Genomic DNA, 57,671 nt, shown 5'->3' with positions numbered 1-57,671 from the left:
GTCGCGATGAACTCGGCGTGTTGCAACAAGGCATCCAGCGCATGGGCAGCACCCTGCGCGAGTTGATCACCGGTATCCGCGACGGCGTGACCCAGATCGCCAGCGCGGCCGAAGAATTGTCGGCCGTCACCGAACAGACCAGTGCCGGGGTCAACAGCCAGAAGATCGAGACCGATCAAGTGGCCACCGCCATGCACGAGATGACCGCCACCGTGCAGGAAGTGGCACGCAATGCCGAAGAAGCTTCCCAGGCCGCCTCGGCCGCCGACGGCGAAGCCCGTGCGGGCGACAAGGTGGTGGCTGAAGCCATCGCCCAGATCGAACGCCTGGCCGAGGAAGTGGCGCGTTCCACTGACGCCATGGCCTTGCTGCAACAGGAAAGCAGCAAGATCGGCAGCGTGATGGACGTGATCAAGGCCGTGGCCGAACAGACCAACCTGCTGGCCCTCAACGCGGCGATTGAAGCGGCGCGTGCCGGTGAAGCCGGTCGCGGGTTTGCCGTGGTGGCCGACGAAGTGCGGGGCCTGGCCCAGCGTACGCAGAAATCCACCGAAGAAATCGAAGGCCTGGTGGCCGGTTTGCAGAACGGCACCCAGCAAGTGGCCAATGTAATGAACAACAGCCGCACCCTCACCGACAGCAGCGTCGAACTGACCCGCAAGGCCGGTGTGTCACTGGAAAACATCACCCGCACGGTGTCGAACATCCAGTCGATGAACCAACAGATCGCCGCAGCCGCCGAACAGCAAAGCGCCGTGGCCGAGGAAATCAGCCGCAGTATCGTCAACGTGCGTGACGTGTCGGAGCAGACCGCAGCGGCCAGTGACGAGACAGCCAAGTCCAGTGTGGAACTGGCGCGGTTGGGCGGGCAGTTGCAGCAGATGGTGAGCCACTTCCGGGTGTAAGCACCTTCAGCGGAACACAATGCTCCAGACAGCGAAGATCAAAGGTGGGAGCTGTCGAGCTTTAGCGAGGCTGCGATGGCGGCGGGTCAGCCAGCATCAATGTTTGCAGTACCGACGCCATCGCAGCCTCGCTAAAGCTCGACAACTCCCACACTGGATTCACTTCGCTTGTTGGATCTGCATTCCCTGGCTGACAAGCCCCCTTACCACAGGTTATGCGTCAGCCTTCAACAAACACCAACCGATTGCCCGACGGGTCGCTGATACTCATCTCTCGCGTCTCCCAAGGCGTCTCTTCGATTCCCGGCTTGGCGTAGCGGTAATCCTTGGCCAGCAACTGCTGCTGGTACGCCTCCAGTCCCTGCGCCTGAATCCGCACCGCCGCACCCGGCGAACAATCGCCATGATGTTCCGACAGATGCAGCACGCATTCCCCAAAAGATACTTGCAGGTACAGCGGGAAATTCGCTTCGAAGCGGTGCTGCCAATCGACCTTGAACCCCAGGAAATCGACGTAAAACTCCAGGGCCTTGGCCTCGTCGAATATCCGCAGGATGGGGACTACTTTGCCTAAGTGCATGGCGACAACTCCCTGTTTGAGAGGGGTCACTATAGAGCCACAAAGCCCCGGCGCAAATCCCCGCTGCGAGCGAGGAACCGTCCCGGACGTTGCCCGTTGGCCTGCCCGTCGCTGTAGCTCAACACCCCGTTGACCCACACGCCATCAATCCCTTCCGCCGCCCGTTGCGGCTGTTTGAAGTCCGCTACATCGCGCACCCGCAGCGGGTCGAACAGCACCAGGTCGGCCCAATGCCCTTCGCGAATTTCGCCACGTTCGGCCAGGCCAAACCGCGCCGCCGACAGGCCGGTCATCTTGTGTACCGCGGTGTGCAGCGGGAACAGTCCCACGTCGCGACTGAAGTGCCCCAGTACCCGTGGAAACGCGCCCCACAAACGTGGGTGCGGGAACGGATCTTCCGGTAAACCATCCGAACCGATCATCGACAACGGATGGCTAAGAATGCGCCGAACATCGGCCTCATCCATCCCGTAATACACCGCTCCCGCGGGTTGCAGTCGGCGGGCAGCTTCGATCAGCGGCAATGCCCACTCGGCAGCGATGTCCTGCAAGTCCCGACCGCCCATGTCCGGATGCGGCGTCGACCAGGTGATGGTGATACGAAAAGCATCCGTGACTTGCTTGAGGTCCAGGGTCGAGGAACTGGCGGCATAGGGATAACAATCACAGCCCACCGGATGAGTCTTCGCGGCCAGTTCCAGGGACGCCAACAACTGCGGGCTACGGCCCCAGTTGCCGGCACCGGCACATTTGAGATGGGAGATGATCACCGGCGCCTTGGCGTGACGGCCGATCAGAAAAGCCTCGTCCATCGCCTCCAGCACCGGTTCGAATTCACTGCGCAAATGGGTGGTGTACACCGCGCCAAACGCCGTCAGTTCTTCGCTCAGTTGCAACACTTCATCGGTTTCGGCATTGAATGCGCTGGCGTAGGCCAGGCCTGTGGATAACCCCAGGGCGCCGGCCTCCAGGCTTTCCTGCAATTGCACGCGCATGGCGGCGATTTCAGCGGTGGTGGCAGTGCGGTGCAGGTCGTCCATATGGTTGCTGCGCAGTGCCGTATGACCGATCAACGCCGCGACGTTGACCGCAGGATGCGCCGCTTCGACGGCGGCGCGGTAATCGCAGAACCGCGGATAGGCAAAGGCCTCGGCGTTGCCCAGCAGGTTCATCGGGTCCGGCGGATCACCGCGCAAATTGACCGGCGAAGCGCTGATGCCGCAGTTGCCGACAATCACCGTGGTCACGCCCTGGCTGAGTTTTGGCAGCATCTGCGGCTGGCGGATCACCACGGTGTCGTCGTGGGTGTGGACGTCGATAAACCCCGGCGCCAACACCCGCCCGGTAGCGTCGATTTCATGCTCGGCGTGGGCGGCCGACAAGTCGCCAATCTTTTCGATCCGGCCCGCGCGCAGCGCCACATCGGCGACATAACCCGGGGAGTTGCTGCCATCAATGATCGTGGCCTGGCGGATCAGCGTGTCGTACTTCATTTCAGTCTCCAAGCGGCAGGCAATCGGCGCCACCACGGTAATCGTCCAGGGCCAGCTTGATCCGTCGCAGGCGTTCCTGGTTGTCGTCCGGCATGGCCAGGGCCAGCTCGGTGGCGAGCACGTCGATGGCCAGCAGCATTCCGTAGCGCGCTGCCGTGGGCTTGTAGATAAAACTGGTTTCCGCCGGTTGCAGCGGCAGCAGCACATCTGCCAATTGCGCCAGTGGTGAGTCGGCCAGGGTGATGGCGACGATACGGGCCCCGTAGTTACGGGCCAGCTCCACCACACCCAACAACTCCGGTGTGAGGCCGGTCAGAGAGCAGACAATCAGCGCATGCTCCGGCCCCAACGTGGCGGCGGTCACCCGCATCATCACCGGGTCATGACAGGCGGCGATGGGATAACCCAGGCGCACCAGGCGCACTTGCAACTCATCACTGCCGACGCTCGACGGGCCGCCCATGCCAAATGCATGGATCATCCGCGCCTTGCCCAGCAGGCTCACGGCATCGACAAAACTGTGCTGATTGAACCCGGACAGGTGCTGACGCAAGGTGGACTCAATGTCACCGAGAATCTGCCGATGAAACGCCGACTGCTCCGGCAAGCCTGCCGGGTCGAGGAAACGGCTGCCAACGCCGCTGGCCTGGGCCAGTTGCAGGCGCAGGTCACGCAAGTCGCGGCAACCGACGCTGCGGGCGAACCGCGACAAGGTAGCGGTGCTGACCTCGGCCCGCTGGGACAACTCTTCCAGGCTGGCGGACGCTGCAAAGCCGACATCCTCCAGCATCAGCTTGGCGATACGCCCTTCACCGGCACTGAAGGAATCCTGGCGGGCGCGGATCTGGTAGAGGATGTCCATCACGTCAACTCCGGGTTACAAAATGCAGGACAAACCGTAAGTCAGACCGAAGGCGACCAGCGAAATCAGAGTCTCCAGCACGGTCCAGGTCTTGAAGGTCTGGATCACCGTCATATTGAAGTATTCCTTGATCAGCCAGAAGCCGCCGTCATTCACGTGGGAAAAAATTACCGAACCCGCGCCGGTGGCCAATACCAATAATTCCGGGTGGGGATAACCCAGGCCCAGGGCGACCGGCGCTACCACGCCCGACGCGGTGGTCATGGCTACAGTGGCCGAGCCAGTAGCAATCCGCATCAGCGCGGCGAACAACCAGCCCATCACCAGCGGTGACAAGTTGAAAGCGTGGGCAAGGCTGAGGATTTCGTTGGTCACGCCGGCGTCCACCAAAATCCGGTTAAGACCACCGCCTGCGCCTACCAGCAAGGTGATGCTCGCCGTTGGCGCCAGGCATTCGTTGGTGAACTTGAGGATCGACTCGCGGTTGAAACCCTGGGCCAGGCCCAGGGTCCAGAAACTCACCAACGTGGCCACCAGCAACGCGATCACCGAGTTGCCGATAAACAACAGGAATTGGTTGAAACCAGTGCCCGGGGTGGAAATCAGATTGGCCCAACCGCCGATCATCATCAGCACCACCGGCAACAGGATGGTGCCCATGGTCAGGGCGAAGCTCGGCAAACGGGTGCGGGGTTCACGGTCGATGAACTGACGTTCCAGCGGGTTTTCCGCCGGCAGGTGAATGCGCGGCACGATGAACTTGGCGTACACCGGGCCGGCAATGATCGCGGTCGGGATACCGATCAGGATCGCGTACAGCACGGTTTGCCCCACCGAGGCGTTGTAGGCCAGCACCGCCATCATCGCCGCCGGGTGCGGCGGTACGAGCGCATGCACCACCGACAGGCCAGCGACCATGGGCAAGCCGACCATCAGGATCGACACCCCGACACGCCGCGCCACGGTAAAGGCAATCGGCACCAGCAACACAAAACCGACCTCGAAAAACAGCGGCAGCCCTACCAGGAAGGCAATGCACACCATGGCCCAGTGGGCATTACGCTCGCCGAATCGCTCGATCAACGTGCGCGCCACCTGCTCGGCGCCACCCGACTCGGCCATCATCTTGCCGAGCATCGTGCCCAGCGCCACCACCAGCGCAATATGCCCCAGGGTTTTGCCGACGCCGGCCTCGTAGGAACCCATGATCGTATCCGCCGGCATCCCGGCCAGCAGCGCCAGGCCGATGGACACCAACGTGATCACGATAAAGGGGTTGAGCCGGTAACGTGCGATCAGCACGATCAATGCAATGATGGCGATAGCGGCGTAAGCCAGCAGCCAAAAGCCCGGTGATGCGGCCATGCGGTACTCCTCGGAAAGGGTCACGTCGAATTAGTTGTGAAACTCATAAATCATTAAAGATGGAAATTTTCAATTTTTATGAAAGTAATTTTCGCCCACAGGCAAGCGGCGTCGCTTTGGGATATGCCCGCGGACCGGGAATGAAAATAAGGGGGGCGTTCTTACATGAAGATCGCCGGGGTACTGGAAACTCAACGGCACGCGTCGAGTCTTAGAATGCGCACCGACTCATGATCAGGAAAACCAACCATGAACCGTAGATCACTGCTTGCTCCCTTCGCCGCCAGCGCCCTGCTCCTGGCGCTATGCGGCACCGCCTCGGCCGCCGACAGCCCGGCACTGAAAACGTGCATGGATGGCGCTAACACCACCGCCGCCATGGTCAACTGCAACGCCACCGAAACCAAGGTGCAGGACGAGCGCCTGAACAAGGCATACAAAACCGCCCTGGCAGCCCAGGAAGGCAAGCGCAAGCAGCAACTGCAGGATGTGCAGCGCTTGTGGATCAAATACCGGGATGCCAATTGCGTCTTCGCCGGCTCGGCGACTGGCGGCACCATTGATCAGGTCAACGGCTCCGGCTGCCTGCTGGACATGACCCGCACCCGTGCCCAGGAACTGGAAAACCTGGTCGGGCCTTAAACCTTAAAGTGCATGCGCCTGTAGCCGCTGGCGCAGCCTCGTGTCTCGGCAGCGGCTACACAGCACGTCAGTCGTGCTGAACTCGGGCGCGCTTGAGCAGCTTCTTGCAGCGCTCGGACAAATGCAGCACCCGCAAATGCTTGCCGGCCTTGGCGTAGCGCTCGCGCAGGGTCATCAGGGCAGCGATGGCCGAGTAGTCGACGAAGCTCAGGTGACGGCAGTCCAGCGTGACCTGGGCCGGGTCGTTGGCCGGGTCGAACTGGTTGAGAAACGGTGTGGTCGAGGCGAAGAACAGCGTGCCGTGCAGCCGATACAACTTGCTGCCGTCGGTTTCCAGGTGTTCATCGGCGTACAGCTCGCGCGCCTGCTGCCAGGCGAAGTTGAGCGCAGCGATGATGATGCCGCACAGCACCGCCGTTGCCAGGTCAGTGAATACGGTGATCACCGTCACCGCCATGATCACCAGCACGTCATTGAGCGGCACCTTGTTGATCACCCGCAACGACGCCCAGGCGAAGGTCTGCTGGGACACCACGAACATCACCCCCACCAGCGCCGCCAGCGGGATCCGCTCGATCAGCGGTGACAGAAACAGAATAAACGACAGAATCATGACCCCGGCGAACACTCCGGAGAACCGCCCGCGCCCGCCGGAACTGAGGTTGATCACGGTTTGCCCGATCATCGCGCAGCCGCCCATGCCACCGAACAGGCCGGAGACCATATTCGCGGCGCCCAGGGCTACGCTTTCGCGGTCCGGGTAGCCACGGGTCTCGGTGATTTCATCGGTGAGGTTGAGGGTCAGCAGGGTTTCCAGCAGGCCCACCATCGCCATGAGGATCGCGTAAGGCGCGATGATCTGCAGGGTGTCCAGGGTCCAGGGAATCTGCGGCAACGCGAACGTTGGCAGGCCACCGGCGATGTGGGCCATGTCGCCCAGGGTGCGGGTGGGCAGGCCCAACAGATACACAGCCAGGCCTACACCGAGAATCGCCACCAGCGCCGGCGGCACCGCACGGGTCAGGCGCGGCAGCAGGTAGACGATGGCCATGGTCGCGGCGACCAACCCGGTCATCACGTACAACGGCATGCCGCTGAGCCAGGTTTCACCGCTTTTGAAATGTTCCAGCTGGGCCAAGGCAATGATGATCGCCAGGCCGTTGACGAAGCCGAGCATCACCGGGTGCGGCACCATGCGCACCAGCTTGCCCAGGCGCAACAGGCCGAAGGCGATCATGATCAACCCGCCCAGCAGCACCGTGGCCAACAGGTACTGCACACCGTGTTGCACCACCAGCGCCACGATGACCACCGCCATCGACCCGGCCGCACCGGACACCATCCCCGGCCGGCCACCGAACAGCGCGGTCAGGGTGCAGATGATGAACGCGCCATAAAGCCCCATCAGCGGGTTGAGGTGAGCGACCAGGGCGAAGGCGATGCATTCGGGCAGCAAGGCAAAAGACGTGGTGAGTCCGGCCAGGGCGTCGGCGCGCAGACGGGTGAAGTTCATGGGGTTACCGGGGAGTTGCGGGGGATAAGGCGGGGATGGTACGGAATTGCGGCAAGCGGGACCAGCGTTGGGTGAGACAGGTGGACCGGGGTGAGCCAATCGCAGGCAAGCCAGCTCCCACATTTGACCGAGTACGCGGTCTAGTGTGGGAGCTGGCTTGCCTGCGATGGCGGCGCCTCGGTCTCAAGCGACCATCAAACCATCTCGTTGCGAATCCACTCCACAACCGATGTACGCTTGGGCACCCAACCCAACAACTCACGGGCATGCTTGCCCCGCACCCGGCTGTTGGAACCCAAGCCATAGTTGGCCATTTCATAGCCCCACTCGGCTTCGGCATCGGCCAGTGGCCAATCCTGCGGTTTACCCAGCTTCAGGGCTTCAGCGATGGCGGTGGTCATGTCGACGAAGGCCGCTTCGCTGCTTTCAACAAAGTAGAAGGTACCCGGGACGTTCTTTTCCAGCGCCAGCAGGTACAGGGCAACCACGTCTTCAATATGCACGTTGGACCAGATGTTCTGGCCAGTGCCTACATGGCGCACTACCCCGCTTTTACGCGCCTGCTTGAGCAAACGCGGCAACTGCACGCTGTCGCGCTTGACCCCCAGGCTGTGACCATAGATCAGGGTGTTGCAGATCACCGCCGAGTTCACGCCGTCCTTCGCCGCCGCCAGGATCAGGTTGTCGATGGCCACGCGAGCCGCTTTGTCGACGGTCGGCTCCGGCAGGTTGTCTTCGAAGTAGATGACATCGCTGGACTTGCCGCCCGAGGCGTCGCCGACGATGCTCGAACCGCTGGTGTGCAGGAAGGTCTTGTTGGAACCGCGCAGGGCGGCCAGCAAGGTTTCGACGGCGCCGCGATGGTCGCTGCTGGCAGCGTTGATTACAGCATCGGCCTTTTTAGCCTGCTCGGTCAGCACGGCGCTGTCGTCCAGGGTACCGATCACCGGGGTAATGCCCAGTGCGCTCATTTCCTGGGCCTGTTCGGCGCTGCGCACCAGGCCGGTCACGGTGTGACCCGCCTTGAGCAAGCCGGTAGCGATGGAACCGCCGATAAAGCCGGCTGCGCCGGTAACGAATACGTTCATGGAGAAAACGCCTGCGTGAGTAAGTGATGGACCCAGTATTACGGACTTACCCGTGCCGAATAAGTCCGTATAGCCCAATTCACTCTTGCGCAGGCGTCACGAATCAGTGGGCGTAGTTCGCCAACTTGCCCTGGATAAAGTCCAGGAAACACTGGATGCGCAAGGCCAGCTGCGAGTTGCGGTAGTACACCGCGTTGATCGGCTGGCGATAACCGCTGTTGAACTGCGCCAGGATCGGCGTCAGGCGCCCGGCGCTGATGTCGCCGACGGTCATGAAGTTAGACAGGCACGCAATGCCCTGCCCTTCCAGTGCCAGGTGACGCAGGGTTTCACCGCTGGAAGCGGCGATGCCCGGCCGGATCTGCCAGCGGTCGCCGTGCACATGGCGCAGCGGCCAGTGGTTGAGGGTTTCGGTCTGGGTGAAGCCGAGCAGCGTGTGCTCGGCCAGTTCGGCCACGGTCGTCGGCGTGCCGTACTGCTCCAGGTAAGCCGGGCTGGCGAGGATATGCAGCGGGCTGCAACCCAGGGAGCGTGCGTGCAACGTCGAGTCCGCCAGGGTACCGATGCGAATGGCGATGTCGGTACTCTGTTCCAGCAGGTCAATGATCAGGTCGTTGCTGTTGAGTTCCAGCTGAATGTCCGGGTACAGGCCGCGAAACTCGGCAATGTACGGCACGATCGCATGCAGCATGAACGGCGACGCGGCGTTGATCCGCAAGCGCCCGGACGGGGTTTGCTGACGCGATGACAGGCGCTCCTCCAGCTCATCCATTTGTTCCAGGATCACCTTCGCGCGTTCAAAGAAGTACTTGCCCTCTTCGGTCAGGTCCATGCGCCGCGTGGTGCGGTTGATCAAGGTGGTCTCAAGCTTGGCTTCCAGCCGCGACAAGGTCCGGCTGACCGCCGAGGGCGTTTGCCCGACCTGTTCGGCGGCGGCGGAAATCGACCCGCATTCAATCACGCAGACGAAGATCTGTAGCTCATCGGATCGGGCTTTCAACGTGAATCCTCTTTAATAGCGGCTGGCTGGATACTAGCCGTATTACAGCGCAATGATCGAGAGGCTCGTCCATTAGCCGCTGATCAGCAGGTGGCCGCCCAACAGCGCCATGCCGACAAAGAACACCCGTTTGAACAGCACGGCGCTGATCCGTTGACGCAGCGCTTGCCCCAGCCACATGCCCAATAGTGCCGGCACCAGCGCCAGCAACGAAGCGTTGATTTCGCCACCGCCGAGAGTGCCGCGCCAGAACAACCCCGCCGCCAGCGCCAGGGTCGAAACGGTGAACGACAAGCCCAGCGCCTGCACCAACTGATCGCGGTTCAAACCCAGGGCTTGCAGGTACGGCACGGCCGGAATCACGAAGACACCGGTGGCCGAGGTGATGACGCCCGTCACCAGCCCGCACACCGGTCCCAGCCAGCGCTCGGTGGCCGGGCTGACCTTGAATGCCGGCAGGAACAACCCGCTCAAGGCATACACCAGCAACGCCCCGCCCAATGCCCGCACCACCCAATGCCCACCGTCCATGCCCAACCAAAGCGTGCCAAGCCCGGTGCCGAGAAAAATCAGCAACAACATCGGCCACAGGCGTTTGAGCAGCCCACGCAAATGCCCGCCGAACGCCAGTTGCCAGAGGTTGGTGATGGTAGACGGGATGATCAACAAGGCCGCAGCCTGCGCCGGGAGCATAGCCAGGCCGAGCATGCCCATGGCCACCGTGGGCAAACCGAGGCCGATGACGCCCTTGACGGTACCGGCCAGCAGGAAAGTGCCGATGACCAACAGGGTTAGTGCCGGGCCGAGGTTTTGGTAGAACGCGAGGAAGGTATTCATGGGCTGATTTTGCGGGCTTGGCTCAGGGTTGAAAATTCGCCATATACTGAGGTTGCCTCTTGTTTTGCGTGAGGCTGATGACGCTTTCGCGAGCAAGCCCGCTCCCACATTTGAATGTGTTCACAAATCAAAATGTGGGAGCGGGCTCGCTCACAAAGGCGTCGGTGCAAACACCATCTGCTCAACGGACACCCTCAGCCCATGCACTTTGACCTGATCGACCTGCGCCTCTACCTGCATATCCTCGACACCGGCAACATCACCGCCGGCGCCAGCCGCAGTCATTTATCCCTGGCGGCGGCCAGTGCGCGGATCCGTGCGATGGAGGCGTCACTGGGCACCGAGTTTCTGCAACGCGGTCGCCGGGGCGTAACACCGACTGCGGCAGGCAACGCTCTGGCCCGGCATGCGCGGCTGATGCTGCAACAGGCCGAACGCATGCAACAGGACCTCGCGGAATATGCGAATGGTGTCAAAGGCCAAGTACGCCTGCTGTGCAACACCACCGCGCTCAGCGAATACCTGCCGGAACCGTTGGCGGATTTTCTCTGTGCACATCCCAACCTGGATATCGACCTGCAGGAACTGCCCAGCCTGCGCATCACTCATGCCTTGCGCCAGGGTGCGGCGGACCTGGGGATTATCTCCGATGCGGTGGATACCCATGGCTTGCAGACCCTGCCCTTTCGCGATGACCCCCTGGTGCTGATCATGCCGCTGGAGCACCCACTCACCGCCGGTATTAACGTCAGTTTTATCGACAGTTTGCAGCACGATTACGTGGGATTGGCTGCCAACAGCGCCCTGGCGGTGTACCTGGAAGAACAGGCATTGCACACAGGCTTTCGCTTGCAGACACGCATTCGAGCAGACGGCTTTGATGGTGTCATTCGTATGGTCGCCCGGGGCACCGGGCTGGGGATTGTGCCGCAAGCGGCACTGGATCGCGGGCCCCATGAGCGTCGCTTCAAGACCCAACCTCTGACTGAAGAATGGGCCTGTCGCAAACTGCTGTTATGCGCCCGCTCGTTTGAACAACTGCCCGCTTACGCCAGGGCCTTGCTCGATGCCTTGGCGGCGCCCTTGCGGAAGAACACGTAATACACCGCCGACAGAATTATCAGGAACGGCACCCCGAACACCAACGTCATCTTGAAGGCCTCGGTGAAGTACGTGGTGATCATCACCGCGCCCATCAGCACCAGCCCCAACAGTGTGCTGTAAGGGAACAGCCGCAGCTCAAAGGACAACTTCGCCCCACCGTTACGCTTGCGGTAGCGGCGGAAAAACAAGTGGGTCAGGAAGATCATGAACCAGGTGAATATCGCGCCAAACATGGAGATCGCCATCATCAAGGTGAACGAGCTTTCCGGGTACACCACGTTCAACAAGGTCGCCAGGGCAATGCCCGAGCTGGACAACAGCAAGGCGTTCAACGGGATCCCGCTCTTGCTCAAGGCACCCATGGATTTCGGCGCAAAGCCGGCGCGGGACAGACTGAACATCATGCGGGTGGTGATGTAGAGCTGGCTGTTCATCGCCGAGAGCGCCGCGATCAGGATCACGAAGTTCATCACCCCCGTAGCGCCGGGAATGCCGATGGTCTGCATCACCGTGACGAACGGGCTCTGGGCATGCCCGGCCTGATTCCACGGCACGATGGCAAGCATCAGCGCCAACGTCAGCAAGTAAAACACCACCAGCCGCACGATGGTGGCGCGAAAGGCTTTCTTCACCGCCTGCTCCGGGTCTGCCGCTTCACCAGCGGCCACGGCGATCATCTCGACACTCAGGTAACTGAAGATCGACACGATCACCGCAATCCACATACCGCTCAACCCATGAGGGAAAAAGCCGCCGTGGGCCGTGTAGTTCTGCACGCCGTAATCCGGGTTACCGGAGCCAAACACCACATACACCGCAAGAATGATGAAGCCGACGATGGCGCTGATCTTGATCGTGGAAAACCAGTATTCAAAGTTGCCGAAGGTCTTGACGCTGATGGCGTTGAGCACGATCAGCACACTGGAAAACGAGACAATCCACACCCACTCCGGCACGTTGGCGAACCAGTACTTCATGTACATCGCCACCGCCGTGACCTCGGCCCCCACCGCCAGCACAATCGCCGCCCAGTACGCATAACGCACCAGGAACCCGGCCAGGGGGCTGATATAGAACTCGGCATAGGCGCCGAAGGAACCCGAGGTGGAATGCGCGACGGTCATCTCCGCCAGGCAGCCCATCAGCAGCAAGGTGATCAGCGCACCAATGGCGTAGCTGACCAACACGCTGGGCCCGGCATAACCGATGGCATAGGCGCTGCCCATGAACAGGCCAGTGCCGATGGCGCCACCGATGGCGATCATGCTCATCTGGCCGGAAGTGAGCTGGCGCCTGAGGCCCAATTCACGGTTGGTTATTGCTGCAAAGCCGTTGTCTGGCGTGGTCACGTGGCGTGCCCCTTTATTATTGTGATTGCACTGTCTTACTGCATGCACTGAACTTTGTGGGAACACAATTCCCCTGTGGGAGCGGGCTTGCTCGCGAAGGCGGTGTGTCAGTCATATATGCATCAACTGACACACCGCCTTCGCGAGCAAGCCCGTTCCCACATTGGTTTTGTGTTACTCCTCAGGTGACGCTATTACGAACTTTGAACTGCGGTTGATCCCAAGTCTTGCGGTCGAGAATCTCACCGAGGATTTCCACCGCATCCCACACCTCAGTGAAGCTGGTGTACAGCGGGGTAAAGCCAAACCGCATGATGCGCGGCTCGCGGTAATCACCAATCACGCCACGGGCGATCAACGCTTGAATGACGGCATAGCCTTCGGGGTGTTCGAAGCTGACATGGCTGCCGCGCCTGGCATGCTCACGCGGCGTAATCAGCGTCAATTCATGCGCGGCGCAGCGCGCTTGCACCAACCCGATAAACAAGTCAGTCAGTGCCAGCGACTTGGCGCGCAGGCTGGCCATGTCGGTCTGGGCGAAAATATCCAGACCGCACTCCACCATGGCCAACGAGGTGATCGGCTGAGTGCCACACAGGTAACGGGCGATGCCTTGGCTCGGGGCATAATGCGACTCCATCGCGAACTGCCGGGTATGCCCGAACCAGCCGGACAACGGCTGCCTGACCACATCCACCAGCGCCGGATTGACCCACACAAACGCCTGGGAGCCGGGCCCGCCGTTGAGGTATTTATACGTGCAGCCAATCGCATAATCCGCGCCCGCCTGATGCAGATCGATCGGTACCGCGCCCGCCGAATGCGCCAGGTCCCAGATCGCCAGGGCGCCGCACTCATGGGTCAGGGAAGTCAGGCCCTGCATGTCGTACATATAGCCGGTCTTGTAGTTGACGTGGGTGAGCATCACCACCGCCACGTCCTGATCGATGGCCTGGGGCAGTTCGTCAGGGCTGTTCACCAGACGCAGGGAATAGCCTTGTTGCAGCAATTCAGCCAGGCCTTCGGCGATGTACAGATCGGTGGGGAAGTTGCTGGCTTCGCTGACGATCACCTTGCGGTTCGGCGCGCGATTACGCTGCACGGTCAATGCAGCACTCAGCACCTTGAACAGGTTGATGGAGGTGGTATCGGTGATCACGACTTCGCCGTCACGAGCACCGATCAGCGGTGCCAGGCGATTGCCCAGGCGCTGCGACAGCTCGGCCCAACCGGCGCTGTTCCAACTGCGGATCAAACCATTGCCCCATTCCTCGGCAATCACTGCTTGCGCCCGCGCCAGGGCGGCCACCGGGCGTGCGCCAAGGGAGTTGCCGTCGAGGTAGATCACCCCCTCGGGCAGCGCGAACTGAGTGCGCAAGGGCGCCAGCGGGTCTTGGGCATCGAGGGCCTGGCAATGGTTTCGGGTAGTCATGGTCGATCCTGTTCTTGTGGGTGTCGCTGTGGGTAACGATGGACCAAATAATGAACGAAGCTTTAGAGAATTTTCGTGCAAAGTGGTAGGTAACGCGCTAATTAAGACGTAGGAAATTCGAATTTAACCTCCAAACATGCGGATTTATTCTAATCATGATTCTCGATGCCACCGACCTGCGCCTTCTGCATTTCCTGCAACAGGATGGCCGTATCAGCAACCAGGAACTGGCGGAGAAAGTCGCGCTGTCACCCTCCGCCTGCCTGCGACGTTTACGGCTGCTGGAGAGTGAGGGCATCGTCAGTGGTTACCGTGCGGTGTTGAATGCCGAGCAACTGGGAATCGAGCTGGAAGCCATCGTCCATCTGTCGCTGCGCCAGGATGTGGAGGACTGGCATGAGACGTTCATCAAGAAGGTCCAGGGATGGCCGGAAGTGGCCAGTGCGTATGTGATCACCGGCGCCAGTAACTATGTGTTGCGGGTGCAGGCGCGCAACCTCAAGCACTTTTCGGACTTTATTGTGAACCACCTGAACCGCACGGCGGGGGTGATGGATATTCGCTCGGAGATTGTGTTGCAGAAGATCAAGGATCGGGATGATTTGTTGGATTTGGTGGTTCGCAAATAATCAGAACACCGCCGATCAACTGTGGGAGCTGGCTTGCCTGCGATAGCGGTGTGTCAGTCACCACCGCCATCGCAGGCAAGCCAGCTCCCACATAAACCAGACCGAGGCGTTCAGTCTTCCAGGGCGCGCACCCGCTGCATGCGTTTCTGCTCTACCGGGGCGCCCGCCGGCTGCAGCTCAAAGTCAAAATCAATCTGCGCAAACTGCCCGTCCACCCCAAACTCCCGCGCCAGGTTGGCGTCGTCACTGAAGCGAATCTCGGCAATCAACTCATCGCGCGTCGCATAGGCAAAGTCATCATGCAGGTACGGATCATCCGACAGGTTGATCTGGGTCGTCAGGTGCCGATAGCCGGGTGCTGAAATAAAGAAGTGAATATGCGCCGGCCGCTGCCCATGCCGCCCCAACTGGTCCAACAGCTGCTGGGTCGGCCCACTCGGTGGGCAGCCATAACCTGACGGCACGATGCTGCGAAAACGGTAGTTGCCCTGGGCGTCGGTCTCGATCCGCCGACGCAGGTTGAATGCCGACTGCGTACCGTCAAACCACGAATACGTACCACCGGTATTGGCCTGCCACACATCAACAATCGCCCTCGCCAATGGCTTGCCATCGGTGTCGCGCACCTGTCCCTGCATGAACAGTGGCACCCCCGGATCCAGGCCGTCATCCAGCCGCGCTTCGTACTTGGACAGCGGCGCACCCGCCACATACAGCGGGCCTTCGATGGTGCGCGGGGTGCCGCCGGATTTGCCGGCCTCCTCGTCCGCCGCATCCATCAGCATGTCCAGGTAATGCTCCAGGCCCAGGCCGGCCGCAAGCAGCCCAGCTTCCTGATTCTTGCCCAGTTCGTTGAGGTAGTTGACCGCCTTCCAGAACTCTTCCGGGGTCACTTCCAGGTCTTCGATGATGTTCACCGTGTCCCTCAGGATCCGGTAGATCAGTGCCTTGGCCCGTGGGTTGCCGGCGTCGTTGAGATTGCCGCTGGCTTCTTCGAGAAACTGTTGGGCATGGGCAGTCTGGGAAAGTCGGATGGACATGGTGCAATCCTCATCTTGTCGTTATTAGTGTGGAAAACAGGCTCAGCGGTCATCCTCATGGATCGACGACGGATGCCGGCACAGGGCATTCACCTCAATGGCCATGTAGGGATAAAGCGGCAGTTGCATCAGCAGGTCATGCAGCTCTTGCACGCTGTCGACATCAAACACGCTGTAGTTGGCATACAACCCGGCGATGCGCCACAGGTGGCGCCATTTGCCCGCTTGTTGCAGGCGCTGGGCCAGGGCTTTTTCTTCAGCCTTGAGCCCGGCCGCGCGCTCGGGGTTCATGTCGAGGGGCAGGTTCACGGTCATTTTTACGTGGAACAACATGTCAGGTGTCCTCGGGTTATTTATCGCGACGGAAAAACGCCAGGCGCTCTTCATCAATGGCCAGGCCCAGGCCCGGCGCGGTCGAGACATGCAGGTGGAAATCGCGGTACACCAGCGGCTCGGTGAGGATGTCCTCGGTAAGCAACAGCGGCCCGAACAGTTCGGTGTCCCATGTCAGTTTGTTCAGCGTGAGGAAGGCATGAGCCGAAGCCAGCGTGCCGATACCGCCTTCGAGCATGGTGCCGCCGTACAGGCCGATGCCGGCCGATTCGGCAATCGCCGCCGTACGCAAGACCGCACGAGGACCGCCGTTCTTGGCAATCTTCAGGGCGAACACCGAGGCCGCGCCTTCGCGGGCCAGGTTAAAGGCGTCTTCGACACACTCGATGGATTCGTCAGCCATGATCGGCGCCGGGCTCGACAGGTTGAGCCGAACCATGCCGCCACGGTTGTTGCGCGAAATGGGTTGTTCGATCAGGTCGATACCGTTGTCGCCGAGCACTTTGCAGGCGCGTAACGCCACCGCTTCGTCCCAGGCCTGGTTGACGTCGACCCGCACACTCGCGCGGTCGCCCAGGGCTTTTTTGATGGCGATGACGTGGGCCAGGTCGTGGTTGACTTCGCCGGCACCGATCTTCAATTTGAAGATCCGGTGGCGGCGCAGGTCGAGCATCTTCTCGGCTTCGGCGATGTCCTTTTCAGTGTTGCCGCTGGCCAGGGTCCAGGCCACCGGCAGCGCATCGCGCACCCGCCCGCCGAGCAGTTCGCTGACCGGCAAGTTCAGGCGTTTACCGAGGGCATCGAGCAACGCGCTTTCGACGCCGGACTTGGCAAAGGTGTTACCACGAATGCTGCGCTCGAGGCGCAACATGGCCGCGTTGATATTGCTCGCGTCCTGGCCGATCAGCAGTGGCGCGAAGTGCCGGTCAATGTTGACCTTGATGCTGTCGGGGCTTTCATTGCCGTAGCTCAGGCCGCCGATGGTGGTGGACTCACCCACACCTTCGATGCCATCGGCACAGCGCACCCGAATGATCACTAACGTCTGGTTCTGCATCGTGTGCATCGCCAGTTTGTGCGGGCGAATGGTGGGAAGGTCGACGATGATCGTCTCGATCGACTCGATGGCGCAGATCGGCATGGCAATACCCGCTGGGTTCTTTATAAATTTGGCTCGATTCTGTGCCGTATCTTTGCTGGCTTCCAATATAGAATGGGTCTCGAACAATACCCCTGAGGTATGAAAGGAGTCGTTATGGAACTGCGCCATCTGCGTTACTTTCAAGTGCTGGGCGAAACCCTCAACTTCACCCGTGCCGCCGAGCGCCTGCACATCGCCCAGCCGCCCTTGAGCCGGCAGATCCAGCAATTGGAAGACGAACTCGGGGTGATTTTGCTGGAGCGTGGCCGGCCGTTGCGACTGACCGAAGCCGGGCGCTTTTTTTATGAGCACGCCAATGTGCTGCTGGAGCAACTGGGCAAGGTCTGCGACAACACCCGGCGCATTGGCCTGGGGCAAAAGACCTGGCTCGGTATCGGTTTTGCGCCCTCGACGCTGTACGGCGTGTTGCCGGAGCTGATTCGTCGGCTGCGCACCCACGATGGCCTGGAGCTGGAACTGGGACTGTCGGAGATGACCACGTTGCAACAGGTCGAAGCCCTCAAGGCTGGGCGGATCGATGTGGGCTTCGGGCGGATTCGCATCGACGATCCGGCCATCGTGCAGCGGGTATTGGTGGAGGATCGGTTGGTGGCGGTATTGCCCGCCGGGCATCCGTTGCTGGCCGCCCCGGCGACCCTTGCGCAATTGGCCGCAGAACCCTTTGTGCTCTACCCCGGCAACCCGCGTCCCAGCTACGCCGACCATGTGATCGCGCTGTTCGACACCCATGGTTTGAGCCTCAAGGTGGCGCAGTGGACCAACGAATTGCAGACTGCCATCGGCCTGGTGGGTGCCGGCATGGGCGTGACGCTGGTGCCGGCCTCGGTGCAAGTGCTGCACCGGGCAGACATTGGCTATACGCCGATTGTGGAAACCACCGCGACCTCGCCGATCATTCTCAGCCGGCGGATCAATGATCAATCGCCGGGGCTCAGTCATTGCCTGCAACTGGTGGAGGAATTGATCTGAGGGCTTGCAGGCGCCATAAAACTCCTGTGGGAGCTGGCTTGCCTGCGATAGCGCAGTGTCAGTCGATATCCATGCCAACTGATACACCGCTATCGCAGGCAAGCCAGCTCCCACAGTTGATCTCCATGGTTTTCAGGCACCACGCATACGCCGCGCATCGTTGCGTTGCAAGGTCATGCTCGGCGATTCATCGAACAGCTTGCGGTACTCCGCCGAGAACCGCCCCAAATGGGTGAAGCCCCAACCCAGGGCGATCTCGGAGATGGTGCGGGTCGAGCCGTGTTCCAGGATTTCCTGGCGCACGGCCCCCAGCCGATATTTCTTCAGGTAGGCCATGGGCGACAACGCAAAGTACTTCCTGAAGGCATCGAACAACTTGAACCGCGACACGCCAGCCGCGGCCTCAAGGTCGTCCAGGTGTACCGCCTCGCGGGCATTGTCATGGATGTACTGGCGAGCGCGGATCAGATAGTGCGGCAGTTTCACCCCGAGGACGTCCCGCAGTTCTTCGGAGTAGTTATTCGGCTGGGCGAGGATCAAGCCCTTGATCAATGAGCTTTCCAGGTCACGAGTGAACGCCGCCTGGTCATACAGTTCGCTGCTGCGCTCCAGCTCGGCGATGAAGTACCGCGCCATCCGCCACCACGATGCCGAAGCGCCCTCCACTGCATCCATCACCGACTCAAAGCGCAGCGGCGCTTCAATCGGCCGTTGCAGCAGGCCTTCCAGGGATTCGCTCATGGCCGCGCGGGTGATCACCACCTGCAACTTGCGGCAGTCGCCGGAGATCGCCAGCACCTGATGCTCGTTAGGCGAGATGATCACGCCCTGATCACGATTGGAGCTCAGCCGCTCGCCGTTCTTGCTCAACTCCTGCTCGCCGACCAGCAGAAGGCTCAGGCTGTAGCTGCTGAAATGCTCGGCGTCTTCGATATCGATGGTCACGTCAGTACCGTATTCAATGATCCCCAACGTCGTGGCGCGGGACTTGAACACATTGGCGCTGTGATGAAAGCGGATGCGCTCAGGCGTGGCCGTCTCCAGCCGATGCGGACCGCAAATACCGGACATCCAGCTGCGGGCGCCTTCAAGGTCGAAACGATCAATACGGATATCGCGTGTATCGCTGCTCATCACGGTGCACCCACGGCGGTTGTGGCCAGCGCGCTCTGACGACGCGTCCGGTAGATCAAGGCAAGTTCTGCGCCAGTCACGTGGCGTTTCCACTCAGCGGCTAGCAACTGTCGACTATGTGGATAGGAAGCGGATTTTTCCGGCCTGCCCAGCCAGGTTGCCTCCCAAGACAGTAGCTCATTGCATCGATCCGGTGCACCGCCGTGGGTAGTTGTGACTCACCACATTCAATTATTCGGCCCACCTTCCCCCACTAAGCGGATAGCCCATCCCCCGTGCCGCTGCCTCTAATGGACCACCGATTAGCCACACAACAAGGTGCCTTCCATGAGTGGTGCAAGAAGCGTCGAACAGTGGAAAACCTTTATTGAAAGCTGCCTGGATTTTCGTCCGGCAGACCAAGTGTTCCGCATTGCCCGGGACATGTTCACCGAGCCGGAACTGTTTGATCTGGAGATGGAGCTGATCTTCGAAAAGAACTGGATCTACGCCTGCCATGAAAGCGAACTGGCCAACAACCACGACTTCGTGACGATGCGCGCCGGGCGCCAGCCGATGATCATCACCCGCGACGGCGACGGCCAGCTCAACGCGCTGATCAACGCCTGTCAGCATCGCGGTACCACCCTGACCCGGGTCGGCAAGGGCAACCAGTCCACCTTCACCTGCCCGTTCCACGCCTGGTGCTACAAAAGCGATGGCCGTCTGGTGAAGGTCAAGGCGCCGGGGGAATACCCGGAAGGTTTCGACAAGGCGACTCGCGGCCTGAAAAAGGCGCGGATCGAGAGCTACAAGGGCTTTGTGTTTATCAGCCTCGACGTCAACGGCACCAACAGCCTGGGCGACTTCCTCGGTGACGCCAAAGTGTTCTTCGACATGATGGTCGCCCAGTCCGCCACCGGCGAACTGGAAGTGCTGCCTGGCAAGTCGGCCTACACCTACGACGGCAACTGGAAGCTGCAGAACGAAAACGGCCTGGACGGCTATCACGTCAGCACCGTGCACTATAACTATGTGGCCACGGTGCAGCATCGCCAGCAGGTCAACACCGAGAACGGCGCGGGTACCGGGGCGACGCTGGACTACAGCAAACTCGGGGCCGGCGACGCCAATACCGACGACGGTTGGTTTGCCTTCAACAACGGCCACAGTGTGCTGTTCAGCGATATGCCCAACCCGTCGGTGCGCTCCGGCTACGCCACCATCATGCCGCGCCTGGTGGAAGAACACGGCCAGGACAAGGCCGAATGGATGATGCACCGCCTGCGTAACCTGAACATCTACCCGAGCCTGTTTTTCCTTGACCAGATCAGCTCGCAGCTACGGATCATCCGCCCGATAGCGTGGAACAAGACCGAGATCATCAGCCAGTGCCTGGGGGTGAAAAACGAGTCCGACGCCGACCGGGAAAACCGTATTCGCCAGTTCGAAGACTTCTTCAACGTTTCCGGCATGGGCACCCCTGACGACCTGGTGGAGTTTCGCGAAGCCCAACGTGGTTTCCAGGGCCGCCTGGAGCGCTGGAGCGACATTTCTCGCGGCAGCCATCGCTGGGAAACCGGCCCGACCCGCAACAGCGAAGCCATCGGCATTCAGCCGGCCATGACCGGCACCGAATTCACCCACGAAGGGCTGTACGTCAACCAGCACCGCAACTGGCAGACATTCCTGCTGGACGGTCTCGACGCCCAATCCCTGAAGCTGCGTGAGGTGGAATGATGAATGCGCAACTGCAATACCGGATCGAGCAGTTTTTCTACCGCAAATCCGAGCTCTGCGATGCCCAGGACTGGGACGCCTATGTGCAGCTGTTCGACCCGCAGAGTGAATTCCACCTGCCGCAATGGGACTCCGAGCACGTCTACACCCGTGACCCCAAGCGCGAGATGTCGCTGATCTACTACGCCAACCGTTCGGGCCTGGAAGACCGGGTGTTCCGCCTGCGCACTGGCAAGGCCGCCTCCGCCACCCCGATGCCACGCACTTTGCACCTGATCAATAACGTGCGTATCGCCGAGCAGGCGGACGGGCTGCTGGAGGTACGACTGAACTGGCACACGCTGTTCTATCGCCTGGCCACCTCGGAGCAGTTCTATGGCAACGCTACCTACACCTTGAAGCCCGATGGCGACAGCTGGCTGATCACCCGCAAGCATGCGTTGCTGCTCAACGACACGATCAACTCGGTGCTGGACTTTTATCACCTGTAACCACCTCTATCTGTAGCCGCTGCCGAGGCACAAGGCTGCGATGGGCTGCGTAGCAGCCCCAAGGCGGCGGCTACAGGTGTATTTGAGAGTTCAACGAATGAATCACAAAGTGGCCTTCAGTTTTGCCGACGGCAAAACCCTGTTTTTCCCCATCGGAGCCCATGAACTCCTGCTGGACGCCGCCTTGCGCAACGGCATCAAGATCCCCCTGGATTGCCGCGAAGGGGTCTGCGGTACCTGCCAGGGTCGTTGCGAATCCGGCGACTACAGCCAGGATTACGTCGACGAGGAAGCCCTCTCCAGCCTTGACCTGCAACAACGCAAAATGCTCAGTTGCCAGACCCGGGTCACATCCGACGCGGCGTTTTACTTCAATTTTGATTCCAGTCTGTGTAACGCGCCGGGGCCGGTGCAGATACGCAGCACGGTCAACCAGGTGCAGCAGGTCTCGAGCAGCACCGCGATCCTGTATCTGCAACTGGACCAGTCGCTGGATTTCCTGCCGGGCCAATACGCTCGCCTGTCGATTCCCGGCACCGACAGCCAACGCTCCTATTCTTTCGCCAACCGCCCGGGCAATCAGTTGCAGTTCCTGATTCGCCTGCTGCCCGACGGCGTGATGAGCAATTACATCCGCGAACGCTGCCAGGGAGGTGATGAGTTGTGGCTGGAGGCTCCACTGGGGGCGTTCTATCTGCGCCATGTCACCAAACCGCTGGTGCTGGTGGCCGGTGGTACGGGGTTGTCGGCACTGCTGGGCATGCTGGATGAGCTCGCCGAACGCGGTTGCGCGCAGCCGGTGCACTTGTATTACGGCGTACGTGGGGCGGCTGACTTATGCGAAGCGGCGCGCATTGGCGCCTATGCTGAAAAAATCCCGGGATTTCGTTACACCGAGGTGTTCAGTGACCCAACACCCGACTGGAGCGGCAAGCGCGGCTACCTGACTGAACATTTCGATGTGGCCGAACTGCGGGACAGTTCGGCGGATATGTACGTCTGCGGTCCGCCGCCGATGGTCGAATCCATCAAAAACTGGCTGTTGGATCAGGGACTTGATGGCGTTTCACTGTATTACGAAAAGTTTACCGAGAGTAATATCTGACCCCTCAGCAGTGAGGGGCTGGTTCGGCGTGCAATCAACCCTGAAAAAAACAAGTAGAAGGGAACGTGAATGGCGGATGACATGGTTAACCCGGTGGGCCTCAAGCGCGGCCTGAAGAACCGGCATATTCAGCTGATTGCCCTGGGAGGGGCGATTGGTACAGGCTTGTTCCTCGGTTCGGCCGGGGTGCTCAAGTCGGCGGGGCCGTCGATGATCCTCGGCTATGCGATTGCCGGGTTCATTGCTTTCCTGATCATGCGCCAGCTCGGCGAGATGATCGTGGAAGAGCCGGTGGCAGGTTCCTTCAGCCACTTCGCCCACAAGTACTGGGGCAGTTACGCGGGCTTCCTGGCGGGCTGGAACTACTGGGTGCTGTATGTGTTGGTGGGCATGGCCGAGCTGACGGCGGTCGGCAAGTACATCCAGTTCTGGTGGCCGGAAATACCAACCTGGGTCAGCGCCGTGGTGTTCTTTGTCGCGGTCAACCTGATCAACACCCTGAACGTGAAGTTCTTCGGCGAGACCGAGTTCTGGTTCGCGATCATCAAGGTGGTGGCGATCATCGGCATGATCCTGCTGGGCTGCTACCTGCTGTTCAGCGGTACTGCCGGCCCGCAGGCCTCCATCAGCAACCTGTGGGAACACGGAGGTTTCTTTCCCAATGGCAGCATGGGTCTGCTGATGTCGATGGCGTTCATCATGTTCTCGTTTGGTGGTCTGGAGCTGGTGGGCATTACTGCCGCTGAAGCCAGCGAACCGCGCAAGGTGATCCCCAAGGCGATCAACCAGGTGGTGTACCGGATCCTGATTTTCTACGTCGGCGCACTGACCGTGCTGCTGTCGTTGTACCCCTGGGACCAACTGCTGCAAACACTCGGCGCATCCGGTGACCCCTACAGCGGTAGCCCGTTTGTACAGATCTTTTCCCTGATCGGTAACGACACCGCTGCACAGATCCTCAACTTCGTGGTGCTGACCGCCGCGCTGTCGGTGTACAACAGCGGCGTGTACTGCAACAGCCGCATGCTGTTCGGCCTGGCCGAGCAAGGCGATGCGCCCAAGGCGCTGTTGAAGCTGAACAAGCAAGGCGTGCCGCTGCGGGCCCTGGGGATCTCAGCCCTGGTGACGCTGCTGTGCGTGGTGATCAACTACGTCGCGCCACATGATGCGCTGGAGCTGTTGTTCGCGCTGGTGGTTGCCTCGTTGATGATCAACTGGGCGCTGATCAGCCTGACCCACATCAAGTTCCGCAAAGCCATGGGCGAACAAGGGCTGGTGCCGTCGTTCAAGACCTTCTGGTTCCCGTTCAGCAACTACCTGTGCCTGGCGTTCATGCTGATGATCATCTGCGTGATGCTGGCGATCCCGGCCATGCGGCCCTCGGTGTATGCGATTCCGGTATGGGTAGGCCTTATCTATGTGGCATATCGGTTGCGTATGAACAACGCCAAGGCCGTGATCGTACGCTAAACCTTGTGGGAGCTGGCTTGCCTGCGATAGCGGTGGGTCAAGCGCTGATGGGCTGCCGGATAGTCCGCCATCGCAGGCAAGCCAGCTCCCACAGTTGATTGCATTCCAAATAGAAAGCCCCGGCACTCAGTGAGTGCCGGGGCTTTCTATTTGGGCGCGGATTACAACGAAGAACGCACCCGCCACAGCTCCGGAAACAGCACGGTATCGAGCATCTTGCGCAAGTAACCCACACCTTCGGTACCTCCGGTGCCCGGCTGGAAGCCGATGATCCGTTCCACCGTGGTCACATGCCGGAAGCGCCATTGGCGGAACGAATCTTCCAGGTCGATAAACTTCTCGGCCAGTTGATAAAGGTCCCAATAACGGCTCGGATCGCGATAAACCTCGCGCCACGCTGCCTCCACGGAATCATCATGAACCGTGGCCGCCGTCGGGTCGCGCTCGGCACGCTTGGGGTCGATAACCAGGCCCGCCTTGGCCATCAGGTTGATCGCTTCGTCATACAGCGACGGCGTGGCAATCGCCACTTGCAGCTCCTTCAACAACTCCGGGCGATGGGCGTGAGGCCGCAACAACGCCGCGCTTTTATTGCCGAGGATGAATTCGATTTCGCGGTACTGGAACGATTGGAACCCGGACGATTGCCCCAGGTACGGGCGGATCGACTTGTATTCCGACGGCGTCATGGTCGCCAGCACCGCCCAGGCATGCACCAGTTGATCAAAGATCCGCGACACCCGCGCCAACATCTTGAACGCCGGCGCCAACTCCCCCTGACGCACGTGTTCACGGGCAGCCTTGAGCTCGTGAAGCATCAGCTTCATCCACAGCTCCGAGGTCTGGTGCTGGATGATGAACAACATCTCGTTGTGGTCCGGCGACAGCGGGTGCTGGGCGCTGAGCACTTTGCCCAGGTCCAGGTAATCGCCGTAGCTCATGGACTCGGAAAAATTCAGCTCGGCGTTATGCCATTCTTCCGGGGGTTGATAGTCGGGAGAGAAAGGACATTGGCTCATCGCGTGGACTCCTTGAGCGGACGCAAAATAGCCCGCACCGGGCTGGCATCGAGATTGGCGAAACGCAGCGGCAGCGCGATCAACTCGTAATCGCCCTCGGGCACGTCGTCGAGGACGATGCCCTCGAGAATCGCCATGCCATGCCGGGCAACCGCGTTGTGGGCATCCATGGTCTTGGACTGTTGCGGATCCAGGGACGGCGTGTCGATACCGATCAAGCGCACGCCAAGACGGGCCAGCAGTTCGACGGTTTCTGTCGCAACGGCGGTGAAATTTTCATCCCAGGAGGTCAGCGGCGCCTGTTGATAAGTGCGCAGCAAAACACGCTCCGGCAGATTCTCCAGGCGCCCTTCCAACTGATGCGCCTGCACCAGCGCGCCACTGCCCAGGCAATGCAAGACCCGGCACGGGCCGAGGTACACATCCAGCGAAACCTCACCAATCGGCGCGCCGTCAGCGCTGTAGTGCAAGGGTGCATCGACGTGCGCTCCGGTGTGAGGCGACAACGTGATACGCCCGACATTCACCGGGCACTCCGGGCCAAACTGCCAGACCCGCTCTTCCTGAAACGGCGTATCGCCGGGCCAGGTCGGGGTCGCGGCACTCAAGGGCGGGCTGATGTCCCACCACGTTTTTATTGGATTCATCACAAGGCTCTCGGTCGTTCCCAGGAAGAATGATACGAGGGCCCGCTGTAAATATTCTTGCGAATTCGAGCGCAAACCAGGAATTTTTTCGCACTTACTGCGAAGAAATGGCCGATTGATGAATGGAAGCTTCACCCTGTGGCAGCCGGGCTTGCCCGCGATGGCGGCGTGTCAGTCCAGGGAGATGCAAGCTGTGCCGGCCTCATCGCGGGCAAGCCCGGCTCCCACAGGAATTAGCGGTGATTTAACGATGTGCAAACGCCTGCGTTTCTGGGCATCCCGATGTCGAGTTCAGACCACTGCTCCACCACTCGACGCTATAGGGTTCGGCTTTCCCTTCTTGCCTCGGAGTCATCATGTCCAAGCCGATCACCGTTCTGCGCGACACCCACCCCCTGCCGGTACTGGATGCCTGCAAATGGGAAAAGCTCGAAGGCGACCCGCATACCGTCAACCTCAACGCCTACACCAGCGAAGACGGCAGCAAGATCATGGGCACGTGGATCTGCACCCCGGGCAAATGGCGGGTGGAGTATGTGAAATGGGAGTACTGCCACTTTCAGGAAGGCTACTGCGTGATTACCCCGGACGGCCTGGAGCCCATTCACTTGAAAGCCGGTGATATTTTTGTGGTGGAGCCCGGCATGAAAGGCACCTGGGAGGTGGTCGAAACCGTGCGCAAGTACTTCGTTTTTGCCTAAAGTACACCCTCCATAAAAAGGGGCCGAGCGGCTAATGCCGATCAGTTAAGGAGTGGGGATCCAGCAACCGAAGCAGATTCAGTGTGGGAGCTGGCTTGCCTGCGATGCAGACACCTCGATACTTCAGGTATATCGAGTTGATCCAATCGCAGGCAAGCCAGCTCCCACATTCGTTCTTCTCTGCCTTGAGCACCGCGTTCGCTTAACTGACTGGCATTAGGCCGAGCGGCCCCTTTTTCGCGCGCTAAATATTATTTGTTCTCGACAAGCAATTACTATTATGTGACAAAATGTTTTACAAATAGTACCCATGAAAAAATCCACGACCAATAAAATAACGCCCTAACAAATTAATCATAAAGCGCCCACCACTACTTTAGTGCTAGATAGTATTGCCTTTTGACATCACTTTCCTTTTCGTATAATTTTCTTAAAACCTAGTTAATACCTGAGTTTCATTGGGTTATAACCACATGATAATAGAGGACTATGGGAAGGTGGCCAACTTCACATTATGACAACTTTCCCCACACATCCGTAGAAAACACCATGTGATTGAATTAGACTTTCAACAACCCGGATTACAATCCAATTGGTTTGATTTAAGTATTCATCACTTCATTGAGCAGTTGCTGCACGCGGCAGTCGAGACCGCGCTTTTGCAAAAGGACCAAGAAAATGTCTGAAAAAACTACGCGCCTGACCATACTCATCGACTCCCCAACCAAACAAAGGCTGGAAACCCTGTCGGAGGAGGTTGACCTTACTATTTCTCAGGTCATCCGCAAACTGATCAGAGACCACCTCCAGCAATACGAGAGTCAAATCAACCCCGTGATGATCGAGCAGGTTCGCGAAGACTCATCAACCTATTCCTGATATATAACTCGGACTAATATTTTCATCTCCGAGTATCAGGCATAAATTCGCCTGTATCTTTTATTGACGGCTCAATCAATTATAAAAATACAGACCACCCAAACTAATTTTATTAATGGCCCCCTATGTCTGTGAAACAGCAATTGCTCGCTTGTTATGCTCTGCTGAGTAAAGACACCGATGAGCAGGCTGTCTCATCGAACAGGGCATCCTCCTGCACTTTATTTTTCTCAATCAGTGACAGCACAAAACGTGCGCATGTTTTTCATGTCTCGGCCGAGAACTTCGAAAAGGCATGGCAAACAGGAGCCAATGAACTCCAGAGAACCCATGACCAGCGGTTAGCTCAACCGGACAACAAGGCCGAACGTACGTGGATTCGTGTCGAACGTGCGATTAACGTGAAGCCAACGACCTGGGAACAATTCAACGAGCGCCTCAAGCGTCACAAGCGCAACTACTTCAGAGGGGGCATCGCGTTCGACCGCCGCTTGCACATAGCGCTCACCGAACAGGAGCTGAACGCCAACGCGATTCTCTATGGCGGTAATAACATCGCCCATGCGAGCTTCAATGCCGGAAATTTTTCCGTCTACGCCAAACGCCGTTTTGCAGGATCAGCGGCACTGAACGCAGTCAGCACGTTGCAGCCCGACACCCCGGTCTATCTGTTCGACACGGCGGGTGTATTCTGCGCCGAAGACGGCATGGCCCACCGGCTCAACAGCAACGCAGCAGAAATCGGCTGGCGCACTCTGGCCGCCCTGACGCCCGACGACGTCAGGCTACCCATCTGCACCGCCGCCACTTATCTGGGGGCACAGGTGCAGGACAGCGGCCAGTTCGTCTACGGCTACTTTCCTTGCTTCGACCGGCCGATCAAGAACTACAACACCCTGCGCCACGCCAGCAGCACCTACGCGATGATCGAGGCCTGGGCGTTGAGCGGTGACGAGACGTTGAAGGCCGCGATTCAACGGTCACTGGACTACCTGACCCAAACGCTGATCAGGCCCAGCCTGCTGCCCGACGGCAGCGTGGCCGCCTTCCTTGTGGACACCGGCAACGAGATCAAATTGGGCGGCAACGCGGTGTGCCTGCTGGCCCTGGTCAAGTACAGCGAAGTAACCGGCACCCGTCAGTACCTGCCGCTGCTGGAAGCCCTCGCCAACGGCATGGCCTGGATGCAAGACCCCACTACCGGCGCTTTCGTACACGTATTGCATGCCCAGGACTTGAGCGTCAAAGAGCCGTTTCGCATCATCTATTACGACGGTGAAGCCGCGTTCGGGCTGATGCGCCTCTATGGGCTGACCCGCAATGAACGCTGGCTCAACGTCGTGGAAAAGGCCTTCGATTACTTCATCGACAAAGAGCACTGGCGCGAGCATGACCATTGGCTCAGCTACTGCGTGAACGAGTTGACGCGCTATCGCCCCGCCGAAAAATACTTCCGTTTCGGCCTGAACAACGTCGCGGGCTACCTGGGGTTCGTCCAGCAGCGCATTACCACCTTCCCCACCTTGCTCGAACTGATGATGGCCGCGCAGCAAATGCTGGAACGGATCGCCCAACAACCGCCTGTGCAGCACCTGCTCCAGGACATTGATCTGCACGCGTTCTATCGGGCTTTGCATCATCGCGCCCGCTACCTGCTCAACGGTTATTTCTGGCCGGAAATGGCAATGTATTTCGCCAACCCGGCACGCATCGCCGGCGCATTCTTCATTCGGCATCATGCGTTCAGGGTGCGTATCGACGACGTCGAACACTACCTTTCCGGGCTGATTGCCTATCACCGGTATCTGCTGGACGGTGCGCCGCAAGTGAGCCTGCCGCCACCGACGCAAGCCACCTGCGACTGGACCTGGGACGCTGCGACCCTGGCGCGTGTAACGCAGGGAACATGGGCCCAGCAGCCACCCTCGGACTGGCGAGCCGCAGGTTTGACACCCTCCATGCAATTCTTCAAGCCAGGGCGCATGCTCAGTCGCCACCCCACCAAGGTTGGCCCGAACGAGGTGCAATCGGCCTTGCGTTGGGCACAGGCCAAGCCTGAACGGCGGCCCTGCGCCTTTTTGTGTGTGGACCCGACGCCCTATCTGGACAGTGGCTTGCCGGCGCTGCAAGTCGCCGACACCAGCGAAGCGATGTTGCAACTGGGCAGGCACGCCCGGCTGCACTTCAGCGGGCAGGTGTTCGGCGTGACCGGCAGTTTTGGCAAAACCACAGTGGTGGCCATGCTCGCCCACGCGTTGAAACACTGGGCTGAGGTCGGGCAAACCGAAGCCAATGCCAACCTGCCCCACGGCATTGCCTGGAACCTGGCGAGCATGCCGCCAGAGGCGAAGTTCTGGGTCCTGGAAATGGCGGTGGGCCGGATGCCCATCAACTCGGAACTGGTTCGCCCACACATCGCCATCGTCACCGGTCTGGCTCCTGCGCATTTGGAATACCACGGTACGCTGGAGAACCTGGCCCGCAAAAAAAGCGCAATCTTCCGCTCCATGGCGCCGGGCGGCCACGCGGTACTCAGCCGGGACATGCCGTATTACGAGCTGTTCGCCCAGGCAGCAGAAACCGCTCGCCTAAAGGTGATCAGTTATGGCGAACACACCGATGCGGACCTGCGTCTTCTGGATTGGCGCAGCGAATCGGATCAGGTGTACGTCCGGGCGCAACGAGCCTCACAGGCACTCAATTTCACCTTGCAAGCCCGTGGCCGACACATGGTGCTCAATGCACTGGCGGTGCTGGCTTCGCTGTTCGCGGCGGGCCTTGAGGCCAATCAGGCGCTCAAGGTCCTGACCGGGTTTGAACCCGTTGAGGGACGTGGCAATGTCATGCAGATCCAGTGCGCGGGCGGCCATTTCCAATTGATCAACGATGCCTATAACGCCAACCCCGGCTCCATGGCCGCGGCGTTGCAGTCCATGGCGGACCTCCCCGTGACCTCGCGGCACCGAGTGCTGGTGTTGGGGGATATGCTGGAACTGGGTCCCGACACCCAGCGTTATCACCTGGAACTGGCCACACCGCTGCGCATGGCAGCGCCACGCCATGTGCTGTTGTGCGGCCCCCTGATGCACGCGTTGTACCTCGAGTTGCGCGGTGAGCTGTCGGTACAGTGGTTCGAGAATGCCAAGGCACTGAACCAGGCCTTGATGCAGAACCCGACGCAGTGGTTTCACCCAGGGGATTGGGTACTGGTGAAAAGCTCGGGCGGGACAGGACTGTCGCAGCTGTGCGAGTGGCTGAAGACGACTGAGCAAGCCGTGCTGGCCGGGTAACCCACCAAGGCCAACCTTACTTCGCGCAACTGGCCGCCGTCTTGAGCCCGATATCATTGCGCAGTTGATGAAACGCAGGCGCCACGGCATCCGCCTTGATCAACTGCGCCTGATGCCCCGCCTTGATCAGCGCCTGGAAAAAGCCTTCCTGCAACACGAACGGCGCAACCTGATCGTCGACGTTACCCACGACGAACAACTGCCGTTTGGGCGCCGCAAGAATGCCGTCGATGTGCTGGCCGGGATCGTAGGGATGGAGTAACCCATTGGTATCGCGCCCCGGCCTGGAAGGCAGGCCTTGGCTCTGGCGAATCATCTGCGCACGCTGCACCAGGGCGAACGCGCCAGAGGTCATCACTGCGCATTTCACATCGTCGCGCCCCAGGGTCAACAGCGCAGCCGCCACGGTGGCGCCACCGCTGTGACCCAACACAACAAACTGGCCGATGTCATAGCGTTCGCGCAGTTCATCCAGCGCGCCACCCAGTGCAATGAATTCCCGGGCCTGGCGCCGCTGCCCATGATTGCCGCTGGAACCATAAGTACCAGGCCGCGCGACGATCACCAACGGTACGCCGGCTCGTTTGCTCAACGCTTTTGCCTGACGCACCTTGGCGGCCAAGGTATTACCGCGAATATCCTCGGGCGCCTGATGCATCTCGATATTTCGATCACCATGGAACATCACAATCACCACCGGCGCATGCTCGAGACTGGCGCCGGCAAAGTAGCGAATGCATTCCTCACCCTGGGCAAACGCGACCCACAATGCCGAATCAGGATCATTGCAGGTGGCCTTGTCGGCAGGCGTGTTCCACAGTAACGGCGTCGAACTGTCGTCGAGCGCCAGCACGCAAGGCGCAGCGACAAGCCCCAACCCGAACACTAAAAACCTGAGGTTTTTTCCCACCAGCCGGCCCTCCGCTAGCGCTCGCGCAACGCTTCTCGCGCGCGGTTCATGGGTTTGATCAGGTAGTCGAGAACGGTTTTCTGGCCAGTCCTGATATCCACCGAGGCGATCATCCCCGGCACGATGGAAAAGGACTTGCCGGCTTTGTTTTTCAAGGTGTCGGCGTCGGTGCGGATAAACACCCGGTAGTAGAACACCTCAGGTTTGACTTCGTCCTGGATGGTGTCGGGCGAGATGGTCACCACCTTGCCGTCCATGCCGCCATAAATCGCGTAGTCGTAAGCCGTGATCTTGACCTTGGCCACTTGGTCGGGATGGATAAAGGCAATGTCCCGCGGCGAAATACGCGCTTCGATCAGCAGTTGTTCATCCAGCGGAACGATCTGCATCAAGCGGCCATTGGGCGGAATGATCCCGCCGATGGTGGTGACTTCGATGCCTTTGACGATACCGCGAACCGGCGAACGCAAGGTCAGGCGGGTGACCGAATCCGAACGCCCGCGCATGATCGATGACAGCGTCTCGACGTCGGCATTGGCCTTGGCCAGGTCCTCACCGGCGCGCACCATGTAATCGGAGCGGGCCTGGGTCAGCTTCAATTCCAGCTCAGCTTTCTGGCGTTTGAGACGCAAGACTTCAACGTTGCTGGCGGCGCCAACCTTGGCCAGGTTCTCGGTAATTTCCAACTCGCTGCGCACCAACCCCAGCGATGAACGCACACCCGCCTGGGCGTCTTCCAGCCCTCTGCGCCGGGTGTTGAACAAGTCGGTTTCGGCACGAATCAGTGCGCGATGGTGTTGCAGCGCGGCAGGAAACACCAGGGGTTTGCTGTCCACCTCCGCTTGCAAACGCGCGACGCTGGCCAGGGATGCCCGGTACTTGGAAGCACTTTCATCGAAGTTGGATTCGGTCTTGGTCGGGTCGAGCTTTGCCAGGGTTTGGCCATTCTTGACGATGTCGCCTTCCGCCACGTTCAACTCGGTGACGATGCCGCCTTCCAGGGACTGAATGATCTGCTCACGGGAGGTCGGAATCACCTTGCCGCTGCCGGTAGAGACTTCATCCACCTCAAAGAAGTAGGCCCAGGCGCCAAACGCGATCAGCAGGGCAAACACCCAGAAGACCACCCGCGTCGAGCGCACCACCGTGTTGTCATCAATGCCGTCGTTGTAGTGTTGGGCGCCCTCGTCTTCAAGGCCGAGCAGGGGGATTCTTTTACGCTCATGGGTATTCACTGATTCTTCCCCTTGGGTTTGGAAAGCCGGGCGATCGCATTGTCCTTGGTGTCATCGACCAGGATCTGCCCGTTGTCCACGACGATGATCCGGTTCACCAGACTCAACACACTCATGCGGTGGGTGGCGATGATCAGCGTGCGGTGGGCCGCCCACTTGTCCAGGTTGTGGATCAATTGGCGCTCGGTCGCTTCATCCAGGGACGCGGTGGGTTCGTCCAGCAGGACGATATGCGGTTGGCGGATGATCAAGCGCGACAGCAGCAAGGATTGACGCTGCCCGCCCGAAAGCCCGAGGCCGCCTTCCAGAATCATGTGGTCCATGCCATCGGCGAACTTGCCGATAAAATCTGCCGCGCCCGTCAGTATCAGCGCCTGAAGAATCTCCTGATCAGAGGCATGGGGCGCGCCCATGATCAGGTTGTCCCGCAGGGTGCCGTGGAACAGTCGCGAGTTTTGGGTCATCAGGCCGACATCCCGGCGCACGTCCGCCGGGTCGATATGGCCCAGGGCAACCCCGTCGAGGCTGACGCTGCCGCTCTTCAGGTCGAGCATGCCGGCCAACGCCTGCAGCAAGGTGGATTTACCCGCACCGTTACGGCCGAGAATGGCGATGCGCTCACCCGGTTGAATCTGCAAATCCGCCACCAGCAAGGCCGGCACCGGCGCATCGTCGGAATACTGGAAGGCCGCCTGGTTGAGGACGTAATGGCCGCGCACCACCGGCAGGTGTACGCGCTTGCTGCCTTCGGCATGGTCCACCGGTAATTCCATAATCCGGTTCAGGCTTTGCAGGGCCACCTTGGCCTGCTGCCAGCGGGTCAATACCTGGGTGATCTGCGACATCGGCGCCATCATGCGTGAGGCCAGAATCGAGGCTGCCACCAGGCTACCGGTGGTCATGTCACTGGCCATGACCATCGGTGCGCCGAACACCACCACCACGGCAAACACCGAACCCTGCACGTTGTTGGTCCAGGCCACCAGCTTGTTGGTCAACATGCGCAGGCGCAGGCTGGCGTCACCACAGGTGGCGTTGTAGTGATTCCATTGGTGCTGGAAGCGCTGCTCGGCTTGCAGCGCCTTGATATCGTCCAGGCCCTGGATGGTCTCCACCAACATGGCGCTGCGCAACGAGCTTTCGCGCATCGATTGGCTGGCCAGCGCCGCGAGTTTTTTCTGCGACAACAAACCCGGCACCACCAGGAACAACACCGCCACCAGCGGCACTGCAACCAGCGGGCCGGCGATCAACCAGTAAATCACCAGGAACAGCAGGAAAAACGGCAAGTCCGCCAAGGCCGTCGCCGTGCTGGAGGTGATCAGTTCGCGCAGTTGCTCCAGCTCCTTGAGCTGGGAAATGAACGAACCGGTGGACTTGGGCCGGGCGCTGTTGCGCAGGCGAATGGCATGCCCGAACACCAGGTCGGACACGCGCATGTCTGCCCGTTTGCCGAGCATGTCGGTGATCCGCACGCGGGTGATGCGCATGATGAAGTCGAACACCAGCGCCAGCATCACGCCGCCGAACAACACATACAGGGTGGGCATCGACTCGGCCGGAATCACCCGGTCGTAGACCTGCATGGAAAACAGCACCCCGGCCAGCCCGAGCACACTGGTTACCAGTGAGGCCAGCATCACATAGCCATAGGGCCGCATGTCCCGCAGCACGATGCCTTTGAACCAGTCCCTCTCATAGGGTTTGATGTAGTCATCGACGCGGGTATCGCGCACCGCACTCATGGGCCGCAGGATTACGGACTTGCGCGCCGAATCGAGCACCTCCTGGTAGCTGAGGCGGCTTTGCAAGCCACCGTCGCCGCTGTAGGCAATACCGACGTGTTCGCCATCGCCCAAGGTTTCCAGGACACCAACCTGGCCGTCACTGAACTGCAAAATCATCGGCAGTTGCCGCTGCATCAGGGTCGAGGCGCTGAAGTCGGCGATCGCGCAATTCAATCCGGCTTGGCGGGCCATCTGCCGCACCACGTCCTCCACCGAGGCGCCTTCGGTCCACTGCGCGGCGAGCCGCACACTTTGCGCCGAACACTCCAGGCGGTAATGCCGGGCCACACTCAGCACCGCCTCCAGCCACACTTCGTAATCGAACCCAGGCACCGGCTTGAGTGCCGCTTCCACTGCGCTCATGTCGCCCTCAAGCATCACGGCATCATTCATGGCCGAATCTCCACACCTTGCAAGGTGCTGTTATCTAGATGGAACGCAGTACGCAACCCACCAGTGTTGTAGAGGCAATCGATTTTCAGGCGACGCAGGTCCGCTGCGGTGTTTTCCCGGTCCATGCGGGCCTGGTGGATTTCCTGCTCGGCATTGAGCAAATCCAGCAGCGGCCGGGTGCCCAGTTCAAGGTATTGCTGGCGGTAAAGGTCGCGGGTCTCGGAGATGCTGCGCTCACGAAAATCCAGGGTGGACAGGCGTTGGGTCAGGCTGGAAATCTGATCCCGCGCCTCCAGCAGGCCTTGGCGCACGGCGAGGCGAGCGGCGTCGTTGGCCGCTTCGGCAGAACGCAGGGCTTGTTGTGCGGCGGACTTGCGCGCAGTGATAGCGCCACCCTGATAGAGCGGCATTTTTACATTGAGGAAGACACCGTAGCGGGTCCGGTCCCGGCCGCCGGGGATGTTGCTGTCGTCGTTGTTGTCCAGGTAGTGAGTCACCGACGGATCCAGCGACACGGTCGGCAGCGCTTCGGCCCGCGCTTGGGCAATCAACGCCAAGGCATCGACCCGTTGCGCCTGGGCGATCAACAGCGTTGGAGTGACCGCTTCATCGGGCACCACGCCCTGGCAGGACTGCTCCAGGCTTGCCGGAAAACCGGGAGAAACGCTCACCGGCGACTGTGCCCCGAGCAAACTGCTCAAGGTACTGCGCCAGCGATTGAACTGCGCCTGGAATTGCAGTTGCGTCGCCTGCGATGCCTCGACGCGCGAGCGTGCCTGGATCAGATCCGAGCGGGTACTGGCGCCCATGTCACTGCGTTTTTTTGCCAGTTCTGCAATCGCCGAAATGCCGTCGATCTGCTCATGCGCCAGTGTCACCAACAGTTGTGAGCGCTGTAACTCGATCATCGCGAACGAGGTGTCACGCGTTACTTGGTCGATCGACAGCAAGACCGCCGCCTGGCTGCCACTGACCCGGGCCAGGGCGCTGTCCACCGAGCTGGACACTTTGCCGAAGTCATAGAGCATCTGCGACGCCGACAGTGAAAAGGCCCGGCTTTGGCCATTGCCGCTCAGGCCGCTGTCATAGCCGGAATTGAAGCCGCCGCTCACTTGCGGGTAGTAACCGGAACGGGCGATGTTCACGTTCTCGTTTTGCTGATACAGCTGACCGATTGCCTCGGAAATGGCCGGGTGCCACTCCACGGCTAACTGAATAGCCCGTGTCAGGTCGATGTTTTTCGGTATGACGCGTTGCGGTGCCACCGGTGCGCTGACGCCCGTTGGCCCCCCCGGTAAATTCGTGCCCAAGTCACTGGGGCTGATGATGTTGACGCTTTCTTCGTCGTCGATAAACGACTTGGCCATGACCGGCTCAAACGCCAGCACCGTCATTGCCGCTGCAACGCAAACCGCAGACAGCTGTTTGGCCAGACTCTTATGCCTCACTTCAAGTCCCCTAGTTGTTATCAAACCTGATGGGTACAACCACGGACCGTGACTGACGCCAGTCACGGTCCATCGCTGTAATACCGTTGGTGAGGAAAACCGGGCCTTGCGGCCCGGCCGTCGGGTGCGTGGTTACACCACGCTGATGCCGCTTTGTACCCAGAGCTGATGGGTCTCATCTTCCTGGCTCGTGTAGATCACGTACTCCAGACCGTTCTCTACCTGAGTCACGCCGGCAGACCAGTCGCCTGTCAGGTGCACGCTGTCTTGATCATCGCCCTGGATCATCAAGCGATCCGACTCAGGCCCGGTGATGGACACCAGGTCTTCCAGGCTCAAGGTCAGGTCAACCGCGCTGACGTCGTTCAGGTCGATGCTCTGCACACCGCTGACTTTGCCGATCAGGTCGGTGAGGTTGATGGCTGCATCACCACCCTCCCACAGCAACCCATCCGTCCCTGCGACACCGCCGACGTGGGTGAAGTCCGTGTCGTCAACCACCACAGGGTCGTTGGCGTCACCGTCGGCACTGCCTTCGGAACCGACACTGTCATCGCCCGACACGGCCTGATCCGCCACGTCACTGCTGGCAGCGGCAAAACCGGCGCCCCCCGTGGCGGGCGATCCCGGATTCGCGTCGTCCCAGACCAGGTCGCGGTCTGGCGAGTCGATGCGGATGTACACATCGGCCGTATCTTCCTGACCGGTCGGCGTGGTGAGTTTGTAGGTGAATTTATCCACCTGGCCAATCTCATCCAACGCCAGCCCGGCATGCGGGGTGTAGACGTATTTGCCATCGGCAAACACGGTCAATGTCCCGTGTTCACCGTCGACCTTCGTCCCCGTCTGCCCAGGAATCACATACACCCCATTGACCAGCACACTGAGAACCGTCAGCGGCGAACCGAGTACATCCGGTCCGGACAGGCTGTCACCCAGCAGGTTGCCCGTTGCATTGGTCATCTCACCGGCCACGAACTGCGTCAGGAAGGTGGTGGTCAGTTTCTGGGCGATAGTGATCGCGCTCAGCGACAGCACTGAACCGGTCGATGCGGTGAGTCGATACGAACCGGCATCCAGCCCGGTAAACGTATGCGTTGCCAGGGTTGTGGTCTGCTGCGTGGTCCAGACGCCATCGATCAGCTTCTGCAGGTTCACCGTGGTGTCTGGCAGTAACGACAGGCCGGTGGCGCTGACGCTGATCCCCAGGTTGGCGGTGGTGTCTGCCGCGACCACAATCGTTGCCCCGGTCCCGGTGCCTGTACCGATCAGTGGCAGGTTGTAGGTCAAGCCCGCCAAGTCGGCTTCGCTTACTACGTTGACGATGTCGATCTGCGCCGTACCCAAGTCATCATTGGCGACCGTAGTGATCACCCCTGGCGCCGATGGATCGGTGGTGCTCCAGGTGACATCGACACTCGGGCTGTCGATCCGCACATACAAGGTTGCCGCCGCCGAGCCACCTGCGCCATTGACCAGGTGATACTCGAAGGCATCCACTTTGCCGATGTTGGCAACTTCGCCATTCGGTGTGTACTTGTAGGCGCCGTTGGCGAAGATGGTCAGTTGACCATATTGCCCCTGCAGCACGGTGCCGGTGGTGGCATCGGCATCGACGAACTCACCGCCAACTTCGACCTGAACCTTCACCGGTCCGCCGTTGCCCGGCGCGTCCGGTTTGCCTTCAAAGCCTGGATCGGTAATGACGTTGCCGGTGACATCCGGACCCGCTACACCGGTGAAGTCGGTCTGGCTTTCGTTGGTGACACTCAACTTGGCCGTAGCCCCGGCACCAATGCTGACCAATCCCGGATCCAGCTTGAGGGTAAAGCGATATTGACCAGCCTCCAGCCCTTCAATTTTAGCGGTGGAGCTTTGGCCGAACAGGCCCAGCAGGTCGAGCAAGCCCGAACCGTTGCTGCCTTGTTGAACCGGCAGCCAGCCGCCCGCACCATCGCTGACCTCAAGGATGGCACTGAAACCGCCGCCCAGCAGCGAGACCAGATCCGCCTGGGCGAACTCCAGGTTCAGGGTGCCTGAAGAACCCTCGGTGACCGAGAACTCCTGGGTCTTGGTGTGATCGCCCAGGACGATACCGCCGACACCCAGCAGGGTGAAGACACGCATATCGGCCAGGCCGGTGTTGGATGTGACGGGTTTGATGGTTACTTCGGCGGTGGCGAGATCGTCGAAGGCGTCGAGGTCGGCATCGGCATCGGCATCGGCATCGGCGTCGGCGTCGGCATCGGCATCAGCATCCGCGTCGGCGTCCGCATCCGCATCCGCGTCGGCATCAGCATCCGCATCCGCATCCGCATCCGCGTCCGCATCAGCATCGGCATCGGCATCAGCATCCGCATCCGCATCCGCATCCGCATCAGCATCAGCATCAGCATCAGCGTCGGCATCCGCATCCGCATCGGCGTCCGCATCGGCATCGGCATCAGCATCAGCATCAGCATCGGCATCGGCATCGGCGTCAGCATCAGCATCCGCGTCGGCGTCCGCATCGGCGTCAGCATCAGCATCAGCATCGGCGTCGGCGTCAGCGTCGGCGTCGGCGTCAGCGTCGGCGTCGGCGTCGGCGTCGGCGTCAGCATCGGCATCGGCATCCGCATCCGCATCCGCATCCGCGTCGGCGTCCGCATCGGCATCGGCGTCAGCATCCGCATCCGCATCGGCATCGGCATCGGCATCGGCATCGGCGTCAGCATCGGCATCAGCATCGGCATCAGCATCCGCATCCGCATCAGCATCCGCATCAGCATCGGCATCGGCATCGGCATCGGCATCGGCGTCAGCATCCGCATCCGCATCGGCATCCGCATCCGCATCCGCATCCGCATCCGCATCCGCGTCAGCATCAGCGTCGGCGTCGGCGTCGGCGTCAGCATCCGCGTCGGCATCGGCATCAGCATCAGCATCAGCATCAGCATCAGCATCAGCATCAGCATCAGCATCAGCATCAGCATCGCCATCATCAATGTCGCGCGCAATTACCTTAGTCGGAGCGGACTCGTTCCCCGCCGCATCCTTCAATGTCACTCCCAGCGTTTCACCGTTGACCTGAGGCGTGTTCAGGGTGACGACGAAATTGCCATCTCCCCCCACGGTGCCCGTGCCAATCACGTTGCCATCGGCATCCTTGACGATAACGGTCGTTCCAGGCTCGCCTTTGCCCGTGACCGTGCTGCCGTCTTCGCTGACTGCCAGGTTGGTGGGCGCGTCCGGCGCAACGCCATCTGCCGCAAATGCGGTACCTGGAAGGGATTCCTTGCCGGCAAAATTCTTGAGGAACACCCTCAGTCTTTCGCCATTGATATGCAGCGAGTTGAGGACGATTGCGAAGGTCCCGTCATCATTCACCGTGCCGGTGCCGACCACCTCGTTGGCATCGTTGAGAATGGTAACGGCGTGGGATGACGCACCATTACCGCTGAGGGACGCGCCGTCTTCGCTGACCGCCAGGTTGGTGGGTGCCAGCGGTGTCACGATGTCAGCGACCACCAGATTGCCTGGCAAAGATTGATTGCCAGCAGCGTCGCCAAGCGTGACTTGCAGACTTTCGCCTTCGGCCACCGGCGTGGTGAGCGGAGTCTGGAAATTACCGTCCGCCCCGACCGTGCCAGTGCCAATCACATTGCCGTTGGCGTCCTTGATCGTGACGGTGGAACCTGGCTCGCCCTTGCCGCTGACGGTGGTTCCGTCACCACTGATGGCCAGATTGGTCGGCGCGTCAGGCGCGGTTGTGTCACCAGCGCTGACGGTGCCGGCCGCCGATTCATTGCCAGCGGTATCTTTGAGAGTGACCTGCAGCGTTTCGCCATTGGTCTGTGGTGTGCCCAGCGTGACCTGGAAGTTACCGTCAGCACCGACGGTGCCAGTGCCGATCACATTGCCGTTGGCGTCCTTGATGGTCACCGTAGAACCTGGCTCGCCCTTGCCGCTGACGGTGGTGCCATCAACACTGACGGCCAGCCCTGTGGGGGCGCCCGGTGCAGTCGTGTCGCCGGCAACCACGGAAGTGGGCGGTGACTGGTTGCCCTGGCCGTCCTTGAGGGTGACCTGCAGAGTCTCGCCGTTGGTACGGGGTGCATCCAGGTTGACCTGGAAATTACCATCCGTGCCTACCGAACCAGAGCCGACCACATTGCCAGCAGCGTCCTTGATGGTCACCGTGGTGCCTGGCTGCCCTTTACCGATGACACTCTTGCCATCGGCACTGACTGACAAGCCAGTGGCCGCACCCGGCGGTGCGACAGCGCCACCTCCGCCACCACCACCTCCACCGCCGCCACCGATTGCAGCCGCCGCACCACCCACGGCAAGAATGCCCAGACCCCAAAGTACCCAGCTGGGTATCGAGCTATCGGCCACTACGCCTGCCACGGCCAGATCATCGAGCGTGGAAATCTCGCTGAACGTAAAGCCTGAATACGGCGAGGAATAGTTGCCTAGCAGCAATGTTCCATCGGCGTTTTCAAGCACCAGTTGGTTGGTCGCGCCGTCAGCACCCACCACAAAAAAGTTCTGAATGGTGACAGTTTCTCCAGACTTGAGTGTCACTACCAAGTTCTGGCCAGACTGTTGAAATGACTGAACGCTTTCAGGTCCAAACGGCAGCTTTACAATACTTGTGCCCTTCAGGCTTGTATTGCCAAAAGCATGTTCCGCCGCCGCTCCCGTTGCCTTATCGACAATTGTTATATTTTTCATCTCACACCCGTTCTCTCTTCGATAAACATGGACACACAGATTTCAGCGCGAGCGAATACCTCACAGCGAAAATTACCGCCGAGCACTCAACTTTTAATTCGTGTTATTGAAAGACTAACCAGGGATCAGTGGTTTCAGCCCACGCCGGTTTCTTCACGCAATTGCAGGCGCCCGCCCCTTCGATTGCAAAGCGTGGAAGCCCCAAAACGTGGCGTATGCGTGGATACTGAAGGGCGTTGTGATGGCGCTTTCGTCACAGATTTCGCCATTACCATGAGGTCATGCAGAGAGATATCGGACTGCGGGGCGGCCATGGAAACAGGCCGGCCACAGGCCCAGACGTGAAGTAGTGAGCAGAGGCGACGGGCGAGGATTTGTGCCCTATCGAGCTCCCTGGCCCTGGCAACCTGTTCGGTCGAAAGCCCGGAAAGACTTGATGTACGTATCCATTCGTCAACCATCTCAGGCACACCTGCACAACTTGAAGAAATCACAGCCAGTCAGTGGGTAATTATCGAAGCGTAACAAGGGTACATACGCTCTTCAGGCCGATACTAGCGGGGCGCCACTCAACATCAAAGGAGAAAATAAGCGCCATATAAACACCCACTAAATACGAGTGTTTAGTCTGTTAACTCATGGCACACCGACGTCAAATAACCCACACACTCATTATCATCAGATGATAATGGCGCACGCCTTTCGACTTAATTTACTTCGCATTTAATGAGCAAAATCACTGTTTTTACTGACACTCAAAGCATTTGTAATATTATATTTCAGAGTCGTAACAATCCACTGAAAATACTTAGAATTAGATAGTAGATAAGTGATAAAAACCCATATAACCCCTGCAATCACTATATAAATAGCAGGCGACAAGGTTCGCTGTTTTTAGTTCTTTCAGAATATTCAGCTACAGGCAACAACGGCTCAAAAGAAGCGCGACAGCTGTCGCTGATAGGGCGAGGGAGTTGAGACGGAGATTCAGGGAGCGTCGGGCCTGCTTGCAACGCCAAAAACCCGAGAACCCGCCCGACGCGGGTTCTCGGAAAAATCCCCTATTGGGGCTTGCGATAGCTGTTGATGATTGCCGAGAAGTCCTTACCGCCTTCCCCACGCTGACTCATCGACTGGTACAACTGTTGCGCCACGGCACCGAGAATCACCGGCTGGTGCGCCTGACGAGCGGCTTCAGTGGCCAGGCCCAGATCCTTGAGCATCAGCTCCGCCCCAAAACCACCGGTATAGCCACGGGACGACGGCGCCGTCTCGATAATCCCCGGCCATGGGTTGTAGGTATCCGAACTCCAGCAACGCCCGGTTGAACTGTTGATAATCCCGGCCAGTACTTTTGTGTCGATGCCCAGCGCATCGCCCAGGGCCATGGCTTCGCTGACGCCGACCATGGTGATGCCCAGCAGCAGGTTGTTGCAGATCTTGGCGATTTGCCCGGTGCCGACTTCGCCGCAATGGACGATGTTGCGGCCCATCTGCGCCAGCACCGGTTGCAGGGTGGCGAACAGTTCCGGGGTAGCGCCGACCATGAACGTCAGCGTGCCGGCCTGGGCACCGCCCGTGCCACCGGAAACCGGCGCATCGGCCATGGCCACACCGTGTTTAGCCGCAGCGGCGGCCACATCACGTGCGGTTTGCGGGTCGATGGTGCTGCAATCCACTGCCGGCACGCCTTTGCCGATACCGGCAAGCACGCCGTCGTCACCCAGCCACACGCTACGCACATGGGCGGCAGCCGGGAGCATGGTCAACACCAGCTCGGCACCTTCTGCTGCCGCGCGCGGCGAGGCGCTGATGGTGCCGCCCAGCTCGGCCAGTTCCTTGAGCACAGTCTGGTTCAGGTCGAACAGGTTCAGCGCGTGGCCGGCCTTGATCAGGTTGCGCGCCATCGGCGCGCCCATATTGCCCAGGCCGATAAATGCAATCTTCATGGTCGTCTCCTCGATCAGCGCAGGTTGATGGTGGTGTTGACGCCATCGTTGACGCTGTCGTCGTCGAACCAGCGGCTGGTGACGGTTTTGGTCTGGGTGTAGAACTGCACCACTTGTTTGCCGTACGGGCCCAGGTCACCGAGTTTCGAGCCGCGGGAACCGGTGAAGCTGAAGAACGGCACCGGCACCGGAATCGGGATGTTGATACCAACCTGGCCAACATCGATTTCGCTCTGGAATTTACGCGCCGCAGCCCCACTTTGAGTGAACAGGCCGGTGCCGTTGCCGAACGGGTTGGCGTTGACCAGGGCGATGGCCTGATCCAGGGTGTCGACTTCCAGCACGACCAGCACCGGGCCGAAGATTTCCTGGGTGTAGATCTGCATATTGGTGGTCACACCGGAGAACAGGGTCGGGCCGACAAAATTGCCGTCTTCGAAACCCGGCACCTTGATGCCGCGGCCATCCAGCTCCAGCTTGGCGCCTTCTTTCACGCCGCTTTCGATCAGGTCCAGGATGCGCGCCTTGGCCCGCTTGGAAATCACCGGACCAACGTCGGTGCCCGCTTCACTGCCGGCGTTCACTTTGAGTTTCTGCGCCAGGGCCTTGAGGTCCGGCAGCCATTGTTTGGCTGCACCCACCAACACCACCACCGAGGTCGCCATGCAACGCTGGCCGGCTGCGCCGAAACCGGCACCGACCAATGCGTTGAGGGTTTGTTCGCGGTTGGCGTCCGGCAGCACCACGGCGTGGTTCTTGGCGCCCATCATCGATTGCACGCGCTTGCCATTTTTACCGGCCAGGTCGTAGACATGCGTGCCCACGGCGGTCGAACCGACGAAGGACACCGCTTTGATGTCTTTGTGGGTGCAGAGCGCATCCACTACGTCCTTGCCACCGTGCACCACATTGAGCACGCCCGCAGGAACGCCGGCTTCAACGGCCAGTTCCACCAGCAGCATGGTCGACAGCGGATCCTGTTCAGAAGGCTTGAGTACGAAGGTGTTGCCGCAGGCGATGGCCATCGGGAACATCCATAGCGGAATCATCGCCGGGAAGTTGAACGGGGTAATGCCGGCGCACACACCGATCGGCTGGCGCAAGGTGTAAGTGTCGACGCCACCGGCGACGTTTTCAGCGAACTCGCCCATTTGCAGGGTACCGATGGAGCACGCGTGCTCTACCACTTCCAGGCCACGGAAAATATCGCCTTCGGCATCGGCAATGGTCTTGCCCTGCTCGGCGCTGAGGACCACGGCAATGCGCTTGGAGTGCTCGCGGATCAAGGCTTGCAGCTTGAGCATGATGCGCATGCGCGCACCAATCGGCGTCAGCTTCCAGGTCTGGAAGGCGCGATGGGCGGCGTCGATGGCAGCGTTGACTTCGGATGCCGTGGCGAAAGGAACCTTGGCCAGCACTTGCTGGGTGGCCGGGTTGACGATGTCTTGCCATTCGGTGGTCCTGGACTCGACCCACTCGCCGTTGATCAGCAGCTTGACCTGTTTCACGGTGGTGTCGGCAGACGTAAGCGATGCGTTCATGCGGGTCTCCAAATCTTGTAGTTATGCAGAGAACCAAGGCGTGAATCGCCTTGAGGATGAGGCGTTCGGACTGTTTTTGGAGTATAGATGTGCAAACTTCTAATAAGAACGCACATAAAAGCCGGTCCAATATGCAAAAAAACATCACCTCCCTGGGCTCCCTGAACTGGGATGACCTGAAGTTTTTCCTCGAAGTGGCACGCACCCGCAAGGCCAGCGTCGCGGCCAAGCGCCTGGCGGTGGATTACACCACCGTGTCGCGACGCATCAGTTCGCTGGAAGTGTCCCTGGGCACCTTGTTGTTCGAGAAATCCCGGACCAACGGCTTCGTCCTCACCCCCGAGGGCCAGCGTTTACTGGGTTATGCCGAGTCCATCGAAAGCACCCTGCACATGGCCTGCGAGCAGGTTTCCGGCTCCGGCGTGGCGCTGTCGGGCCACGTACGCATGGGCTGCACCGAGGGTTTCGGCAGTTTCTTTGTCACCCCGCAATTGAGCCATTTCGTCGACACCTACCCGGCGATCTCGGTGGACATCCTGCCCCTGCCCCACTTCATCAGCCTGTCCAAGCGCGAGGCGGACATCGTCATCGCCCTGGAGCGGCCGGAGCACGGGCCTTATGTGTGCTGCAAACTGTGCGACTACACGTTGCAGTTGTACGCGACCCAGGAATACCTCGACCAACACCCTCCGATCCACCGCCCGGCAGATTTGGCCAACCACCCGTTTATCAGCTACGTCGATGACTTGGCCTTCAGCTCAGAACTACTGTACCTGGCTAACGTGGTGCCGGGCGCCAGCGCCAGCCTGCGCAGCACCAGCGTGATCGCCCAATACGTGGCGGCGCAGCAGGGGCGGTCGCTGGCGATCCTGCCGTGCTTTCTGGCGGCGCAGGACCCGCGGTTGCGGCCGGTGTTGGGGGAGGAAATCAATATTACGCGGCAGTTCTGGATGTACTGTCGGGAGGATTTGAGGAAGTTGAAGCGGGTTACGCTGTTGTGGGATTACATCAGGGAGGTGACCGAGCAGAACCGGCCATTGTTGATGGGGGAGACGCGGGAGATGAGGTTTGCGGATTAAACGATGTTGCCGGCCAGCCTAAGCAAACACATCGTTCAAAATACGACAGATCAAATGTGGGAGCCGGGCTTGCCCGGCTCCCACATTAATCAGCTAGAGGGCGCCTGCTTAGTCGGCAATCACCACAATCGACACCCGCCGATTCTCGGTACGCCCCGCCGTGGTGGTGTTGGATGCCACCGGCTCGCTGCTGCCCAACCCGCGTAGCTGAATGTTTTCTTCCTTCATGCCCACGCTGGTCAACACCTTGCCCACACTTTTTGCGCGGCGCAGGGACAGTTGCTGGTTGTAGGTTTCCTTGCCCGAGGCATCGGTGTGACCATCGACCCGCACGCGCTCGATACCCGCACTGACCAAGGCCTTGCCGATGCGCTCGACAATGTCAGTGCTGGGTTTATTCAGCTTCTCGACATCACTGCCAAACAGCACTTTGCCCGACAGACCAAAGGCCCAGCCTTCGTCGGTCAGCTCAAACCCTTGCTGTTTAAGCACTGCGATCTGCGCCGGAGTGAGGCCTTTGGGGGGCGCCGTCTGGCAGCCGCTCAGGGCCAGCAGCGCCATGAACAAGGTAATGAATAAAAAGCGCGAAGAACGCTGGGCATTAGAGAACAAGGGATCAACTCCTGTGTTGAATGGGGGCGGCGGGGTGCTCCGACTCTGCCGTTTGCTGGCCGCCCTGGGAAAGGCGTTTGGCCTGGTACATCGCCGCGTCGGCGGCGTTGAGTAAGGTGCCGGGAGTGGCACCATGATCGGGGTAGACGGCGATGCCGATACTGAGGGAGGTCAACACCTCGGTATTGCCCGGCAACGGGATCGGCACGTCCATGCTCGCGAGGATCTTGCCGGCGATGCGCTGGGCATCTTCGATCTTGTGCAGCGGGGTCAGCAGGATCGCGAATTCGTCGCCGCCCAGGCGTGCGACCAGGTCTTCTTCACGCAATTGCGCGCGAACCCGCTGTGCCACCGCCACCAACACCGCATCGCCCGCAGCGTGGCCGAAATTGTCGTTAATGTCCTTGAAGCGGTCGCTGTCGAGAAACAGCACCGCTACTTTCTCGTTGAGCTTAGCGGCACTGCGCAGGGCGCGAATCAAGCGGCCTTCGAAAAACGCCCGGTTGGGCAGCCCGGTAAGGCTGTCGTGGGACGCCTGGTGGGCAAGGGTTTCGTTTTCGCTTTTCAGGTGGGTCTGCCAGCTTTCCAGCTCGTCGAGCAAGGCGTTGAAGTCGTTGCCCAGGCTGTCGAGTTCGGCAATCTGCGCCGGCGGTACACGACGGTCGAAGGCCCGTTCGCTGCGAGCGGCGTGAGCGACTTTGGCAAGGCTGCGCAATGGCGTAGTAATACCCCGCAGCATACGCCGCGACAAGTACAGGGCGACCCAGGCACTGAGGGCCGTACACACCAGAATCCCCGCCAGGCCGCTGAGCAAAAAGCGCAGCAGGCTGCCGCCATGGCCACTCAGGTGGATGCTGCCGATGGCTTTGCCCTGGTGCATGATCGTCTGGCTGATGGGCTGCTCTAACAGGGTATGGGCCAGCTCCAGCTCGACCTTGGACCACATCCCGGTCTCCGGTCGCTCCCAATGGGCCAGGAGTTTGCCGCTGGCATCAAAGACTTCCGCCTGGGCCACCTCTTCGGTCGAGGCGATCAGCGCCAGGGCCTCAGTGGCCGCCGCACTGTCACTGAACACTACCGCCGCCTCTACCGTGTAGTTGATAGAGCGGGCAATCAGGTGCAGGTTGTGGTCCGCGTAGACCCGCAGCGCCAGTACACCGAGCAAGGTCAAGGAAATACTGGCCATGCTCACGGCCATCAACGCCACACTCAGGTGTCCGCGCCCAAGCACGGAGCGAAGAGTTGGCCGCACATGTGCCTTGGAAGGACTCATGATTCCGGCGCCCGACGGCGGGACAGTTGCAGCACGCTGGGGTGAATACGCACACCGCTGCGGGCGACAGAGTCAAGGTTGACCTCAAACGACACTTGCTCATCACCGACCCGCAGGCAGAACAGACTACCTACCGTGCACTGGTCTCCACCTTCGCTGATGCTCAGTACTGGACGACCGGTCAATGAGGCGAACAGGCGGGTGCGTTCATCGCTGGTCAACTGACCGATGTAGACCGCGTCGCAGGCGTTGGCAATATCGGGGTGACCGGCCAGCAGGCGCTGCACCACCACCGGGCGACCAGTGGCCTGGGTCGTGCCCTTGACCAAATCATCGGTGTATTGGGTCGGCCCGACAATGCACAGTCGTAACTGCGCAGGCTCCACCGGCCAGCGGGCATAACTGAGAATCCCGAGTACCACTTGAGTTACCGCCTGGGCCCTTTGGTCGGCCATGCTGGCGGGGGCAGGCGTTTGCGCCACCGTAACCGGCGCAAGTACCCACAGAACCGCCAACAACAGCATTCGTCTCCAACTCAAACGACGCTTTGTGGGCGAAACAGCCACGTTCATGCAGCGATTCTCTTTGATCTTCTCGGGATGATGCCGCAACGATAGCACAACGGCAGGAAATCCCACGAAACGTTGCCTCGGAGGATTCCGCCATTTTCTCAGAAAAATCATACGCCTGAAGTAGAATTAAACAGTGACCTTCCGGTCAGTTTTTTTACAATTCAAACCACCAGCTCCAACATCAGCCCACTCAATCGTTTCACCTTGCGCCGCACCGCTTCTTCGAAGACCCCGCCACGGGTTTCAATCAGGCTGAACCAGTCTTTGGCGCGGGTAATACCGGTGTAGATCAATTCCTTGGTCAGGACAGGGTTCAACGCATCCGGCAGGATCAACGCAGTGTGGGCAAATTCCGAGCCCTGGGATTTGTGCACGGTCATGGCGTAGACGGTTTCCACATCATTGAGGCGGCTGGGTAACACAAAACGCACGCCGCCCTGGCCGTCATTGCGTGGAAACGCCACGCGCAAGACCTGTGGCCCGCCGTCGCTTTCAGGCAGTCTCAAGGCGATACCAATATCGCCGTTCATCAAGCCCAGGCCGTAGTCGTTGCGGGTCATCAGTACGGGGCGCCCTTCGTACCACTGCTGATCACTGTCAATCAGCCGGGCTTTGAGCAAAGCGGCAGTGATGCGTTGGTTCAGGCCTTCGACACCCCAAGGGCCCTTGCGCACGGCACACAATAACTGGAAAGCATCGAACGCTTGCAACAGTTGGCGAGCCCAGTCGGTCCACTGTGGATCATCTCGTGGTGTATCCGGAGCCGGGCGTGAAGTGCGCAGCAGGTTCAAGTAATAGCGATAACCGTGGGCACCGTGGCCCTGCCCGTCCAGCACCAGGCGCTCCAAAGCATGGTCGTGTTCGCCCTTGAGGCTGACGCAAAACAGGTCTGCATGACTACGAGCGGCCAGCAATCGGCGAGCCTCTTCAGCATTCTGCTGGTTGACCCAACGTGCCAGTTGGCCGATGCCGCTGCCTTCGCCGAAACGCCGGGAGTAGCGCAGCATGACCACTTGCTGGGCCAATGGATGGCTGCCGTCCAGGTCTTCCTGAAGGCCACTGGTAGTGAGGTCCTCGCCGCTGACGGCTTGCAGCCATTGGCGGGTTTGCGCGCTGTACCAGCCAGCTTCGGCGTCGCGGCATAAATCACCGAGGACGGCGCCGGCCTCAACGGACGCGAGTTGGTCTTTGTCGCCGAGCAGTATCAACCGGGCATGAGGCGGTAGGGCGTCCAGCAGATTGGCCATCATTTCCAGGTCGATCATTGAAGCTTCATCGACCACCAGTACATCCAGGGGCAATGGATTACCGAGGTGATGGCGAAAGTGACGGGTGCCGGGCCGGCTGCCCAGCAAGCGGTGAACCGTGGTGACCTGGGTGGGGATTTTTTCCCGCACGGCGTCAGGCACCTTCAGCGACAGGACTTGCTGGCTGATGGACTCGGTCAAGCGAGCAGCGGCCTTGCCGGTGGGTGCGGCCAGGCGAATGCGCAGCGCGCTGCCGCCCTCCACGGCCGGCGCCTGCAACAGCGCGAGCAGCCGCACCACGGTAGTGGTCTTGCCAGTACCAGGCCCACCCGTGACGATACTGAACGCACCTCGAGTGGCCAGGGCGCAGGCAAGCTTTTGCCAGTCAACCACCGCACCTGGTGTGGCCTGCTCGAACAACCCGTTCAAGCGTTGGGGCAAGTCGGCGGGGGGGCTTTGCGAAGTGGCAAGGCGCAGACGCAACGCCGTATCGATGCGCCGCTCATAGGTCCAATAGCGACGTAAATACAAGCGTTTGCCCGACAGGACCAAAGGCCGGCTGTGTGCCGATTCACTGCCATCAACCGCCAGCGCCACCAAGTGGCTGGCGGCCAGGGCATGACACCAGTGGGCGCCATCGAGCCCATCGAGCAATTGCGACGGCAGCAGCATGACCCCGGTTTGCACGTCGCCTTCAGGCGGCAGGGACAGGGCAAAATCCGGGGCCTTGAGGGTTTCGAACAGGTCCAGGCAAACATGGCCGTGGCCCAGTTGGTGACTGGTCAGTGCAGCCGCCAGCAATACCAGCGGATCGGCCTGTGGATCGAGCTCGTAGAGGAAGCCGACAAAGGCTTTGTCCAGCGCACGCAACCAGCCACGTTCGACCCAACGCTCGAGCAGTTGCAGCAGATCGGCCGCGCGGCTGAGGGGCGTCAGTTCCTCAAGCGGTAACGTCGAGAGGCTCATAACAGGACTCCTTGTTCCCAGGCTGGCTCGGCTTTGAGCGGTAGCGGTTTGCCTTGGAACAACAGGTCCAGGCCCTCGATCAGCTCCCGTGGTGGCCGAGTGAAATAGGCGCCCTGGCTCGCTGAATGGGTACCGCGCAGGAACAGATAAAGCGCACCGCCAATGTGGCGGTCGTAATCGTAGTCAGCGAGTCGTGCCTTAAGCTGGCGATGCAGGGCCAGCAGGTAAAGGACGTATTGCAGGTCGTAACGATGGTCGAGGATCGACAGCTCCATGGCCTGCATGGTGTAGGCCGAATCGTCGGGGCCGAGCCAATTGGATTTGTAGTCGGCCACGTAATAACGGCCATCATGTTCGAAGGTCAGGTCGATAAAGCCCTTGAACATGCCGTTGAGCAACACCGGTTCGGCGGCCACCCGGGAAACACCGTTATGGGTGTGTTGGCACACCAGCTTATCCAGAGCGAGGACATCGACTTTATGGCTGGCGAACCAGAACTCCATCTCGATCTGGTAGTGCTGCAAACCGTTGAGCGCCATCTGACCGTTACCCAGCACCAGTGGCGCTTGCAGCAGATGCTGTAACCAATGGCTCAGCGTACTGATCCAGCCTTCCCAACCGCGCCGATTGCAGCGCCGGGCGACGGCGTCTTCGATGGCTTCGGGCGTGACATTAAAGCCTTCGCCACCGGCCCACTCCAGCAGGCCATGGAGGAACGTCCCAGGGTTAGGGCCGCGGGGAAAACGATGAATATCGCCGCCGGACGCAGCCACTTCGCGCGGAGCATCCGGATCGAGACGTTCGTCGTCGAACAACTTTTGGGCTTGCGGGCTTTCCGGCGCTTCCAGGCTGGCGGCGCTCATGCTTTCGCCAATACGCAGAGCGCTGTAGGAGGCGATCCACCAGTTTTCTGCGGCCTTGCGTTTGGGTAACAAGGGCGCGAGCAAGGCAGCTTCGTTGCGCGGCGGGTGGAACACGATGGCTTCGGCTTCAGGCATTTCGGCGCAGTGGATTGCGCAGCAGCCGTCCTGCAAGTCCAGAAGCCAGCGGGCAAGACCGGCAGATTCGCTTAACGAGGCGCCGCCGCCGAGCAAATAACCCAAGGCCGACAGGTGCAACACCGAGCTGTTGTTATTACCACGTTTGAGGTCGGCGACACCGAGCCAACAGGCATGTTTTGCCCGTGTCAGCGCCACGTAGAACAAACGTAGATCTTCGGCCAGACGCTCATCGTCGGCTTGGGCAATCAACTCGGCGGTTGGCCTGAGGCTCACTTGGGATTTGCCGTTTTCATCGTGGTAGTGCAATGGCAGGCGGCTGCCGTCCACGGGTTTCGCCGAACAGATGAACGGCAGAAACACCAAGTCGTATTCCAGCCCCTTGGACTTGTGAATGGTCACTACTTTGACCAGTTGCTCATCGCTTTCCAGACGCAGTATTTGCTCTTCGCCCGCCTGGCCGGAGAGCGCCAGGTGTTCGGCCAAGTGGCGGATCAATGCCTGTTCACCATCCAGTTCCGCCGCCGCTTGTTGCAACAGTTCAGAGAGGTGCAGCAAGTTGGTCAGCACTCGCTCGCCGTCGCTGCGAGCGATCAGGGTTTGTGGCAACTTGAAGTCGTGAAGCAGGCGCCGAAGCATCGGCAATACACCTTGGGTACGCCAGATGGCACGGTAGTCGCGGAATTGCATCACGCGCTTTTCCCACGCCAGTTCGTCCTGGTTCAAACGCTCCAGTTCCGGCAGCGACAGGTTCAGGGTGACGCAGGCCAGCGCGGCACGCAGGGGGCGTTCGACGTCCGGTTCGGCGCAGGCTTTGAGCCAGGCCAGCAGGTCGTGGGCTTCCTGGGCGGCGAACACCGAATCCTTGTCGGAGAGGTACACGCTGCGCACACCACGGGCGGCCAGCTCACCGCGCACCGACTGTGCTTCTTTGCCATCGCGCACAAGAATGGCGATGTTCGACGGCAGTACGCCGTTGAAGGCGTCGTCTCTGACGAATCCTGCGCTGCCCTGCTGGCCACCATTGAGCAACGCCACGATCTGGCTGGCGCAAGCGGCTGCCAGTTGCTGGCGATAGAGCACGCCAGAGAGGGGTTGGTCGGAGGGCAGGTGCCAGATGTTCAGGGCTGGCAGTGTCTGGCCGTTGACCTGCAACTGTTCCTTGCGGCCTTGGGAAAGCACTGGCAGAAACGGCACCGGATTCTCACCGTCAGGTTCACGAAACAAGAACGCGCCGCGCCCTTTTTCAGCGCGCTGGAACACATGGTTTACCGCTTCCACCATCGCGTGACTGGAGCGAAAGTTGGTGCCCAGCGTATGCAGTCGGCCACTGGTGGCCTGACGGGCGCGCAAGTAGGTGTAGATGTCGGCACCGCGAAAGGCATAGATCGCCTGTTTCGGGTCTCCGATCAGGAACAGGCCGCTTTCGGGGTTGTTGTCTTCGATGCGGTAGATGCTCTCGAAGATGCGGTACTGCACCGGGTCGGTGTCCTGGAATTCGTCGATCAACGCCACCGGAAATTGCTCGCGGATCACACTGGCCAGGCGCTCGCCACCGTCGGCCTGCAGCGCAGCATCGAGGCGAATGAGCATGTCATCGAAGCCCATTTCGGCGCGACGGCGCTTTTCTTCCTCGAAGCGTTTTGCGACCCACCCTGCAGCGTGTTGCAACACGGCGGCATCCGGAGTGGGCAGAGCGTCGAGACTGGCTTTCAGACCCGCCATGGCGTCGAGTCCTGGATGCTGCGGCGGATCGCCCTTCCAGGCTTCAGCCATGCCGTCGGGCGTCAGGCGGGAGAAACCGGTACCGATGTCCAGTTGTTCCACCGACTCGTCAGCAGCCCAGGCGCTGATTTTTTCAAACCAGGGTTCGAAGTAACGGGCCTGCATCTTGCGACCATCGACAGCTTTGGCGGCGACGGCTTGCAGGCAGATATCCCGCAATTCGATGGCCCAGCGTTGCCAGGGAGACTTGAGAGCAACCAAGGCGTCACGCCGCTCTTGCAGACAAACACTGATCAGTTCGGCAGGTTCGCGTTGTTCATCTGTGGGCCGCTCGCTGCCGAACAATGCACGTACTCGCGGCATCAGGGCGGCCGGGCCACCCCAGTTATTGCGTACCCAATTCAGCGTGTCACCGTGCATCGGGTAGCAGAACAGGCGCCAGTAGTCGCGCAGCACTTCGCCCAGCAAGTCGCTGTGGTCGGTTTCCAGGGTCTGGGTGAACAGGCTGCCGCTGTCGAAGGCGTGTTCGCGCAACATACGCTGGCACCAACTGTGGATGGTCGAGACGGCGGCTTCGTCCATCCATTGGGCGGCGATGTCCAGGCGATTGGCGCAGCCGGGCCATTGTTCAACGTGGTATTGGTCACGCAGTTCGGCAATCAGCGCGTCGGGGGCTTCGGTCTCTTCGCGAAAGAAGCGAGCCGCCTCGGCCAGGCGGGTGCGGATGCGTTCACGCAATTCTTTGGTCGCCGCATCGGTGAAGGTCACGACAAGGATTTGTGGCGGCAGCAGTTCGCGGCCAAAGCCCGACGCTTCGCCACCATGGCCCAGCACCAGGCGCAGGTACAGCGCCGAGATGGTGAAGGTCTTGCCGGTACCGGCGCTGGCTTCGATCAGTTGACTGCCATGCAGCGGGAACGCCAAGGCCAGGGGTTTTATGCTGCTCATGAGTTGGCCTCCTCGCTGCTCAGGGATCGCCATGGCGCGGTGATCAATGGTCGGTACAGCGTTTCACACCAGCCTTCGAAGTCTTCACTGGCCACCAAGGCGGCGAAATCGGGAAATTGTCGGGTGAGTGCAGGACTTTCGCGACGCTCGCCATCAGTGGTTTGGCCATCGCCCTCGTAGGTTTTGCTGGCGGCGGCTTGCGCTTTGACCGGGTCGGTCTGGCCGAGCCAGGCGAAAGCGGTTTTGACGGCAACGGGCAGCGGCGTGCTCATGCCGGTTTGCCAGGCCAGCAATACATTACCAAGGACTTCTTGTGCCGTATGTTGCTCCAGTGGGGCCAACAGCAACGTGTCATCGCTGGCCACCAGACCGGTGCTCAATGGCAGTCCGCAGGCACAAGCCACCAAGTGATTGACCCATGGGCGAACCAGACGATGCCACTTGCGGGTCTTGATCGAACCGATACTGTTGGGGATGGTGGTGACGCTGAGCAAGCCACCGTCACTGCGCCTGTGTAGCCCGCTTATCCAACCTTCAAGTTGAATGCCTTGATACTCAAAGCTGATCGGCTCGGCGCTGGTGTGCGGCGTGGGCCAGAGGGCCAACAGTTGTTGATAGCGTTGCAGCAAGTCGGGCAAAGGTTCGATCAACTCGTTACGCAGGCACTCACCGAAACCAACCATTGGGAGCAGGCCGCTGCCTTGGAGGCGCAGAGCCTGGGCATTGAGGGCTTCGTCGAGGTTGTCGGGTTGGGTCAGCGCTGCTGCGAGCAGGCTGTCGCTCAAGCTGTAACGTTGCAGGGCATCGAGGACAAAAGGTTCTTCATCGGCCAGGGGCACTTCGGCGGCCTCGAAGAAAACCTTGAGGCGCTGGCTGAAGAAATGTCGGACAGGGTTACGCAGGAAGTCCTGCAACTGCCCGAGGCTCAGGGGTTCTTCTTGAACGTAGGGAGCCAGACGGCCAATGTCGGCCATGTCGTTTTGGGCTTGATGGAGCAATTGCCATTCGCGGGCGTAGCTGAACAGCGTATCGCCTTCGTGAAAGTAGCGAGCGCTGAAGGGCTGGAGTGGGTGCTCTTGAGTCATGGCCTCCAGCAGGGGCTCACCATGCCTGGTGTGCCAACCGCTGACAAGGTGGTCGCGCAACTGGCCAATTAGCACCGAGGCTGGACGATCGCTGTTATCACGAATGCTGCGCCCAACCCAACTGATATAGAGCTGGTCCCTGGCGGAGAGCAACGCTTCCAGTAACAGATAGCGGTCGTCTTCGCGACGTGACCGATCGCCGGGACGGTAGTCGCTGCCCATCAGATCGAAGTCCAACGGGGGTTGAGCGCGCGGGTAATCACCGTCGTTCATGCCCAGCAGGCAGACCAGCTTGAACGGGATGGCGCGCATTGGCATCAGCGTACAGAAGTTGACCGCGCCGGCAAGGAAGCGTTGAGACAGGCGGCCTTGGTCAAGGCCAGCCAGCCAGGCTTCGCGGACGACCGTCAGCGGTAGCTCGTCCTGTAGGCCGACGGACTCGCAGGTTTCCAGCCAGGTCTCTCGCAGTTGCTCAAGCTGGCCCAGGAGATAGTCATCGTGCTCGTTACTGGGCAGGAAGAACCGTTGCATCAGGTCTTGCAAGCGCTCACCCCACACCCGTGGTGCGGCCGGTGTTGAAAGTGTTTGGTGAACATCGTGCAACGCGTCCAGCAGCGCAACCAACGGGCCGATCAGCGCCGCATCGAGGCCACCGATTTCGTCGTAGGGCTCAATGCCGTCACAGGCTACGCCTGTGCCCACAGCGTAGCCCAGGAGCATGCGGCGCAGGCCGAAACGCCAGCTGTTTTGTTCCAATTCACTCGGCAAACCGAGGCCCGCGCGCTGCTCGGCGTTAAGCCCCCAGCGGATGCCGGCTCCTTCGATCCAGCGGTGCAGGGTGGGTAGGTCGCGCTCCTTGATGGCGAAACGCTCGCGCAGTGCGGGGACATCCAGCAGATCAAGAATTTCGCTGACCGGGAAGCGGCTATCGGGGAGTTTGAGCAGGTGCTCGACGGCGATCAGCAGCGGGTCACGGCCCCGTTGGCCCTGGTCGGTGAGCGTGAAGGGGATGAAACGTGAATCCTGTCTGTCCAGTTGGCCGAACACGGCGCGGATGTGTGGAGCATAGCTGTCGACATCAGGGACCATGACGATGATGTCCCTTGGGCGCAGATCAGGGTTTTCGCTAAAGCGTTGGAGCAATTGATCATGGAGGATTTCCACTTCTCGCTGGGCGCTGTGGGCAATGTGGAAGCGGATTGAAGTGTCTTGCTCCAGATCGACCGCACGCCATAGATCTCGAGTTTCATTGAGCGGGCGCAGTTCGAGGATGTCGTCCTGCAATTGGTTCAGCAACGTGGTGGGCTCACTCTCGCTGAACAGGTCGATTCGGCCGTCACGGAATGCCGACCGGTAGCTGTTGGGATCGTCATAGCTGTCCAGCAGGTTGATGTAGTCACGACCCTGTTTGCCCCATGCCGCAAGCAACGGATGAGCATGTTGGTGCAGGGTCTGCGGGTCGATGGTGACGGGCATTCCGGCCTTGCGGGCCTGGCGCTTGTATTCGTTTCTCAGTAGGTCTTTATCCGCAACGATGTCGGACCAATGATGGCGACAAGGGTTGTGAACACAGAGCAGTACCTGACTGAAACGGGCAAGACCGGCGAGCGCTTCCAAGGCCTGGGCCGGCAGAGAGGAGATGCCAAAAACGATCACTCGGGAAGGCAGGCCCGCAGGCGCCTTATCAAGGTTGTTAATACGCTCGATGAAACGTTGATGAACCCCGGCGCGACTTTGGGCCATGCCCTCCTCGCCTACGTCCAGTAGCAGCGCACGCCACAGTTCGGCTTGCCAGCAGTTGGCGGGACTCAGAGGTTTGGATTCGCCTCGGCCATTACGCAGTTGATGGCGACCTGCGGCCCAGTCCTCCAGCCAATCGGCGCGGTAGACCTGATATTGGTCAAACAGGTCGGCCAGGCGCTCTGCCAGTTGATAGCGTTTACGCAGATCGGTGTCGTGGGTCAGGAATCGTTGCAGTGGCTCGAAGTGCGGTTGATTGATCAGTTCGGGGAGCAGGCGCATGAGGCGCCAGGTCAGCGGGGCTTTATCCAGCAGGGATTTGGCGGGAATTTCATCTCGGCCCAAAACCATGCGATAGAGCTGCCACATGAAGCTGCCGGGGAGCTGCACATCAATAGCGGCTGCGATGCCACAGCCCCCCATATCGTCATCTTCCGGATCTTCGGCGAGCGCAAGCTTGAGCCATTGAGCAATGCCGTTGCTTTGCACCAAGGCAATTTCGTTCTCCAGAGGGGCCAGGGGATAACGACGCATCCAACTGACCACCAGGCTGCGCAGCTCATCCAGGCGATTGCCATGAACCACCATGAATCCAGCACTGAGGGACGTCGCATCCGGCATAACGGCTTCCTTGGGAAAAGCAAAATCGAGGGAGGGACTTTAGCATTGAAGACCACTGGCAGGCGCCC

Annotated in this window: 42 protein-coding genes and 1 pseudogene (1 of these 43 running past the window's edge); 14 read left to right on the top strand and 29 right to left on the bottom strand. The window is 60.2% G+C overall.

From position 1 onward, the window contains the following. Both GNF76_RS29955 and GNF76_RS29950 read left to right on the top strand, forming a co-directional pair. Positions 1–50, top strand: a pseudogene (locus GNF76_RS29955) (methyl-accepting chemotaxis protein); its annotated part reaches 1,015 nt to the left of the window's first position; the annotation flags it as partial. After that, complete coding sequence (locus tag GNF76_RS29950; RefSeq protein WP_425502847.1) at positions 42–905, top strand: methyl-accepting chemotaxis protein; 864 nt, start codon at positions 42–44, stop codon at positions 903–905. The pseudogene GNF76_RS29955 and the gene GNF76_RS29950, both read left to right, overlap by 9 nt. A 220-nt stretch (positions 906–1,125) precedes the next feature. Here GNF76_RS29950 and GNF76_RS16310 read toward each other — a convergent pair whose 3' ends face one another. Genes GNF76_RS16310 through GNF76_RS16295 form a run of 4 tightly spaced genes read right to left on the bottom strand, consistent with a single transcriptional unit; the run spans position 1,126 to position 5,205 of the window. Then, positions 1,126–1,485 (bottom strand): glyoxalase superfamily protein, encoded by a 360-nt coding sequence (locus GNF76_RS16310; protein ID WP_155584171.1) that lies wholly within the window; start codon positions 1,483–1,485, stop codon positions 1,126–1,128. A gap of 29 nt (positions 1,486–1,514) precedes the next feature. After that, positions 1,515–2,978, bottom strand: a complete 1,464-nt coding sequence (locus GNF76_RS16305; protein WP_155584170.1) for an N-acyl-D-amino-acid deacylase family protein — start codon at positions 2,976–2,978, stop codon at positions 1,515–1,517. 1 nt (position 2,979) lies between these two features. After that, entirely contained in the window at positions 2,980–3,840 is an 861-nt protein-coding gene (locus GNF76_RS16300) for a MurR/RpiR family transcriptional regulator (protein ID WP_155584169.1), read from the bottom strand. A 15-nt stretch (positions 3,841–3,855) separates the two neighbouring features. Then, complete coding sequence (locus GNF76_RS16295; protein WP_155584168.1) at positions 3,856–5,205, bottom strand: GntT/GntP/DsdX family permease; 1,350 nt, start codon at positions 5,203–5,205, stop codon at positions 3,856–3,858. Between the two features lie 249 nt (positions 5,206–5,454). Here GNF76_RS16295 and GNF76_RS16290 point away from each other — a divergent pair, with 249 nt between their 5' ends. After that, the gene (locus GNF76_RS16290; RefSeq protein ID WP_155584167.1) at positions 5,455–5,847 is read left to right on the top strand and encodes a lysozyme inhibitor LprI family protein; all 393 of its coding nucleotides are present in this window, start codon (positions 5,455–5,457) and stop codon (positions 5,845–5,847) included. Between the two features lie 67 nt (positions 5,848–5,914). On the opposite strand, the gene GNF76_RS16285 is transcribed toward GNF76_RS16290, so the two are convergent. From GNF76_RS16285 to GNF76_RS16270, 4 genes are all read right to left on the bottom strand, one after another. Beyond that, positions 5,915–7,360 carry a SulP family inorganic anion transporter gene (locus GNF76_RS16285; RefSeq protein ID WP_155584166.1) on the bottom strand — a complete coding sequence of 482 codons (1,446 nt, stop codon included), beginning with the start codon at positions 7,358–7,360 and terminating at the stop codon, positions 5,915–5,917. 194 nt (positions 7,361–7,554) lie between these two features. Further along, positions 7,555–8,448, bottom strand: coding sequence for an NAD-dependent epimerase/dehydratase family protein (locus tag GNF76_RS16280; protein WP_155584165.1), 894 nt, complete (start codon positions 8,446–8,448; stop codon positions 7,555–7,557). 103 nt (positions 8,449–8,551) lie between these two features. Continuing rightward, positions 8,552–9,448: a LysR family transcriptional regulator gene (locus GNF76_RS16275; RefSeq protein ID WP_155584164.1), complete on the bottom strand. Its 897-nt coding sequence runs from the start codon at positions 9,446–9,448 to the stop codon at positions 8,552–8,554. A gap of 72 nt (positions 9,449–9,520) precedes the next feature. After that, positions 9,521–10,285, bottom strand: coding sequence for a sulfite exporter TauE/SafE family protein (locus GNF76_RS16270; RefSeq protein ID WP_155584163.1), 765 nt, complete (start codon positions 10,283–10,285; stop codon positions 9,521–9,523). Positions 10,286–10,486: 201 nt separating this feature from the next. Between GNF76_RS16270 and GNF76_RS16265 the strand changes: the two genes are divergently transcribed. Next, on the top strand, positions 10,487–11,386 hold the full coding sequence (locus GNF76_RS16265) for a LysR family transcriptional regulator (RefSeq protein WP_155584162.1): 900 nt from the start codon (positions 10,487–10,489) through the stop codon (positions 11,384–11,386). On the opposite strand, the gene GNF76_RS16260 is transcribed toward GNF76_RS16265, so the two are convergent. After that, entirely contained in the window at positions 11,332–12,738 is a 1,407-nt protein-coding gene (locus GNF76_RS16260) for an amino acid permease (RefSeq protein WP_178123365.1), read from the bottom strand. The genes GNF76_RS16265 and GNF76_RS16260 overlap by 55 nt on opposite strands. Before the next feature lie 181 nt (positions 12,739–12,919). Further along, on the bottom strand, positions 12,920–14,170 hold the full coding sequence (gene kynU / locus GNF76_RS16255; RefSeq protein ID WP_155584161.1) for a kynureninase: 1,251 nt from the start codon (positions 14,168–14,170) through the stop codon (positions 12,920–12,922). Between the two features lie 155 nt (positions 14,171–14,325). Here kynU and GNF76_RS16250 point away from each other — a divergent pair, with 155 nt between their 5' ends. Continuing rightward, a complete protein-coding gene (locus tag GNF76_RS16250; RefSeq protein ID WP_155584160.1) occupies positions 14,326–14,799 on the top strand; it encodes an Lrp/AsnC family transcriptional regulator in 474 nt (157 codons plus the stop codon). A 110-nt stretch (positions 14,800–14,909) separates the two neighbouring features. Here GNF76_RS16250 and catA read toward each other — a convergent pair whose 3' ends face one another. Genes catA through GNF76_RS16235 form a run of 3 tightly spaced genes read right to left on the bottom strand, consistent with a single transcriptional unit; the run spans position 14,910 to position 17,313 of the window. Beyond that, on the bottom strand, positions 14,910–15,839 hold the full coding sequence (catA, locus tag GNF76_RS16245) for a catechol 1,2-dioxygenase (protein ID WP_155584159.1): 930 nt from the start codon (positions 15,837–15,839) through the stop codon (positions 14,910–14,912). A gap of 42 nt (positions 15,840–15,881) precedes the next feature. Continuing rightward, on the bottom strand, positions 15,882–16,172 hold the full coding sequence (gene catC / locus GNF76_RS16240) for a muconolactone Delta-isomerase (RefSeq protein WP_155584158.1): 291 nt from the start codon (positions 16,170–16,172) through the stop codon (positions 15,882–15,884). Positions 16,173–16,188: 16 nt separating this feature from the next. After that, positions 16,189–17,313, bottom strand: a complete 1,125-nt coding sequence (locus GNF76_RS16235) for a muconate cycloisomerase family protein (RefSeq protein ID WP_155584157.1) — start codon at positions 17,311–17,313, stop codon at positions 16,189–16,191. Between the two features lie 114 nt (positions 17,314–17,427). Between GNF76_RS16235 and GNF76_RS16230 the strand changes: the two genes are divergently transcribed. Beyond that, positions 17,428–18,303, top strand: a complete 876-nt coding sequence (locus GNF76_RS16230) for a LysR family transcriptional regulator (protein WP_155584156.1) — start codon at positions 17,428–17,430, stop codon at positions 18,301–18,303. 132 nt (positions 18,304–18,435) lie between these two features. On the opposite strand, the gene GNF76_RS16225 is transcribed toward GNF76_RS16230, so the two are convergent. After that, complete coding sequence (locus GNF76_RS16225) at positions 18,436–19,437, bottom strand: AraC family transcriptional regulator (protein ID WP_155584155.1); 1,002 nt, start codon at positions 19,435–19,437, stop codon at positions 18,436–18,438. A 327-nt stretch (positions 19,438–19,764) separates the two neighbouring features. On the opposite strand from GNF76_RS16225, the gene antA reads away from it, so the two are divergent. The 4 genes from antA (at position 19,765) to GNF76_RS16205 (ending at position 24,222) form a co-directional block, all read left to right on the top strand. Next, positions 19,765–21,156: an anthranilate 1,2-dioxygenase large subunit gene (gene antA, locus GNF76_RS16220; protein ID WP_155584154.1), complete on the top strand. Its 1,392-nt coding sequence runs from the start codon at positions 19,765–19,767 to the stop codon at positions 21,154–21,156. Further along, positions 21,156–21,647 carry an anthranilate 1,2-dioxygenase small subunit gene (antB, locus tag GNF76_RS16215; protein WP_155584153.1) on the top strand — a complete coding sequence of 164 codons (492 nt, stop codon included), beginning with the start codon at positions 21,156–21,158 and terminating at the stop codon, positions 21,645–21,647. Before antA ends, antB begins: the two co-directional genes overlap by 1 nt. A gap of 97 nt (positions 21,648–21,744) precedes the next feature. After that, complete coding sequence (antC, locus tag GNF76_RS16210; protein ID WP_155584152.1) at positions 21,745–22,752, top strand: anthranilate 1,2-dioxygenase electron transfer component AntC; 1,008 nt, start codon at positions 21,745–21,747, stop codon at positions 22,750–22,752. A gap of 69 nt (positions 22,753–22,821) precedes the next feature. Continuing rightward, the gene (locus GNF76_RS16205) at positions 22,822–24,222 is read left to right on the top strand and encodes an amino acid permease (RefSeq protein ID WP_155584151.1); all 1,401 of its coding nucleotides are present in this window, start codon (positions 22,822–22,824) and stop codon (positions 24,220–24,222) included. A 161-nt stretch (positions 24,223–24,383) separates the two neighbouring features. Here the strand turns inward: GNF76_RS16205 and kynA are convergent, their stop codons facing one another. Together kynA and kynB are read right to left on the bottom strand one after the other, a co-directional pair. After that, complete coding sequence (gene kynA, locus GNF76_RS16200; RefSeq protein ID WP_155584150.1) at positions 24,384–25,241, bottom strand: tryptophan 2,3-dioxygenase; 858 nt, start codon at positions 25,239–25,241, stop codon at positions 24,384–24,386. Next, positions 25,238–25,888 carry an arylformamidase gene (gene kynB / locus GNF76_RS16195; protein ID WP_155584149.1) on the bottom strand — a complete coding sequence of 217 codons (651 nt, stop codon included), beginning with the start codon at positions 25,886–25,888 and terminating at the stop codon, positions 25,238–25,240. The genes kynA and kynB overlap by 4 nt, the downstream gene beginning before the upstream one ends. Positions 25,889–26,244: 356 nt before the next feature. Between kynB and GNF76_RS16190 the strand changes: the two genes are divergently transcribed. From GNF76_RS16190 to GNF76_RS16180, 3 genes are all read left to right on the top strand, one after another. After that, positions 26,245–26,589, top strand: a complete 345-nt coding sequence (locus GNF76_RS16190; RefSeq protein WP_154745081.1) for a cupin domain-containing protein — start codon at positions 26,245–26,247, stop codon at positions 26,587–26,589. Between the two features lie 678 nt (positions 26,590–27,267). Next, the gene (locus GNF76_RS16185) at positions 27,268–27,468 is read left to right on the top strand and encodes a hypothetical protein (protein ID WP_155584148.1); all 201 of its coding nucleotides are present in this window, start codon (positions 27,268–27,270) and stop codon (positions 27,466–27,468) included. Between the two features lie 401 nt (positions 27,469–27,869). After that, positions 27,870–30,758: a Mur ligase family protein gene (locus GNF76_RS16180; protein WP_343037826.1), complete on the top strand. Its 2,889-nt coding sequence runs from the start codon at positions 27,870–27,872 to the stop codon at positions 30,756–30,758. A gap of 16 nt (positions 30,759–30,774) precedes the next feature. On the opposite strand, the gene GNF76_RS16175 is transcribed toward GNF76_RS16180, so the two are convergent. The 7 genes from GNF76_RS16175 to GNF76_RS16135 form a co-directional block, all read right to left on the bottom strand. Next, on the bottom strand, positions 30,775–31,635 hold the full coding sequence (locus tag GNF76_RS16175; protein ID WP_155584264.1) for an alpha/beta hydrolase family protein: 861 nt from the start codon (positions 31,633–31,635) through the stop codon (positions 30,775–30,777). A gap of 47 nt (positions 31,636–31,682) precedes the next feature. Further along, entirely contained in the window at positions 31,683–32,873 is a 1,191-nt protein-coding gene (locus GNF76_RS16170; protein WP_155584263.1) for a beta-barrel domain-containing protein, read from the bottom strand. A gap of 26 nt (positions 32,874–32,899) precedes the next feature. Then, positions 32,900–35,083: a type I secretion system permease/ATPase gene (locus tag GNF76_RS16165; protein ID WP_155584146.1), complete on the bottom strand. Its 2,184-nt coding sequence runs from the start codon at positions 35,081–35,083 to the stop codon at positions 32,900–32,902. Then, complete coding sequence (locus GNF76_RS16160; RefSeq protein WP_155584262.1) at positions 35,080–36,477, bottom strand: TolC family outer membrane protein; 1,398 nt, start codon at positions 36,475–36,477, stop codon at positions 35,080–35,082. The genes GNF76_RS16165 and GNF76_RS16160 overlap by 4 nt, the downstream gene beginning before the upstream one ends. Before the next feature lie 186 nt (positions 36,478–36,663). Continuing rightward, the gene (locus GNF76_RS29455) at positions 36,664–41,247 is read right to left on the bottom strand and encodes a BapA/Bap/LapF family large adhesin (protein WP_218585296.1); all 4,584 of its coding nucleotides are present in this window, start codon (positions 41,245–41,247) and stop codon (positions 36,664–36,666) included. Between the two features lie 1,061 nt (positions 41,248–42,308). Further along, positions 42,309–43,196: a 3-hydroxyisobutyrate dehydrogenase gene (gene mmsB, locus GNF76_RS16140; RefSeq protein ID WP_155584145.1), complete on the bottom strand. Its 888-nt coding sequence runs from the start codon at positions 43,194–43,196 to the stop codon at positions 42,309–42,311. A 14-nt stretch (positions 43,197–43,210) separates the two neighbouring features. After that, on the bottom strand, positions 43,211–44,737 hold the full coding sequence (locus tag GNF76_RS16135; RefSeq protein WP_155584144.1) for a CoA-acylating methylmalonate-semialdehyde dehydrogenase: 1,527 nt from the start codon (positions 44,735–44,737) through the stop codon (positions 43,211–43,213). A 131-nt stretch (positions 44,738–44,868) separates the two neighbouring features. Between GNF76_RS16135 and GNF76_RS16130 the strand changes: the two genes are divergently transcribed. After that, complete coding sequence (locus tag GNF76_RS16130; RefSeq protein ID WP_155584143.1) at positions 44,869–45,816, top strand: LysR family transcriptional regulator; 948 nt, start codon at positions 44,869–44,871, stop codon at positions 45,814–45,816. A gap of 108 nt (positions 45,817–45,924) precedes the next feature. Here GNF76_RS16130 and yfiB read toward each other — a convergent pair whose 3' ends face one another. From yfiB to recC, 6 genes are all read right to left on the bottom strand, one after another. Next, entirely contained in the window at positions 45,925–46,428 is a 504-nt protein-coding gene (yfiB, locus tag GNF76_RS16125) for an outer membrane lipoprotein YfiB (RefSeq protein ID WP_484573247.1), read from the bottom strand. A gap of 4 nt (positions 46,429–46,432) precedes the next feature. Beyond that, entirely contained in the window at positions 46,433–47,701 is a 1,269-nt protein-coding gene (gene dgcN, locus GNF76_RS16120) for a diguanylate cyclase DgcN/YfiN (protein ID WP_155584142.1), read from the bottom strand. After that, complete coding sequence (yfiR, locus tag GNF76_RS16115; RefSeq protein WP_155584141.1) at positions 47,698–48,273, bottom strand: regulatory sequestration protein YfiR; 576 nt, start codon at positions 48,271–48,273, stop codon at positions 47,698–47,700. Before yfiR ends, dgcN begins: the two co-directional genes overlap by 4 nt. Before the next feature lie 161 nt (positions 48,274–48,434). Continuing rightward, positions 48,435–50,486: an exodeoxyribonuclease V subunit alpha gene (gene recD, locus GNF76_RS16110; RefSeq protein WP_155584140.1), complete on the bottom strand. Its 2,052-nt coding sequence runs from the start codon at positions 50,484–50,486 to the stop codon at positions 48,435–48,437. Continuing rightward, positions 50,483–54,157 carry an exodeoxyribonuclease V subunit beta gene (gene recB, locus GNF76_RS16105; RefSeq protein WP_155584139.1) on the bottom strand — a complete coding sequence of 1,225 codons (3,675 nt, stop codon included), beginning with the start codon at positions 54,155–54,157 and terminating at the stop codon, positions 50,483–50,485. The genes recD and recB overlap by 4 nt, the downstream gene beginning before the upstream one ends. Continuing rightward, entirely contained in the window at positions 54,154–57,603 is a 3,450-nt protein-coding gene (gene recC / locus GNF76_RS16100; RefSeq protein ID WP_155584138.1) for an exodeoxyribonuclease V subunit gamma, read from the bottom strand. Before recC ends, recB begins: the two co-directional genes overlap by 4 nt. Positions 57,604–57,671: the final 68 nt, after the last annotated feature.

It is taken from the genome of Pseudomonas spelaei, from assembly GCF_009724245.1.
In the GTDB taxonomy this organism is placed as follows: Bacteria; Pseudomonadota; Gammaproteobacteria; order Pseudomonadales; family Pseudomonadaceae; genus Aquipseudomonas; species Aquipseudomonas spelaei.
This window is presented reverse-complemented; position numbering and strand designations above follow the sequence as displayed.

Excerpts from the sequence above, each read along its gene's own strand:
- GNF76_RS16190 (WP_154745081.1), top strand. The coding sequence starts at position 26,245 with ATGTCCAAGCCGATCACCGTTCTGCGCGACACCCACCCCCTGCCGGTA.
- recB (WP_155584139.1), bottom strand. The coding sequence starts at position 54,157 with ATGAGCAGCATAAAACCCCTGGCCTTGGCGTTCCCGCTGCATGGCAGT.
- GNF76_RS16310 (WP_155584171.1), bottom strand. The coding sequence starts at position 1,485 with ATGCACTTAGGCAAAGTAGTCCCCATCCTGCGGATATTCGACGAGGCC.
- GNF76_RS16160 (WP_155584262.1), bottom strand. The coding sequence starts at position 36,477 with ATGACGGTGCTGGCGTTTGAGCCGGTCATGGCCAAGTCGTTTATCGAC.
- GNF76_RS16130 (WP_155584143.1), top strand. The coding sequence starts at position 44,869 with ATGCAAAAAAACATCACCTCCCTGGGCTCCCTGAACTGGGATGACCTG.
- antC (WP_155584152.1), top strand. The coding sequence starts at position 21,745 with ATGAATCACAAAGTGGCCTTCAGTTTTGCCGACGGCAAAACCCTGTTT.
- GNF76_RS16285 (WP_155584166.1), bottom strand. The coding sequence starts at position 7,360 with ATGAACTTCACCCGTCTGCGCGCCGACGCCCTGGCCGGACTCACCACG.
- kynB (WP_155584149.1), bottom strand. The coding sequence starts at position 25,888 with ATGAATCCAATAAAAACGTGGTGGGACATCAGCCCGCCCTTGAGTGCC.
- antA (WP_155584154.1), top strand. The coding sequence starts at position 19,765 with ATGAGTGGTGCAAGAAGCGTCGAACAGTGGAAAACCTTTATTGAAAGC.
- dgcN (WP_155584142.1), bottom strand. The coding sequence starts at position 47,701 with ATGAGTCCTTCCAAGGCACATGTGCGGCCAACTCTTCGCTCCGTGCTT.
- antB (WP_155584153.1), top strand. The coding sequence starts at position 21,156 with ATGAATGCGCAACTGCAATACCGGATCGAGCAGTTTTTCTACCGCAAA.
- GNF76_RS16265 (WP_155584162.1), top strand. The coding sequence starts at position 10,487 with ATGCACTTTGACCTGATCGACCTGCGCCTCTACCTGCATATCCTCGAC.
- GNF76_RS16225 (WP_155584155.1), bottom strand. The coding sequence starts at position 19,437 with ATGAGCAGCGATACACGCGATATCCGTATTGATCGTTTCGACCTTGAA.
- catA (WP_155584159.1), bottom strand. The coding sequence starts at position 15,839 with ATGTCCATCCGACTTTCCCAGACTGCCCATGCCCAACAGTTTCTCGAA.
- GNF76_RS16250 (WP_155584160.1), top strand. The coding sequence starts at position 14,326 with ATGATTCTCGATGCCACCGACCTGCGCCTTCTGCATTTCCTGCAACAG.
- recC (WP_155584138.1), bottom strand. The coding sequence starts at position 57,603 with ATGCCGGATGCGACGTCCCTCAGTGCTGGATTCATGGTGGTTCATGGC.
- GNF76_RS16295 (WP_155584168.1), bottom strand. The coding sequence starts at position 5,205 with ATGGCCGCATCACCGGGCTTTTGGCTGCTGGCTTACGCCGCTATCGCC.
- GNF76_RS16305 (WP_155584170.1), bottom strand. The coding sequence starts at position 2,978 with ATGAAGTACGACACGCTGATCCGCCAGGCCACGATCATTGATGGCAGC.
- recD (WP_155584140.1), bottom strand. The coding sequence starts at position 50,486 with ATGAGCCTCTCGACGTTACCGCTTGAGGAACTGACGCCCCTCAGCCGC.
- GNF76_RS16230 (WP_155584156.1), top strand. The coding sequence starts at position 17,428 with ATGGAACTGCGCCATCTGCGTTACTTTCAAGTGCTGGGCGAAACCCTC.
- kynU (WP_155584161.1), bottom strand. The coding sequence starts at position 14,170 with ATGACTACCCGAAACCATTGCCAGGCCCTCGATGCCCAAGACCCGCTG.
- kynA (WP_155584150.1), bottom strand. The coding sequence starts at position 25,241 with ATGAGCCAATGTCCTTTCTCTCCCGACTATCAACCCCCGGAAGAATGG.
- GNF76_RS16300 (WP_155584169.1), bottom strand. The coding sequence starts at position 3,840 with ATGGACATCCTCTACCAGATCCGCGCCCGCCAGGATTCCTTCAGTGCC.
- GNF76_RS16185 (WP_155584148.1), top strand. The coding sequence starts at position 27,268 with ATGTCTGAAAAAACTACGCGCCTGACCATACTCATCGACTCCCCAACC.
- GNF76_RS29455 (WP_218585296.1), bottom strand. The coding sequence starts at position 41,247 with ATGAAAAATATAACAATTGTCGATAAGGCAACGGGAGCGGCGGCGGAA.
- GNF76_RS16270 (WP_155584163.1), bottom strand. The coding sequence starts at position 10,285 with ATGAATACCTTCCTCGCGTTCTACCAAAACCTCGGCCCGGCACTAACC.
- GNF76_RS16135 (WP_155584144.1), bottom strand. The coding sequence starts at position 44,737 with ATGAACGCATCGCTTACGTCTGCCGACACCACCGTGAAACAGGTCAAG.
- mmsB (WP_155584145.1), bottom strand. The coding sequence starts at position 43,196 with ATGAAGATTGCATTTATCGGCCTGGGCAATATGGGCGCGCCGATGGCG.
- GNF76_RS16235 (WP_155584157.1), bottom strand. The coding sequence starts at position 17,313 with ATGCCGATCTGCGCCATCGAGTCGATCGAGACGATCATCGTCGACCTT.
- GNF76_RS29950 (WP_425502847.1), top strand. The coding sequence starts at position 42 with ATGGGCAGCACCCTGCGCGAGTTGATCACCGGTATCCGCGACGGCGTG.
- yfiR (WP_155584141.1), bottom strand. The coding sequence starts at position 48,273 with ATGAACGTGGCTGTTTCGCCCACAAAGCGTCGTTTGAGTTGGAGACGA.
- GNF76_RS16290 (WP_155584167.1), top strand. The coding sequence starts at position 5,455 with ATGAACCGTAGATCACTGCTTGCTCCCTTCGCCGCCAGCGCCCTGCTC.
- catC (WP_155584158.1), bottom strand. The coding sequence starts at position 16,172 with ATGTTGTTCCACGTAAAAATGACCGTGAACCTGCCCCTCGACATGAAC.
- GNF76_RS16205 (WP_155584151.1), top strand. The coding sequence starts at position 22,822 with ATGGCGGATGACATGGTTAACCCGGTGGGCCTCAAGCGCGGCCTGAAG.
- GNF76_RS16165 (WP_155584146.1), bottom strand. The coding sequence starts at position 35,083 with ATGAATGATGCCGTGATGCTTGAGGGCGACATGAGCGCAGTGGAAGCG.
- GNF76_RS16280 (WP_155584165.1), bottom strand. The coding sequence starts at position 8,448 with ATGAACGTATTCGTTACCGGCGCAGCCGGCTTTATCGGCGGTTCCATC.